The 56757-nt window shown below is 56.0% G+C and carries 52 protein-coding genes and 1 tRNA gene (1 of these 53 cut by a window edge); 23 read left to right on the top strand and 30 right to left on the bottom strand.

What is annotated here, in order from left to right; translation table 11 throughout:
• Nucleotides 1-30: 30 nt before the first annotated feature.
• The 6 genes from AC2FJV_RS10520 to AC2FJV_RS10495 all read left to right on the top strand — a co-directional run bounded on the left by AC2FJV_RS10520 (nt 31) and on the right by AC2FJV_RS10495 (nt 4766).
• Nucleotides 31-768 carry a GntR family transcriptional regulator gene (locus tag AC2FJV_RS10520; protein WP_281995093.1) on the top strand — a complete coding sequence of 246 codons (738 nt, stop codon included), beginning with the start codon at nt 31-33 and terminating at the stop codon, nt 766-768.
• Nucleotides 765-1817, top strand: a complete 1053-nt coding sequence (locus tag AC2FJV_RS10515; protein ID WP_496689342.1) for an aldo/keto reductase — start codon at nt 765-767, stop codon at nt 1815-1817. Before AC2FJV_RS10520 ends, AC2FJV_RS10515 begins: the two co-directional genes overlap by 4 nt.
• The gene (locus AC2FJV_RS10510) at nt 1807-2235 is read left to right on the top strand and encodes an RbsD/FucU family protein (RefSeq protein WP_142636301.1); all 429 of its coding nucleotides are present in this window, start codon (nt 1807-1809) and stop codon (nt 2233-2235) included. The genes AC2FJV_RS10515 and AC2FJV_RS10510 overlap by 11 nt, the downstream gene beginning before the upstream one ends.
• On the top strand, nt 2232-3062 hold the full coding sequence (locus tag AC2FJV_RS10505; protein ID WP_496689340.1) for an amidohydrolase family protein: 831 nt from the start codon (nt 2232-2234) through the stop codon (nt 3060-3062). Before AC2FJV_RS10510 ends, AC2FJV_RS10505 begins: the two co-directional genes overlap by 4 nt.
• A gap of 86 nt (nt 3063-3148) precedes the next feature.
• Nucleotides 3149-3904: an SDR family oxidoreductase gene (locus tag AC2FJV_RS10500; protein WP_496689339.1), complete on the top strand. Its 756-nt coding sequence runs from the start codon at nt 3149-3151 to the stop codon at nt 3902-3904.
• 19 nt (nt 3905-3923) lie between these two features.
• Entirely contained in the window at nt 3924-4766 is an 843-nt protein-coding gene (locus AC2FJV_RS10495) for a fumarylacetoacetate hydrolase family protein (RefSeq protein WP_496693755.1), read from the top strand.
• 32 nt (nt 4767-4798) lie between these two features.
• Here the strand turns inward: AC2FJV_RS10495 and AC2FJV_RS10490 are convergent, their stop codons facing one another.
• Nucleotides 4799-5836, bottom strand: a complete 1038-nt coding sequence (locus AC2FJV_RS10490) for a GlxA family transcriptional regulator (protein WP_496689336.1) — start codon at nt 5834-5836, stop codon at nt 4799-4801.
• A gap of 157 nt (nt 5837-5993) precedes the next feature.
• Here AC2FJV_RS10490 and AC2FJV_RS10485 point away from each other — a divergent pair, with 157 nt between their 5' ends.
• Nucleotides 5994-6671, top strand: coding sequence for a GntR family transcriptional regulator (locus AC2FJV_RS10485; protein ID WP_496713647.1), 678 nt, complete (start codon nt 5994-5996; stop codon nt 6669-6671).
• A gap of 1 nt (nt 6672) precedes the next feature.
• On the opposite strand, the gene AC2FJV_RS10480 is transcribed toward AC2FJV_RS10485, so the two are convergent.
• The 7 genes from AC2FJV_RS10480 to AC2FJV_RS10450 form a co-directional block, all read right to left on the bottom strand.
• A complete protein-coding gene (locus AC2FJV_RS10480) occupies nt 6673-7629 on the bottom strand; it encodes an ABC transporter ATP-binding protein (protein ID WP_281972919.1) in 957 nt (318 codons plus the stop codon).
• Nucleotides 7626-8603, bottom strand: coding sequence for an ABC transporter ATP-binding protein (locus tag AC2FJV_RS10475; protein WP_142636312.1), 978 nt, complete (start codon nt 8601-8603; stop codon nt 7626-7628). The genes AC2FJV_RS10480 and AC2FJV_RS10475 overlap by 4 nt, the downstream gene beginning before the upstream one ends.
• 4 nt (nt 8604-8607) lie before the next feature.
• A complete protein-coding gene (locus AC2FJV_RS10470) occupies nt 8608-9510 on the bottom strand; it encodes an ABC transporter permease subunit (RefSeq protein ID WP_185956667.1) in 903 nt (300 codons plus the stop codon).
• Nucleotides 9510-10517 (bottom strand): ABC transporter permease subunit, encoded by a 1008-nt coding sequence (locus AC2FJV_RS10465; protein WP_142636316.1) that lies wholly within the window; start codon nt 10515-10517, stop codon nt 9510-9512. Before AC2FJV_RS10465 ends, AC2FJV_RS10470 begins: the two co-directional genes overlap by 1 nt.
• Entirely contained in the window at nt 10517-11611 is a 1095-nt protein-coding gene (locus tag AC2FJV_RS10460) for a M24 family metallopeptidase (protein WP_142636318.1), read from the bottom strand. Before AC2FJV_RS10460 ends, AC2FJV_RS10465 begins: the two co-directional genes overlap by 1 nt.
• Before the next feature lie 65 nt (nt 11612-11676).
• Nucleotides 11677-13260: an ABC transporter substrate-binding protein gene (locus tag AC2FJV_RS10455; RefSeq protein ID WP_142636319.1), complete on the bottom strand. Its 1584-nt coding sequence runs from the start codon at nt 13258-13260 to the stop codon at nt 11677-11679.
• 368 nt (nt 13261-13628) lie between these two features.
• Nucleotides 13629-14246 carry a TetR/AcrR family transcriptional regulator gene (locus tag AC2FJV_RS10450; protein ID WP_142636321.1) on the bottom strand — a complete coding sequence of 206 codons (618 nt, stop codon included), beginning with the start codon at nt 14244-14246 and terminating at the stop codon, nt 13629-13631.
• Between the two features lie 193 nt (nt 14247-14439).
• Between AC2FJV_RS10450 and AC2FJV_RS10445 the strand changes: the two genes are divergently transcribed.
• The 5 genes from AC2FJV_RS10445 to AC2FJV_RS10425 all read left to right on the top strand — a co-directional run bounded on the left by AC2FJV_RS10445 (nt 14440) and on the right by AC2FJV_RS10425 (nt 18974).
• The gene (locus tag AC2FJV_RS10445) at nt 14440-15369 is read left to right on the top strand and encodes an AEC family transporter (RefSeq protein ID WP_142636323.1); all 930 of its coding nucleotides are present in this window, start codon (nt 14440-14442) and stop codon (nt 15367-15369) included.
• Between the two features lie 104 nt (nt 15370-15473).
• Complete coding sequence (fghA, locus tag AC2FJV_RS10440; protein WP_142636325.1) at nt 15474-16307, top strand: S-formylglutathione hydrolase; 834 nt, start codon at nt 15474-15476, stop codon at nt 16305-16307.
• Between the two features lie 3 nt (nt 16308-16310).
• Nucleotides 16311-17759, top strand: a complete 1449-nt coding sequence (gene sthA / locus AC2FJV_RS10435) for a Si-specific NAD(P)(+) transhydrogenase (protein WP_496713645.1) — start codon at nt 16311-16313, stop codon at nt 17757-17759.
• On the top strand, nt 17756-18211 hold the full coding sequence (locus tag AC2FJV_RS10430; RefSeq protein ID WP_496713643.1) for a YaiI/YqxD family protein: 456 nt from the start codon (nt 17756-17758) through the stop codon (nt 18209-18211). Before sthA ends, AC2FJV_RS10430 begins: the two co-directional genes overlap by 4 nt.
• Before the next feature lie 142 nt (nt 18212-18353).
• Entirely contained in the window at nt 18354-18974 is a 621-nt protein-coding gene (locus AC2FJV_RS10425; RefSeq protein ID WP_496713641.1) for an HAD-IA family hydrolase, read from the top strand.
• Nucleotide 18975: 1 nt separating this feature from the next.
• On the opposite strand, the gene AC2FJV_RS10420 is transcribed toward AC2FJV_RS10425, so the two are convergent.
• Nucleotides 18976-20214, bottom strand: coding sequence for an MFS transporter (locus AC2FJV_RS10420; RefSeq protein ID WP_496713639.1), 1239 nt, complete (start codon nt 20212-20214; stop codon nt 18976-18978).
• A 146-nt stretch (nt 20215-20360) separates the two neighbouring features.
• Here AC2FJV_RS10420 and zapE point away from each other — a divergent pair, with 146 nt between their 5' ends.
• Complete coding sequence (gene zapE / locus AC2FJV_RS10415; protein ID WP_496689322.1) at nt 20361-21419, top strand: cell division protein ZapE; 1059 nt, start codon at nt 20361-20363, stop codon at nt 21417-21419.
• Nucleotides 21420-21478: 59 nt separating this feature from the next.
• Here the strand turns inward: zapE and AC2FJV_RS10410 are convergent, their stop codons facing one another.
• Genes AC2FJV_RS10410 through AC2FJV_RS10395 form a run of 4 tightly spaced genes read right to left on the bottom strand, consistent with a single transcriptional unit; the run spans nt 21479 to nt 27714 of the window.
• Complete coding sequence (locus AC2FJV_RS10410; RefSeq protein ID WP_496689320.1) at nt 21479-22753, bottom strand: bifunctional folylpolyglutamate synthase/dihydrofolate synthase; 1275 nt, start codon at nt 22751-22753, stop codon at nt 21479-21481.
• The gene (accD, locus tag AC2FJV_RS10405; protein ID WP_496689318.1) at nt 22750-23667 is read right to left on the bottom strand and encodes an acetyl-CoA carboxylase, carboxyltransferase subunit beta; all 918 of its coding nucleotides are present in this window, start codon (nt 23665-23667) and stop codon (nt 22750-22752) included. Before accD ends, AC2FJV_RS10410 begins: the two co-directional genes overlap by 4 nt.
• 59 nt (nt 23668-23726) lie before the next feature.
• Nucleotides 23727-24623, bottom strand: a complete 897-nt coding sequence (locus AC2FJV_RS10400; RefSeq protein ID WP_496693760.1) for a CPBP family intramembrane glutamic endopeptidase — start codon at nt 24621-24623, stop codon at nt 23727-23729.
• Entirely contained in the window at nt 24616-27714 is a 3099-nt protein-coding gene (locus AC2FJV_RS10395; protein ID WP_496713637.1) for an ABC transporter transmembrane domain-containing protein, read from the bottom strand. Before AC2FJV_RS10395 ends, AC2FJV_RS10400 begins: the two co-directional genes overlap by 8 nt.
• A 246-nt stretch (nt 27715-27960) precedes the next feature.
• Between AC2FJV_RS10395 and AC2FJV_RS10390 the strand changes: the two genes are divergently transcribed.
• Nucleotides 27961-28722 (top strand): DUF6478 family protein, encoded by a 762-nt coding sequence (locus tag AC2FJV_RS10390; RefSeq protein ID WP_496713635.1) that lies wholly within the window; start codon nt 27961-27963, stop codon nt 28720-28722.
• A gap of 10 nt (nt 28723-28732) precedes the next feature.
• Nucleotides 28733-29080 (top strand): hypothetical protein, encoded by a 348-nt coding sequence (locus tag AC2FJV_RS10385; protein ID WP_496689313.1) that lies wholly within the window; start codon nt 28733-28735, stop codon nt 29078-29080.
• A gap of 74 nt (nt 29081-29154) precedes the next feature.
• On the opposite strand, the gene AC2FJV_RS10380 is transcribed toward AC2FJV_RS10385, so the two are convergent.
• Nucleotides 29155-29853 (bottom strand): helix-turn-helix transcriptional regulator, encoded by a 699-nt coding sequence (locus AC2FJV_RS10380; RefSeq protein ID WP_496689311.1) that lies wholly within the window; start codon nt 29851-29853, stop codon nt 29155-29157.
• A 133-nt stretch (nt 29854-29986) separates the two neighbouring features.
• Between AC2FJV_RS10380 and AC2FJV_RS10375 the strand changes: the two genes are divergently transcribed.
• The gene (locus tag AC2FJV_RS10375; RefSeq protein ID WP_142636355.1) at nt 29987-30343 is read left to right on the top strand and encodes a VOC family protein; all 357 of its coding nucleotides are present in this window, start codon (nt 29987-29989) and stop codon (nt 30341-30343) included.
• 125 nt (nt 30344-30468) lie between these two features.
• On the opposite strand, the gene AC2FJV_RS10370 is transcribed toward AC2FJV_RS10375, so the two are convergent.
• The 6 genes from AC2FJV_RS10370 to AC2FJV_RS10345 all read right to left on the bottom strand — a co-directional run bounded on the left by AC2FJV_RS10370 (nt 30469) and on the right by AC2FJV_RS10345 (nt 37581).
• On the bottom strand, nt 30469-31809 hold the full coding sequence (locus tag AC2FJV_RS10370) for a S41 family peptidase (protein ID WP_142636359.1): 1341 nt from the start codon (nt 31807-31809) through the stop codon (nt 30469-30471).
• Between the two features lie 6 nt (nt 31810-31815).
• A complete protein-coding gene (locus AC2FJV_RS10365; protein WP_281995101.1) occupies nt 31816-32946 on the bottom strand; it encodes a murein hydrolase activator EnvC family protein in 1131 nt (376 codons plus the stop codon).
• Entirely contained in the window at nt 32943-34460 is a 1518-nt protein-coding gene (gene gpmI / locus AC2FJV_RS10360) for a 2,3-bisphosphoglycerate-independent phosphoglycerate mutase (RefSeq protein WP_496689307.1), read from the bottom strand. Before gpmI ends, AC2FJV_RS10365 begins: the two co-directional genes overlap by 4 nt.
• Before the next feature lie 104 nt (nt 34461-34564).
• On the bottom strand, nt 34565-36238 hold the full coding sequence (locus tag AC2FJV_RS10355) for a sulfatase-like hydrolase/transferase (protein WP_496713633.1): 1674 nt from the start codon (nt 36236-36238) through the stop codon (nt 34565-34567).
• A 66-nt stretch (nt 36239-36304) separates the two neighbouring features.
• Nucleotides 36305-36541 (bottom strand): (Na+)-NQR maturation NqrM, encoded by a 237-nt coding sequence (gene nqrM / locus AC2FJV_RS10350; protein WP_271948901.1) that lies wholly within the window; start codon nt 36539-36541, stop codon nt 36305-36307.
• A gap of 14 nt (nt 36542-36555) precedes the next feature.
• Nucleotides 36556-37581, bottom strand: coding sequence for an FAD:protein FMN transferase (locus AC2FJV_RS10345; protein ID WP_271948904.1), 1026 nt, complete (start codon nt 37579-37581; stop codon nt 36556-36558).
• Nucleotides 37582-37944: 363 nt separating this feature from the next.
• Between AC2FJV_RS10345 and AC2FJV_RS10340 the strand changes: the two genes are divergently transcribed.
• Complete coding sequence (locus AC2FJV_RS10340) at nt 37945-38469, top strand: CBS domain-containing protein (protein ID WP_271948907.1); 525 nt, start codon at nt 37945-37947, stop codon at nt 38467-38469.
• A 3-nt stretch (nt 38470-38472) separates the two neighbouring features.
• Here the strand turns inward: AC2FJV_RS10340 and AC2FJV_RS10335 are convergent, their stop codons facing one another.
• The gene (locus tag AC2FJV_RS10335) at nt 38473-39243 is read right to left on the bottom strand and encodes a metallophosphoesterase family protein (protein WP_496713631.1); all 771 of its coding nucleotides are present in this window, start codon (nt 39241-39243) and stop codon (nt 38473-38475) included.
• 159 nt (nt 39244-39402) lie between these two features.
• Here AC2FJV_RS10335 and AC2FJV_RS10330 point away from each other — a divergent pair, with 159 nt between their 5' ends.
• Entirely contained in the window at nt 39403-40416 is a 1014-nt protein-coding gene (locus tag AC2FJV_RS10330; RefSeq protein WP_271948911.1) for a GDP-mannose 4,6-dehydratase, read from the top strand.
• Between the two features lie 5 nt (nt 40417-40421).
• Nucleotides 40422-41705, top strand: coding sequence for a Vi polysaccharide biosynthesis UDP-N-acetylglucosamine C-6 dehydrogenase TviB (tviB, locus tag AC2FJV_RS10325; RefSeq protein ID WP_496689481.1), 1284 nt, complete (start codon nt 40422-40424; stop codon nt 41703-41705).
• A 53-nt stretch (nt 41706-41758) separates the two neighbouring features.
• On the opposite strand, the gene nqrF is transcribed toward tviB, so the two are convergent.
• Genes nqrF through AC2FJV_RS10295 form a run of 6 tightly spaced genes read right to left on the bottom strand, consistent with a single transcriptional unit; the run spans nt 41759 to nt 47619 of the window.
• Nucleotides 41759-42982 carry an NADH:ubiquinone reductase (Na(+)-transporting) subunit F gene (nqrF, locus tag AC2FJV_RS10320; RefSeq protein WP_281972904.1) on the bottom strand — a complete coding sequence of 408 codons (1224 nt, stop codon included), beginning with the start codon at nt 42980-42982 and terminating at the stop codon, nt 41759-41761.
• 10 nt (nt 42983-42992) lie between these two features.
• Complete coding sequence (gene nqrE, locus AC2FJV_RS10315; RefSeq protein ID WP_142636377.1) at nt 42993-43601, bottom strand: NADH:ubiquinone reductase (Na(+)-transporting) subunit E; 609 nt, start codon at nt 43599-43601, stop codon at nt 42993-42995.
• A complete protein-coding gene (locus AC2FJV_RS10310) occupies nt 43601-44254 on the bottom strand; it encodes an NADH:ubiquinone reductase (Na(+)-transporting) subunit D (RefSeq protein WP_142636378.1) in 654 nt (217 codons plus the stop codon). The genes nqrE and AC2FJV_RS10310 overlap by 1 nt, the downstream gene beginning before the upstream one ends.
• The gene (locus AC2FJV_RS10305; RefSeq protein WP_496677034.1) at nt 44254-45069 is read right to left on the bottom strand and encodes a Na(+)-translocating NADH-quinone reductase subunit C; all 816 of its coding nucleotides are present in this window, start codon (nt 45067-45069) and stop codon (nt 44254-44256) included. The genes AC2FJV_RS10310 and AC2FJV_RS10305 overlap by 1 nt, the downstream gene beginning before the upstream one ends.
• Nucleotides 45062-46270 (bottom strand): NADH:ubiquinone reductase (Na(+)-transporting) subunit B, encoded by a 1209-nt coding sequence (locus AC2FJV_RS10300; RefSeq protein ID WP_282027194.1) that lies wholly within the window; start codon nt 46268-46270, stop codon nt 45062-45064. Before AC2FJV_RS10300 ends, AC2FJV_RS10305 begins: the two co-directional genes overlap by 8 nt.
• Nucleotides 46271-46275: 5 nt before the next feature.
• Entirely contained in the window at nt 46276-47619 is a 1344-nt protein-coding gene (locus AC2FJV_RS10295; RefSeq protein WP_496708010.1) for a Na(+)-translocating NADH-quinone reductase subunit A, read from the bottom strand.
• Nucleotides 47620-47895: 276 nt separating this feature from the next.
• Here AC2FJV_RS10295 and AC2FJV_RS10290 point away from each other — a divergent pair, with 276 nt between their 5' ends.
• Together AC2FJV_RS10290 and AC2FJV_RS10285 are read left to right on the top strand one after the other, a co-directional pair.
• Nucleotides 47896-49011 (top strand): THUMP domain-containing class I SAM-dependent RNA methyltransferase, encoded by a 1116-nt coding sequence (locus AC2FJV_RS10290; protein WP_496713629.1) that lies wholly within the window; start codon nt 47896-47898, stop codon nt 49009-49011.
• A gap of 115 nt (nt 49012-49126) precedes the next feature.
• Nucleotides 49127-49203, top strand: a tRNA-Pro gene (locus tag AC2FJV_RS10285).
• Between the two features lie 80 nt (nt 49204-49283).
• Here the strand turns inward: AC2FJV_RS10285 and AC2FJV_RS10280 are convergent.
• A complete protein-coding gene (locus tag AC2FJV_RS10280; protein ID WP_496713627.1) occupies nt 49284-49544 on the bottom strand; it encodes a hypothetical protein in 261 nt (86 codons plus the stop codon).
• A 634-nt stretch (nt 49545-50178) separates the two neighbouring features.
• On the opposite strand from AC2FJV_RS10280, the gene AC2FJV_RS10275 reads away from it, so the two are divergent.
• Nucleotides 50179-51258, top strand: a complete 1080-nt coding sequence (locus AC2FJV_RS10275) for an extracellular solute-binding protein (protein ID WP_496713625.1) — start codon at nt 50179-50181, stop codon at nt 51256-51258.
• Between the two features lie 29 nt (nt 51259-51287).
• Nucleotides 51288-52889 (top strand): BCCT family transporter, encoded by a 1602-nt coding sequence (locus AC2FJV_RS10270; RefSeq protein ID WP_496713623.1) that lies wholly within the window; start codon nt 51288-51290, stop codon nt 52887-52889.
• A gap of 382 nt (nt 52890-53271) precedes the next feature.
• On the opposite strand, the gene AC2FJV_RS10265 is transcribed toward AC2FJV_RS10270, so the two are convergent.
• Nucleotides 53272-55293, bottom strand: coding sequence for a DEAD/DEAH box helicase (locus AC2FJV_RS10265; protein ID WP_496693766.1), 2022 nt, complete (start codon nt 55291-55293; stop codon nt 53272-53274).
• A gap of 410 nt (nt 55294-55703) precedes the next feature.
• Nucleotides 55704-56757 carry the 3' portion of an ATP-binding protein gene (locus AC2FJV_RS10260; RefSeq protein ID WP_496713621.1) on the bottom strand. The gene runs 110 nt beyond the window's last position, so 1054 of the gene's 1164 nt are visible here — the last part of the coding sequence; the start codon falls outside the window, past its right edge; its stop codon occupies nt 55704-55706.

Here is a 56757-nt window from a genome sequence, read left to right as displayed (position 1 = left end):
CTAACATGTTAGTATGCTAGGTCACCAAATATGAATAAACCACAGGACATAAACGCTCTGCACCTGCGCGATATTTCTACGTCTGAGGGCTCGTTGTCTCAGCGCGTTTACCTCTCAATCAAGCATGCAATCCTGTCGCTGGACTTCGCGCCGGGCGACAACCTCAGGAAGGCGCCGATATGCGAACGCCTTGGCGTTTCGCGTGCGCCCGTGACCGAGGCGATTGCCCGACTTGCTTCAGAGGGACTGGTGGATGTCGTGCCCCAATCCGGCACGCGCGTATCCTATTTCTCGATGTCCGAAATTCGCGAGGGCATGTTCCTGCGTGAAGCACTTGAACTTGCGACGGTCGCCAAAGTCGCGCGCGATTTGACCGAGGATCAGCGCAAGATACTGGGCCGCAACATGCGTCTGCAAGAGCTGCTGATCGAAGATGAAGATGTCCCCGGCTTTTACGAGGCGGATGAAGAATTCCACGGCCTGCTGATGAAATTCACAGGATTCAACAGGTTAAGCGACGTCGCGCAAACCGTTTCACTGCAAGTGACCAGAGCGCGAATGCTGCTGCTGCCTACCCCGGGCCGGGTGGTGGAAACGCTGGCCGAACACCGCGCCATTTTCAACGCGGTTCTTGAGAGAGATGAAAAAGCTGCACAGGACGCCATGCAACGTCATCTGGGGCAGTTGATGCCTCGGATTCAACGCTTGCAGCAGGAACAGTCCCACCTTTTCACGGACTCCCCTCATCCAATACGCGAGGCAGGATGACAGTTACCGCAACAGAGCTTCTAAATGGCCGCACGGCGCGACCCGTTCCGCTGACTCGGATGGGTTTTGGTGGCGCGCCTTTGGGGAATCTCTATCGCAAAGTATCAGACGAGGATGCGCAGGCTGCGCTGCAGGCAGCCTTTGATTTGGGTATCCGATTTTTTGACACCGCACCGCAATATGGGTTGGGCCGCTCCGAGCAACGATTTGGCCAGGCTATTGCCCGGTTCGGACGCGAAGAGATTCAACTTTCGACCAAGATCGGGCGTCTGCTGCTGGATTGCGCACCGCATCATGTCACACCCGAAGCCTTTGTTGATGTGCCGCAGAAACGTATCGTTTTCGACTATACCTATGACGGGGTCATGCGATCCTACGACGCCAGCCGCGACCGGTTGGGTGTCTCATGCGCCGATATCCTGCTTGTGCATGACGTCTGTGCGTTCAGTCAGGGCAGTCAGGAGGCATCTGATGCCAAGATCCGGGAACTGTTCGATGGCGGCGGATACAAAGCTCTGGTCGAACTTCGTGAAGCCGGTGAAATCTCCGCCATTGGAGCCGGTGTAAATGAATGGCAGGTCTGCGAAAGATTATTGGGCTTGGGCGACTTTGACGGGTTTCTTCTGGCAGGCCGTTATACCCTCTTGGAACAAGACGCTTTAGACAGCTTTCTACCCCTTTGCGAAAAGCGGGACGTGGGCATAATTCTTGGCGGGCCGTACAACTCGGGTATCCTCGCAACCGGCGCTGTTTCCGGTGCGAAATACAATTATGCTGATGCACCCGAAGACATCCTTGCCCGAGTTCGCCAGATCGAGGCTGTCTGCTCAGCCCATGATACACCACTGATCGCTGCTGCCTTGCAATTTGTCCTTGGCCATCCCTGCGTCAAAACCGTTGTCCCCGGCGCGGTGAATGCGGCCGAGGTGCAGGCCAATGCGGCCCTGCTCGAACGTCAAATCCCCGCTGCGCTTTGGTCTGATCTGTGTTCGGAAGGATTGATCCGTTCCGACGCCCCCCTTCCCGGAGAGACTGCCTATGCTGCGTAATATTGATCCCATCCTGTCGCCTGACCTGTTGTACACCCTGCGCGCTATGGGGCATGGCGATGAAATCGTGATTGCGGATGCGAATTTCCCCGGCTCCAGCTCTGGGCCGGGCTGCATACGTGCCGACGGGTCAAGCGCCAGCGAAATCCTAAGAGCTATTTTGTCTGTCATGCCGTTGGACACATTTGTGCCTGACCCGGCCCTGACCATGCAGGTTGTTGGCGATCCGGATGCTATACCAGAGGCCATAGCCGATTTTCAGACCATTATCAGCGAAATAGCGGACCACCCGGCCACGATACAGGGCCTTGAACGTTTCGCCTTTTACGACCGGGCGGCCACAGCTTTTGCGATCGTGCAAACCGGCGAACGTCGGCTGTATGGCAACATCATCCTGAAAAAGGGTGTTCTTGGATGAAGATCGACGCCCATCAGCATTTTTGGACATTGGCGCGCGAAGACTATGGCTGGCTGACACCGGATCTGGGGCCGATTTACGCGGATTTCGCGCCCGCGGATCTGGCCCCATTGCTGAAAGGAGCGGGAATTGACGGTACGGTCTTAGTACAGGCTGCGCCGACAGCTGCTGAGACCGAATATCTGCTGTCACTCGCCGAGCAGGCCCCGTTCATAAAAGGCGTTGTCGGATGGGTTGATTTTGAGGCCGCCGACGCACCGGAACAAATCGCACGACTGGCTGCCCACCCGGTTTTTGTCGGTTTGCGCCCCATGGTTCAGGACATTCCCGACCCATTATGGATGCTCAAGGATGGGCTGACACCGGCTTTTGACTCTCTGCAACAGTCAAACCTTACCTTTGATGCGCTGACCCTGCCGCGACATCTGGGGCCGCTTCAACAGCTGCTGGATCGGCACCCACATATGCGCACGGTGATTGATCACGGTGCCAAGCCCCTGATCCGGGAGGGAGTCATGGAGGGCTGGCAAGAAGACATGTCGACATTGGCCCGAAATACAAATGCCTGGTGCAAACTTTCCGGGTTGGTGACCGAGGCCGGGGCGAATTGGACGGTAGAAGATTTGAAGCCTTATGTGAATCACCTGCTGAACACATTCGGGCCCTATCGCCTGATCTGGGGCAGCGACTGGCCGGTTTGCACATTAAACAGCAGTTATGAACGATGGCTCGAGGCGACCGATACGCTGTTAACCGGTCTGTCACCACACGAGCATCAGGCGATACGGGGCGGTAATGCTGCCCATGCCTATGATCTCAGGAACTAGATTGATCTTTCCGAGGCTGTATGCCGATGGGATTTTGCCGTCGTGGTTCCCAGAAGCTTGGATTTTAGAAGGAGAGTGAATTAGATATGACATCATCCGAAAACCTTGGCCGTCTGGCTGGAAAAACTGCTCTGATCACCGCCGCGGGACAGGGCATAGGGCGTGCAACAGCCGAATTGTTCGCCGCCGAAGGTGCACAGGTTTTTGCCAGCGACATTAATGATACCTCTCTGGCAGAGTTGCAAAATATCCAAGGCGTTACGTCGGTAAAACTTGACGTAACCGATACGGCGGCAGTGCAGGACTTCGTCGCGGGCACGCCCCCGTTGGATGTTTTGTTCAACTGCGCAGGATATGTGGCTGGCGGGTCCATTCTGGAATGTGATGAACGTGACTGGGATTCCAGTTTTGAGCTGAACGTCAAATCGATGTACCGGCTGATCCAATGTGCCCTGCCAACAATGCTGGAACATGGTGGCGGGTCTATCATCAACATGTCTTCGGTCGCCTCTTCGTTGAAGGGCGTTCCAAACAGGTTTGCATACTGCGCCTCGAAAGCCGCCGTAATCGGACTGACGAAATCGATCGCAGCCGATTTCGTTACTCAAGGCATCCGGTGCAATGCGATCTGCCCCGGCACTGTCGACAGCCCCAGCTTGCACGACCGGTTGCGCGCAACTGGGGATTACGAGAAAGCAATGACTGATTTTATCGCGCGGCAACCCATGGGCCGCATCGGAACCGCAGATGAGATCGCGGAACTTGCGCTCTATCTGGCCAGCGATGCCAGCAAATACACAACCGGACAGCCCTTTGCCATTGATGGCGGCTGGACGATCTGAAGCAAATGAGGAATGTGAAATGAAATTGCTACGATACGGCCCAGCAGGCGCGGAAAAGCCGGGCATAGTTGATAAAGACGGCACTATCCGGGACCTGTCGGGGATCGTCGCCGACATTGCTGGGGAAGCGCTTAGCGATGAAACCCTCGCACGGCTGCGCGCGCTGGATCTTGAAACCCTGCCACCCGTCGATGCCGACAGCCGTATCGGCGCCTGTGTTGGACGTGTCGGCAAGTTCATCTGCATCGGTTTAAACTTTGCCGATCACGCGGCCGAAAGCGGCATGGACCTACCTGCTGAGCCGGTGGTCTTTTTCAAAGCGACATCCGCCATCATAGGCCCCGATGACACCGTTGAAATCCCCCGCGGGTCAGTCAAGACCGATTGGGAGGTGGAACTGGGCGTCGTCATCGGAAAAGAAGCAAAATACATCTCGGAGGATGAAGCACTGGCCCATGTGGCAGGATATTGTGTGATCAATGACCTGTCAGAACGGGATTTTCAGCTGCACCGTTCAGGTCAGTGGGTCAAAGGTAAATCCGCAGATACGTTCGGCCCAATCGGTCCCTGGCTGGTGACACGGGACGAAATCCCTGATCCCCAAGACCTGCCAATGTATCTTGAGGTGAACGGGCATCGGTATCAGGATGGCTCGACCAGAACGATGCATTTCAGTGTCACAGCGGTGATCTCGCACCTGTCGCAGTTCATGTCACTGCAACCCGGCGACGTGATCTCGACCGGGACACCCCCCGGTGTGGGTCTGGGGCAAAATCCGCAGGTTTACCTCAAACCTGGTGACAAGATGGAACTGGGGATCGAAGGTCTGGGGGTTCAACGTCAGAACGTCATACAGGGATAGTCCCAGGGACCTATCAAGTGGTGCTCATCCAGTTATTCTTGGTGGGTTTCCTCGGACCAGGATCGCCGGAAATTATGCGGTGATATTCTGAATCGGTTCCGGAAATGCACAGAAAGCCTATCCGTACTGGAAAACCCGGATGCAAAGGCTATCTCAGAAACGCTCAGGTTTGTTTCATTCAACAGGGCAAAAGCACGGTCCAGCCTGAGTTCATTATAGAACCGTCCCGGTGACATGTTAGTGTGCTGCCTGAACAGCCGCTCCATATGCCGCCGGGACAGGGACGCCTGATCCGCTATTGCCTCGAGGCTGAGCTGCGTTTCAATATTTTCGCGCATGATTTGCACCGCTTCGATCAATTTGGCATTTCGCGTGCCCAAAAGCGCCGAAACCGGCGATACCTGTTTGCTGCCGCCTTCTCCCAGCCTTCTGTGCAGGCACATTTCCGAAACGTTGTTCGCCAAGGCGTTGCCAAACAATTCCTCGATAACTTCAAGCATCATGTCAGTGCTGGCGTGCCCGCCCCCGCATGTTCTAAGTTTCCTGTCAATTTCATAGAGGTTCTGGGTCGGCTCCATTGTTGGGAAGTTCTCACAAAAGCCAGGCCGGTTTTCCCAATGGACGGTAAAGTTTCTGGTTCCGATCACGCCCGCCTTTGCTAAGGCAAATGCACCGGTACAAATCCCACCGAACTCACATCCATGCGCCTTTTGTCGCCGAATCCAGTTCAGGACATTTGTGTTGAAAGACCTCATCGGTTGCGTTCCGGAACACACAAAGACAAACGCTCCCTTCTCCAGGTCATGGACCGAGTGATCCGCCTGAACACGTATGCCGTTGGAACAGGTCACAGGTTCTCCGTCGGTGGAGAGCACGTACCACTCGAACAGCTGCTTTCTGGACAGTTGATTTGATATGCGCAGAGGCTCAATCGCGGCACTGAAAGCCAGCATCGTCGTGTTGGGTAAAAGCAGAAAATAGAAGGCCTTGGGCGGCCCGTCATAGGAAACGTCCACGGAAATTGCGCCTTTTGGCAAAAAGCGCGGATTATCCATACGATCCTCTTTCATGTTTAATCCTTATAGAACGTGACCATTTTTACTGTGGCAGCCGAGGCGGCTTGAAATCAATCAACACTTTATATTCATTAGTGAATGCAAGGCTCTTGGAAAATCGGTGTCTATTTTGTATTTTGGATACAAAATTACACCAGCAGAGACTGTAACAATGCCAAGAACCCGCGCAATTCCCAGGCAAAGTTTGCCCGATGTCATCACAAATGACCTGCGCGAGCGGATTCTAAGCGGTGAGATGGCAGAAGGTGAAGCCATCCGTCAAGAAGCCCTGGCAGAAGACTATGACGTGTCACGCATGCCCATACGAGAAGCGTTAAAACGGCTTGATGCAGAGGGTCTTGTGCAGCTGACCAACAATCGCGGCGCTGCGGTGACAAGACATTCGCTGTCAGAAATCGGTGAGATATTTGACCTGCGGATAATGTTGGAGGTCGACCTGTTCAGGCGTGCAATTCCACAGATGACCGAGGCAAATTTTGCCGAATGTGAAAGGTTTCTGGACGAAATGGAAACGTCCTACGAAGCCTATGATGTCGGGCGGTGGGGTGGTTTGAACTACGAATACCACAATGCGCTTTACGCTGCAGCACGCCGTGGGATCACCAATGATATACTACAACGGATCAATCTACAGTCCGATCGCTATGTCCGTATGCACCTGAGCGTTATGGAACAACGCGAGCCCGCGAAAAAGGACCATCGCCAACTGCTGACGCTGGCCGAGAATGGGCAAGTTGAGGAAGCCTGCGCGCTGTTGACCCAACATATTGGGCGTACAAAAGACCATTTGCTTGCGATGGTCACCGCAACGCGCAGTTCCGAGAGCTAACCTAACCCAGCGGATGCAGGCATGCAGCCTGATGGGTTGTTCCTTGCAGATCGGGTGGTGCCGCACGGCATTCGTCAGTTGCCAGCCAGCATCGCTGAGCAAAGGCACATCCCTTGGGGATATTCATCGGTGAGGGCAACTCACCTTCCAGCTTGATCCGTTCCTTACGCGCCTCGGGGTCGGCACGCGGTGTCGTCGACAACAACGCTTTGGAGTAAGGATGCCGGGGCGCCGCGAACAACTGTTCTTTCGGAGCTTTCTCGACTGCGCGTCCCAGATACATGACAATTACGTCATCAGCGAAATGCTTCACCACAGACAGGTCATGCGAGATGAACAGGTAGGCCAGGTTCAGACGCTCTTGCAGTTCAACCAGCAGGTTCAGGATTTGTGACTGGATCGAAACATCCAGCGCCGATACCGGCTCATCCAAAACCAGAACCTTGGGGTTCAGCATCAGGGCTCGGGCAATCGCAATCCGCTGCCGTTGGCCACCCGAAAACATGTGGGGGTAGCGATCATAATGCTCGGGGCGCAGACCGACAAGATCAATCATTTCGCGTGCGCGAGTTTCCCGTTCCGCAGCGGTCATATCGGGCCGGTTGATGATCAGAGGTTCCTGCAGGATCTGACCGATCCGTTGTCGCGGATTAAGCGAACCATAGGGATCCTGAAACACGATCTGCACGTTTTCGCGCATCTCAGCCCATTTTGAAGGGGTGATATCGACACCGTCGATGGTCAGTGTTCCCGAAGTGGGCTCTTCAATCATCGTTACGACGCGAGCGAGGGTGGATTTACCGCACCCGGACTCTCCTACAATGGCCAGCGTCTTACCAGGCTCTAGGGCAAAATCCACACCGGACAGGGCTTTGACCGTTGCCGATTTCGACAGCAATCCCCCTTTGACCTCATAGTGCCGGGCCAACGCGTTTGCCTGAACGATCGGGGCGGTCATGCCAATTCTCCAGCGGTGATTTCCTTGACGTGGTGACAGCGGGCCTTGCCGAAATCTGCTCCATGCGGAGCGGGTGGTGTGTTCCGGCACAAGTCATCGGCGAATTGGCATCGCGGGCTGAACAAGCAACCTTTGGGACGGTCAAATTGACCAGGAACAACACCTGGAATCGTCGGCAGCAATTTCGAAGTTGCCCGTTCAGGCAAAGCGTTCAGCAAAGCTGAGGTATAAGGATGGCGCGGTGTGCGGAACAGATCGCGTACCGGCTGTTCCTCGACCTTTTGACCGGCATATTGGACCTGAACCCGCTCGGCGGTTTCTGCCACAACACCCATGTCATGGGTAATCAGAACAAGGCCCATCCCCTGCTCATCGCGCAATCGGACCAACAGATCCAGAATCTGCGCCTGAATCGTTACATCAAGCGCGGTAGTGGGTTCGTCCGCGATCAGAAGTTTCGGGGTGCAGGCAATCGCCATCGCGATCATGACCCGCTGATTCATGCCGCCCGACATCTGGTGAGGAAACGTATTCAGGCGGCTCTCGGGTGCCGGGATACCCACCAGGTCAAACAGCTCAATCGCGCGCTGATGACGGTCTTTGCGGTTTAGTCCCAAATGGATACGCAGTGCTTCCTTGATCTGGAAACCGACCGTGAAACAGGGGTTTAGCGAAGACATCGGCTCTTGAAAGATCATGGCAATATCTTTGCCGATGATCTTGCGCCGATCCCGTGCCGAGATTTTGGTCAGGTCGCGACCCTCAAAGCTCATTTCATCTGCCGTGATCGTCGCCGTCCATGGCAGCAACCCCATCAGCGCCAGCATTGAAACGGATTTCCCCGAGCCGCTTTCCCCGACAATGGCCATCAACTCGCCCTTGTTGACAGACAGATCAACGCCATCCACAGCGCGGAACTCACCCGACGCAGTAGCAAACTCGACCGAAAGATTTCGGATTTCCAACAGGCTCATGTCGTCAGCTCCGTTTCAGCTTGGGGTCCAGCGCGTCGCGCAGACCGTCGCCCATCAGGTTGATTGCCAGCACCGTGACCAGAATGGCCAGGCCCGGGAAAGTTACCACCCACCACGCGCGCAGAATGAATTCGCGCGCTTCGGCCAGCATCGTACCCCATTCCGGCGTGGGCGGCTGCGCCCCCATGCCCAGAAAGCCAAGTGCCGCAGCATCCAGAATCGCGGTCGAGAAGGACAGCGCCGCCTGGACAATGATCGGCGCCAGACAGTTCGGCAGCACGGTTTTGAACATCAGGCGTGCCTTGCTTGCACCGGCCACACGAGCCGAGGTCACATAATCCTTTTGCCGTTCGGCCAGAACCGAGGCGCGGGTGAGGCGCACGTAATGTGGTTGAAACACAATGGCGATGGCGATCATTGCATTGGTCAGAGACGGGCCCAGAATGGCGACCAGAACCAGTGCCAGCAGCAGCGACGGAAAGGACAAGATAATATCCATCACGCGCATGATCATCGTATCGACCCATTTGGGTGCAAACCCGGATAGCAGGCCAAGAACCACACCGCCTGACACGGCCACACAAACCACGACGATCCCGACAAAGAAGGAATAGCGAGATCCCATAATCAGCCGCGAAAGCATATCCCGGCCGAGTGGATCAGTCCCCAGCGGGAAGGCCCAACTGCCGCCTTCCTGCCACGCCGGAGGCTGCAGGATATGCTCGCGGAACTGTTCGGTTGGATCGTAGGGGGCCAGCAAAGGTGCGAAGGCAGCACAAAAGACAAAGGCAGCGAATACCCACAGGCCAATCACCGCGCCGCGGTTTTCACTGAAATAAAACCAGAATTCGCGCAAGGCGCTTGGGCGGTCTTCGGTTTTGGGTGCATTTGCGGATAGTTCAGCCATCACCGCCTCCGGATTTTTGGATTGATGATGCCATAAAGGACATCGACCAGTAGGTTCACCAGCATCACGATCACGGCGATCATCAGAAGACCGCCCTGCACCACCGGGTAATCGCGCCGGAAGATGCTGTCGACCATCCACTTGCCTATGCCCGGCCAGCTAAAGATCGTCTCGGTCAGAATTGCACCAGCCAGCAAAGTTCCAACCGACAGGCCGATCACCGTAATCACGGGGATCAACGCATTACGCAGAGCATGCAGCCCGTTGATCCGAGTGGGTGACAGGCCTTTTGCCCGCGCGGTACGAATGTAGTCCTCGCCCAGAACCTCAAGCATCGCCGAGCGCGTCTGACGCGCAATGACAGCCAGCGGGATCGTCCCCAGAACAATCGTTGGCAGAATCAAATGCCGAACAGCCGACGTGAATGCCCCGGGTTGCCCCGACAAGAGACTGTCGATCAGCATAAAGCCGGTCACGCTGGGGAAGTAATACAGAAGGTCGATCCGACCCGAAACAGGTGTCCAGCCCAAATTGCCCGAGAACACGATGATCAGCAGCAGCGCCCACCAGAAGATAGGCATCGAATATCCCACCAGCGCAGATGACATCAGCGCCCGATCAAAGAATTTGCCCCGGTTGACTGCGGCAATGACACCGGCGGGCAACCCAAGGGCCACCGCGAAGATCATCGCGCAGATTGACAACTCCAGCGTCGCTGGGAACAGGGCAAAAAACTCGTCCCAGACCGGTTTCTTGGTGACAAAGCTTTCGCCCAGATCGCCCTGCATAACGCCGGTCAGATAGTCCCAATATTGTTGGAGTACCGGCTTGTCGAAGCCCAGTTTGACCACCATTTCCTGATAGCGTTCCTCGGACATTCCGCGTTCACCGGCCATGACGATGATCGGATCACCGGGCAAAACCCGAATGAACATGAAGGAGATAAGCGTTACACCCAGGAACGTCGGAATGAACATACCGAGACGAGAAAGAAAGTAGCCAAACATCAGCGACCTATGATTGTGAGATCTTTGGGAAAGTGGGTCAGCGACCGACAGCCATCCCCTGTAACAAGCACGTCATCTTCTATGCGCACGCCGAAATTGTCCAGCGCGTAAAGGCCCGGCTCGTTTGTCCAAACCATGCCCGGCAGGATTTTCTGGTCGTTTCCACGCATGATATACGGCGCTTCGTGAACGTCGCGGCCCAGCCCGTGGCCCGTTTTGGTGCGGATCCGGTCGGCATAGGGTGACGCTTCGAGAACGCCGATCACGGCATCGTCGATATCATGCGCCGTGACACCGGGACGGCAGGCTTTGAACCCTGCCAGATTGGCGCGCAGAACGGTGTCATAGACCGCCCTGCCCTCGTCCGAGACCTCTTCGACAAAGAACGTGCGGGTGATGTCGGCGGCAAACCCATGTTTGCGGGCTCCGAAATCAAACAAAAGCGCATCGCCCGGTTTGATCTGGTAATCCGCCCGCGCCTTACCATGGGGCCGCGCCGAGTTATCCCCGGCGGCAACAATCGGCGAAAATGCCAGCGAGGCGGCGCCTTCCGCAAACAGCGCCTGAATCAAGGCCTGTTCAATCTGCAATTCGGTCTGACCGACGCGCACATCCGCAATCACGCGCTCTAATGCGCGTTCAGAGATGTCGATCGCGGCTTGAAGCGCTGCGATATCGTCTTCTGTCTTGATAATGCGCAAGCCAGAAATTTCACGCTCGGCATCGACAATCCGCAGGTCCGGTAACGCGTTGGTAAACGCTTTCGACACAAAGACTCGCATCACCTGCCCTTCCACAGCCAGCGATGTCAGCGGCATATGCTTGGCGAGGGCTGCAAAGGCGTCATCATATCCGGTCTGGTCGAACCAGTCGAAAACGGCGCCTTCAAATTCAACCAGGTCCCAACTGCCGAGCTCAAGGTTGGGAACGATGGCCGCAGGAGAACCTTCGCCGGGGACCACGACCACAAAGGGCCGCTCGTGGCTCATGAAAGGTTTTCCCAATGCGCGGGTGAAATTCGGGCCGGGCACAAGGGCCACGGCATCAACTGACATGTCCTTTGCCAGTTGACGGTACTCGGACAAATTCGGCATCAGGGCCGACCTCCAATAAGAAACCGGAGCCGCCACGCGGGCGGCTCCGGTCGGTAAGTGATGAATTATTCGACGCTCACACCGTAGAAGATGTGGCCGCCCAGCGGGTGCACTTTATAGCCCTGCACTTCGTTGCGCATCGGCATAAAGACCACCGAGTGTGCGATCGTTGCCCAAGGCGCCTGCTCTTTGAAGACCACCTGAGCGTCTTCGTACAGCTTGGTGCGTTCGGCCTGATCGGTGGACTGCTTGGCCTTGAGGATCAGCTCTTCGAAGGGCTCGTGGCACCACTGCGCCCGGTTCGAGGCTTCGCGTCCGTCACAACCCAGCAGAACCGCCAGGAAGTTGTCTGGATCGCCATTGTCACCGGTCCAACCCAGCAGAACGGCTCCGTCACGGTCCAGATCTTTCGAACGCGACAGGTATTCACCCCATTCATAGGACACGATTTCGACGTCGACACCAACCTTGGCAAAATCCGCTTGGATCAGCTCGGCCATACGGCGTGCATTCGGGTTATAGGGACGCTGTACCGGCATAGCCCAAACCTTCATCGACAGGTCGGATACGCCTTCGGCTTCCAGCATCGCCTTGGCCGCTTCGGGATCATACGCGTCATCGGTGATGGCGTCGTTATAGCCCCACATGGTTGGCGGGATCGGGTTCTTGGCAACTTGGCCCGAGCCCTGGAACACGACGTCGATGATCGCATTCTTGTCGATCGCCATGTTCAGCGCCTTGCGGACCTTCGGATTGTCGAACGGTGCCATGGTGGTGTTGTAGGCGAGGTAGCCGACGTTCAGGCCTTCCTGCTCCAACATGTTGATATCTGCATCGTCCTGCATCGCCTGAATGTCGGCCGGGTTCGGATAAGGCATGATATGACATTCGCCCGCTTTCAGCTTTTGATAGCGAACCGATGCATCCGGCGTGATCGCGAAGATCAGGTTCTCCACATCCGCAGGGGCCTTCCAGTAGTCAGCATTCTGCGCATAGCGGATCACCGCGTCTTTCTGGTAGGCTACAAACGAGAACGGACCAGTCCCGATCGGTGCTGTGTTCAGCTTCTCAGGCGTACCCGCGGCCATCATCGCATCCGCATATTCCGCAGACAGGATCGAGGCAAAGTCCATCGCCATGTTGGCCACAAAAGGCGCTTCAGGCTTGGACAGGGTGAACTTCACTGTGTAGTCGTCGACTTTTTCAATCGACTCGACCAGGTCCGGCATACCCATGCCCTGGAAATATTCCCAGGTACCACCAGATACCTGATTATAGGCATGGCCTTCATCCTTCTGGCGCATGAACGAGAAGATCACGTCATCAGCATTGAAATCACGCGTCGGCGTGAATTCGTCATTCGAATGGAATTTGACGCCCTGACGCAATTTGAAGGTATATTCCAGACCATCATCGCTGGCCTCAACGCTTTCCGCCAGACCGGGGATAACATTGGTAGTACCGGTCTCAAACTCGAGCAGACGGTTGTAAATCGGGTGTGACGAGGCATCAAAGGTTGTCCCTGCGGTAAATAGCGCCGGGTCAAAGCCTTCGGGTGATCCTTCCGAGCAATATACCAAAGTATTTGCTTGGGCCGCAGCACTGGACAACGCAATCGCTGCAGTTGCGGCCATCAATCTAAGTTTCATGAGTTTCTCCCAGAAATGTTTTTTCTTCAGATTTTCGCGTTGTTCTAATTTCTAGTCAGAACAATCTTTGATGACTGTCACCGCAGCGAAATCCCTGCCCAATGTATCCAAAATACAAAATCCATTGTCAACTGAGTTCACCGCCCAGCGATCAGGAAGTAAAAAAGAGGGCAGGTACAGCGTTATGATTTGCCTGGTCGAGCCTGTTTTCTAACTGATTTCGGTTCTTTGGCGATTAGAGCCAAGCAGTGGCGAAGCCACCGGGCAGGAGCGTCCGAACTCTTGAATGCCATCAATCCTAAATGCCGCGGGCTTCAGGGATCGACCTCCACATCCATATCTTGAATCGAGTCGATCCGACCCAAATGTCAGGCGCCGTAACGGGCCATGAACATGTCGACAGCCTGCAGCGCGACCTCTTCAATCTCAGCCTCTGAAAAGCTGCTTTGAATGCCGAATGTGGATCGGGGCCAAAGGCGGACCTTGCACAATTCCGAAAACTGTTCAGCGGCAAATTGAAGGTCCTCGATAACCAATTCGCCTTTATTCACCGCTTTTTGCAGATATTCTGCAAGTTGCCGGGTGCCATTTTGCGGCCCCGCCTCATAGAAGGCGCGGCCAAGTTCGGGGAACCGATCTTGCTCGGCCACGCAGATGCGGAACACCTGCTGCGCAAAATCCGACACCAGAAATGCGGCCAGCTGGGTCGCAGCGATGGTCAGCACCTCGCGTGCGGGTTTTGTATCGTCAACCATCGAAACGACATTCTCGGCCATACGGCAGCATTCGTTCTGGGCGACCTCCATGAAAAGAAGACGCTTGTCCGGGAAATAGCTGTACAAAGTCGCCTTGGAAACGCCCGCCGCGCGCGCAATGTCATCTACACTAGCTCCTTCGAAACCATCTGCCATGAACACTGATCGGGCTCCTTGCAGGACCTGATCAAATTTTCGGCCTGTTCGCAAAATGGCAGTTGCTTCGGACATGCGCTCTCCTTCAGGGGTGAATTCGTCGAATCTATAAACTGATCAGTTCAGATACAACGATTCGCATAGGATTTCGGCCATGGGCAGGCGGGATTATGGTAATTTTTCCGTTAGGTCAGTCCGCGAAGGTCGTTCGGCGGGGCCTGATTGGCCAGGGGTTGCCGCCAGAGAAAACCGTGCTAACACTCTGGCCATGGCTGATATTTTTCTGCGTACGCTGCCGTTCTTTGCGATTATTGGCCTGGGGTATTGGGCTGGGCGCAGTCGGTTCTTTTCGGAAGAAGCCACGGCCTATCTGACGAAATTCGTGTTCTATTTCGCGCTTTCGGCAATGTTGTTCCGCTTTGCCGCCACCCTGCCCTTTGCCGAGATATTCGACGGCAGATTGGTCGCGGGCTATCTGCTGGGAACGCTTACGGTTTATGCTCTGGCCAGTCTGATCGCGTGGATGCGCGGCCTTGACATACCAACCTCGGCCGTCGAGGCCCAATGCGCTGCGATCGGCAATGTGGGCTTTCTGGGGCTGCCGATGCTTGCGCTTTTGTTCACCGAAGCAGCAATCGGCCCGGTCATGCTGGTATTGACTGTCGACCTTGTGGTGTTTTCCTCGCTGATCGTGATTTTGATCAATGCCGGACGCGATGGGCGGCTGACGCCGGCAACATTTAGGTTGATTGGCCTCGGTTTGCTCAAAAACCCGATGATCGTATCTATTTCAGCGGGGCTTTTGTGGTCAGCCTTCCAAATTCCCGTGCCCGTTCCACTGAACGATTTTCTGACAATCCTGGGCGGGGCAGCCACTCCGGGAGCCTTGTTTGCGATAGGGGCATCGCTCGCCAGCAAATCCGCCGAGCGTGTTCAGATCGCTGCCTGGCTGAGTTTTTGCAAACTGATCATTCATCCGCTCTGCGTTGCTGTTTTCGTAATCTGGCTGATCCCGGCGGAAAGCTTCTCGGCTTCGGTTGCCATTGCAGCGGCAGCACTGCCTGTCGCTGGGAATGTCTATATGCTGGCGGCCTATTACGGGGTCGCACCCCATCGGGCTTCGGCCGCAATTCTCTTGTCCACCGTGGTCAGCATCCTGACACTGCCGCTGGTGATTGCCATAGCCGGAACATTCTAAGCCACAGATAGGGAAAAATACTCGCTGGCCGCAGGAACACAGACTTTACGCACGGACCGAGTAACGATAGCCATGGCGCGAACCTAACGTAAGGACGGAACCAAATGGAAACCCTTTCGGAAAACGCTTGTTTCGGAGGCGTCCAGGGCGTCTATCGCCACGCCTCGGCTGCCTGCCAATGCGACATGACTTTTGGACTGTTCCTGCCCGCCGAGGCAAAGGACGGCCCGGTTCCGGTTCTGTGGTATCTGTCTGGCCTGACCTGCACCCATGAAAACGCCATGACCAAGGCCGGGGCGCAGGCCTGGGCCGCGGAACAGGGTATCGCCCTTGTTTTCCCTGACACATCCCCGCGCGGCGAAGGCGTCGCCGATCACGAGGACTACGATCTGGGCCAGGGCGCGGGGTTTTATGTGAATGCCACGCAATCACCCTGGGCACCGCACTTCAACATGTGGGACTATGTGGCCGAGGAATTGCCCGCTCTGCTGGTTGAAACCTTTGCAATCGACGCAGACCGCCAGGCCATTACCGGCCATTCCATGGGCGGCCATGGCGCCCTGACATTGGCAATGAACCTACCGGGTCGGTTCCGATCGGTTTCGGCATTTGCACCAATTTCAAACCCAACAAGCGCCGATTGGGGCCGCAAACAACTGAAGGCATATCTGGGCGATGACGCGGCCCAATGGGCCAAGCACGACGCATCGCTGATGATGAAGAACACCGGTTTCGACGGCCCTGTCCTGATCGACACCGGCGACAATGACCAGTTCATCGACCTGTTGCGCCCCGAGGCGCTGGCCCAGGCGATAGCCGAACGTCGCCAACAGGCAGTTTTCCGTCTGCAGCCCGGCTATGACCATTCTTACTTCTTTGTGTCGACCTTCATGGAAGACCACATCACTTTCCACGCCGAAGCACTGTATGGAGACTGAGGCATGAGCAAATACGACTATGACCTGATCATTGTCGGGTCCGGCCCTTCCGGTCGTTCGGCGGCGATTCAGGCAGGCAAGTTGAAACGCCGGGTGCTGGTTATCGACCGCAAGGATCGGTTGGGTGGGGTCTCGGTCCATACCGGGACCATCCCGTCAAAAACCCTCCGCGAGACAGTGCTGAACCTGTCTGGCTGGCGCGAGCGCAGCTTTTACGGGCGCTCGTACCGGGTAAAGGATCAGATCCGGGCCGAAGACCTCAAGGCTCGGCTGCACATGACGCTGGACCATGAGGTCGATGTGCTGGAACATCAGTTCAATCGGAACCACGTGGAAACCTTAAATGGTCTGGCAAGATTTGTCGGTCCCCACGAGATTGAGGTTGCAACCGACGCAGGCGAAACCACACGTCTGTCCGCCGCAAAGTTCCTGATTGCCACCGGAACCAAGACCTATCGTCCCGATTATGTGCCCTTCAACGGGAAGACCATCGTCGATGGCGATGATTTTCTGGAGATGGCCGAGATACCGCGCTCGCTATGCGTGATCGGGGCCGGTGTAATCGGTGTTGAATATGCCACGATGTTTTCCGCGCTTGATGTACGTGTCACCCTGATTGAACCCCGCGAGACGTTTCTGGATTTCATCGACAGCCGGCTGATCCACGACTTTACCCACCAAATCCGCGAAAACGGCGTGGATTTGCGGCTGGGCTCTACCGTTGAAAAGATCGAAGATGGAGGTAGCCACGTAGAAGTGACGCTCGAGAATGGACGGCATGTCCGGGCCGAGATGTTGCTGTTTGCCGCCGGGCGGATGGGCGCGACCTCGGCCTTGAATCTGGATGCTGTCGGGCTGACAACCGATCACCGCAACCGGATTGAGGTCGATCGCAAGACCTATCAGACAGCGGTACCGCATATCTATGCGACCGGAGATGTAATCGGACATCCCTCGCTGGCATCAACCTCGCTGCAGCAGGGGCGCGTGGCGGCATGTCACGCGTTGGAGACCCCGACCCTGCCGGAAAGCCCCTGGTACCCTTACGGCATCTATTCGGTGCCCGAGATATCCACCTGCGGCATGTCCGAAGAGGAACTACAGGAGCGCGATATCCCTTACGAGGTTGGCGTCGCGCGATTCCGCGAAACTTCTCGCGGGCATATCATGGGGTTGGAACATGGCATGTTGAAGATGCTGTTTTCGCTGAAAACCCGCCGGGTTCTTGGTGTGCAGATCGTAGGCGAAGGCGCGACTGAGCTGATCCATATCGCACAGGCTGTATTGAACCTGAAAGGCACAGTGGATTATTTCGTTCAAAACACATTCAACTACCCGACCTTGGCCGAGGCCTATAAGATCGCTGGTCTGGATGCGTTCAATCGGATGCCCATCCCCGAGGAATTCAAGGTCAAGAAGAAGCCTGCCGAGAAACAGGCAAAGAAAGCGTGACAACCCTGTACATAGACGCAGATGCCTGTCCAGTGAAGGCCGAGGCCGAGCGTGTAGCGACCCGACATAAGATTCCGATGGCTCTGGTTTCGAACGGGGGTCTGAGACCTTCGGCCAATCCTCTGGTACAGGTTGTGATCGTGTCCGCAGGTGCGGATGAGGCCGATAAATGGATCGCAGAGCGTTGTGGTACAGGGGACGTGGTTGTGACCTCAGACATTCCTTTAGCCGCGAAATGTGTTGAAGCAGGTGCGCGTGTATTACGTCACAACGGCGAGGCCTTTACCGCCGCCAATATTGGTCAGCAACTGGCGATGCGCGACCTGATGGCAGACCTGCGTTCGGCAAACCCTCTGGGCGCAGGGGGCGGTGGCAAGCCTTTTGGCAAGGCCGATAGGTCCCGGTTTTTGGATGCGTTGGAACGGGAATTGCGGGCGGCACTAATGGCGTGACCCTCCCGCCCGTCACAGACGCATCAGAGATGCGTCCCCTCCGGTTGGGCCGGGCAGCGCTGCGCGCTGCAGTTCCTGTCTTGAAAAGCGCAGCAAGGATTGATTCAGTCAGCCCTAGCAGAGATTCTAAGAAGGATTATTCATGCCAATAGAAGCGGTGGTTTTCGACATCGGGAATGTCCTGATAGAATGGCAGCCAGAACAGTACTACGATGCGGTTATTGGTGAAGACCGTCGCCGGGCCATGTTTGCCGAGGTTGACCTGCATGGAATGAATGATCTGGTTGATCAGGGGCATCACTTCACGGACACCATCTATGGCTGGGCTGAAAAATATCCCCAATGGCGGGATGAAATCCGGATGTGGCACGACAAATGGATCGAATTGGCCACGCCCGAAATTCCCCACTCGGTACGACTGCAACGTGCGCTGCGCGCCAAAGGCATCTCGGTCTTTGCGCTCACAAATTTCGGGGTGCAGAATTTTGAGTATGCAACCACGGTCTATCCATTCCTCAACGAGTTCGACCGGCTGTATGTTTCAGGTCGCATGCAGACCGTGAAACCGCATGTCCCGATTTACGAGAAGGTAGAGGTCGATTGTGGTCTGGCGCCTGAGGCGTTGTTGTTCACCGACGACCGGATCGACAATATCGAAACGGCGCAGGCGCGAGGCTGGCAAACGCATCATTTTGAGGGCCCGCAAGGATGGGCAGACCGGTTGGTGGCAGAGGGGCTTTTGACCCGCGAAGAGGCCCGCTAGATCAGGCTGCGACGGAGAGCGGCCGGTTCTCGCGGATGGGAAGGTGAACGATGGCGCTGAAGGCGCCGATGGCCACGCCGACCCACCAGACAAAGGTGTAATCTCCGTACTGGTCATACATGCGGCCGCCTAGCCAGACGCCAAGAAAACTGCCGACCTGATGGCTGAAGAAGATGATGCCGTAAAGCGTACCCATGTAGCGCAACCCGTACAAATGTGCGACAAGCCCCGAGGTCAGTGGAACCGTTGCCAGCCAGAGCGAACCCATGACCAATGAGAATACAACAACCGTGATTGGCGTGATTGGCAGGATTATGAAAGCCGCCGCTGTAAGCGTGCGGGCGGCATAAATAGAGGCCAGAAGGTATTTCTTGGGAAAGTGCATTCCGGCCCACCCCGCCAGCAATGTCCCTCCGATATTGGCCAACCCGATCAATGAAATCGACACAGCCCCTAATGCGGAAGTTGTCGTTATACCAATGGAATGCAGTATTCCACCCGGCTGAATCGGGCCGCACATTTCGGTAACGAAAGCGGGAAAATGCGCTGTGATAAAGCCAAGCTGATAACCACAGCTGAAAAATCCCAGGAAAATCAGGGTATAAGACGGGTCCCGGAAGGCCTTACCCAGAATCTGGCCCATGTTCTCTTCGATTTCGGCTTTGGTTGCGGCTTGGGGCGCGCGCATGAAGGGCAGAGTCAAGACCAGTGCCAGGATGGCAACAGCAAACACGATGAAAACCTGTTGCCAGGGCATAAAAGACAAAAGCCATTCCGCCGTTGGAGCACCCAAAACCTGGCCAAAGCTTCCTGCCGCTGTCACGACGGCCAGAGACATAGAGCGGTTATGATCAGAGGACGCCCGTCCAACTACGGCAAGCACGACACCAAACCCCGTGCCGGCAATCCCAAAGCCCACAAGCCAGGCGTACATCTGATGCTCGAACGGGGTAACGGACCACGCCGACAACACCATGCCCGCTGCATAGGTCAATGCCCCGAGCACAATCGCACGGCGATCCCCCACCTTCTCGGCGATGGCGGCAAAAATGGGTTGCCCAATTCCCCAAGCGAGATTCTGGATCGCAATCGCCATCGAAAAATCGGTGCGCAGCCAGCCGAATTCAGTCGCAATGGGGATCTGGAATACGCCAAAGGATGCCCGCACTGCAAAACTGACTGCGATAGTGATGCAGCCGACGATCAAGATCGGGTTTAGCAGGCGCGCGTGTTGGGGCATTGAATCCTCGGGATGGCAGAGCCGCGACGGTACGCAAATTTGTACCGTGGTCAATTCAGGAGTTTTGACGCCGCGGATAAGCAAAATTGATGCATCTTCCAAATGCCTTCTTTTCAACGCCCTGAGGTGAAGGTATCCCTCGGGATATGTCAGATTTGATATCGATTTACGAGGCACGCATCGCCGATGGCACTTTGACGCGGGACGATGCGCAAGAGGCTGTCCTTCCGCATTTCGAACGCATTCGCGCGGCCTTGGCTACCCCGGTCAAGCGTGGTTTCTTTCGCAAGGCACCCCCGCCGCCCCAGGGACTTTATCTTTGGGGCGGAGTTGGTCGTGGCAAGTCGATGTTGATGGATATGTTTGTCGACGCGCTTGGCGACATCCCTGCCCGTCGCGTCCATTTTCATGCTTTCATGCAGGAAATCCACGCGGGGATGCACAAAGCTCGTAAGGACGGAGTTGAGGATGCGCTTGCACCGGTCGCGGACTCGGTTGTCAAATCCGTAAAACTGCTGGCATTTGACGAGATGCAGATCACCGATATCACCGATGCGATGATCGTCGGGCGGTTGTTTGATCTTTTGCATGCTGGCGGGGTCGTGGTCATCACCACATCCAACCGGCACCCGGACGAATTGTACAAGAACGGCTTGAACCGCCAGCTCTTTTTGCCATTCATCGCGCATATCAAGGAACAGCTTCAGATATGGGAGCTGGTCTCGCCCACTGATTACCGACAGAACCGTCTTGAAGGTGCGCCAGTCTATTTCACGCCGATCGGCCCCGAGGCTCGACAGAATATCCGATCCGTCTGGAACGATCTCGCGGGCGGTGCGGCGGAACCGCTGGTGTTGCAGGTAAATGGCCGTGCTGTCGAATTGCCGGCCTTTCGGAACGGGATAGCCCGAGCAAGCTTCTATGATCTGTGCGGACGGATGCTGGGCCCTGCAGATTATCTGGCCGTTGCCGAGGCGGTCAAAGTCCTGGTTCTGGAGGACATCCCGCGCCTGTCCCGGAATAATTTCAATGAGGCCAAGCGCTTTGTGACGTTGATTGACGCCTTGTATGAGGCGCGGGTTCGCCTGATCTGTTCGGCGGCCGCAGAGCCCGAGATGTTGTATGTCGAGGGTGAAGGGACGTTCGAGTTCGAACGCACTGCCTCGCGACTGCGCGAGATGCAGGCCGAGGATTGGGGGGCATAGGGGCGCTGCCCCGTCACGTTTTGCGCGCCTCCCCCAAGGTATTTCAGCCAGGTGAAGACTTATCCGTTTTCGCGTAGGATGTTGCCCGCCAAATAGAGTGATCCGCAAATCAGGATACGGGCCTGAGGGTCTTGGTCTGTGATTTTCTGCAGGGCCGCGGATACACTCTCTGCTGTGTCGGCTTTCAAGCCAACCTGGTCAGCAGCCTGCGCCGTATCTTCAGCGCTAAGCGTTGCGGCCTCACCCGGTATCGACACTGCGGTCAGGCTTTGAGCCTGCGTGGCAAGCGGTGCAAGATAGCCTGTAACATCTTTGGTGTTGAGCATTCCGCAGATCAAATGTGTCGGAGATTGCGGTAATTTTCTCAGCACTTCAGCAAGCGCAATTCCCGCGGCGGCATTGTGCCCACCATCCAGCCACAGCTCGGCCTGTGCGGCCTGTTCAACAAGCGGGCCGGATTTCAGACGCTGCATCCGTGCTGGCCACTCGGCCTTGGTAACGGCGGCCTCATAGGCCTGATCACCAAGTTCAAGATGGCGCAATACCGCTATTGCCGCACCCGCATTCTGAATTTGATGTGCGCCAAGCAGGTTGGGCAGCGGCAGATCCCGCAGCCCGATTTCGTCCTGATACACAAGACGTCCGTTTTCCTCGGTCACATGCCAATGCTGACCGTGTACCAGCAATGGGGCGCCCAGACGGGCCGCTGTATATTCGATGACCTCAAGCGCTTCGTCCTGCTGTGGGCCGACGATACAAGGGACGCCCGGCTTGATGATCCCGGCTTTTTCGGCAGCGATCTTGCCCAACGTGTCGCCTAGAAACTGTTCATGGTCGATGGAAACCGGCGTGATAACCGTCACGGCGGGTTCGTGCACCACGTTTGTTGCATCCAGGCGCCCGCCAAGGCCGACCTCAAGCAAGGTATAATCAGCCTGTTTGCGGGCAAAGGCCAGCAGGGCCGCACAGGTCGTAATCTCGAAATAGGTGATGTTCTCACCACCATTGGCGGCATAGCACTCATCAAGGACGTTTGTCAGTTCGGCTTCCGAAATCAACTCACCTGCCAGCCGAATACGCTCGTGAAACCGGGCAAGATGCGGAGAGGTATAGGCGTGAACCGTTTTCCCCGCCCCTTCCATACCGGCGCGGATCATAGCCTGCGTAGACCCCTTGCCATTTGTCCCTGCGATATGAACGACCGGAGGCAATTTGGTCTGAGGGCTTTCCAGTGCGGCAAGCAAACGCCACACCCGATCCAACGTCAGGTCAATGATCTTGGGATGCAGCGCCATCATCCGATCAAGGATGACGTCTGACGATGGCGAAGTCATTCCTGATCCGCGTCTTTCTCTGGGGCTTCGGGGGTGGGCGCGGGCAAATCACCTTTGACCGCAGGAGGCTGATTCATCAGCATGCGGGTAATCGTGATCAATTCGTCACGCATTTCGGTACGCTTCGTTACCCGGTCCAGCATTCCGTGGTCCAGCAGGTATTCTGCGCGCTGAAATCCTTCGGGCAGCTTTTCCCGAATGGTCTGTTCGATCACGCGCGGGCCTGCAAAGCAGATTAGCGCATTGGGTTCCGAGATATGGACGTCGCCCAGCATCGCATAAGAAGCGGTCACGCCTCCGGTGGTAGGATGGGTGAGTACAACGATATAGGGCAGTTTGGCCTCTTTCAGCATCTCAACCGCCACGGTGGTTCGCGGCATCTGCATCAAGCTCAAGATGCCTTCCTGCATTCGCGCGCCACCCGCTGCCGAGAACAGGATCAGCGGGCGTTTCAACTTCACTGCCTCTTGCGCGGCCGCAATGATGGCATTGCCGACATACATACCCATCGAGCCGCCCATGAACGAGAAATCCTGGGCCGCTGCCACGACCGGCGTACGTCCGATATCACCTTTGGCGACCAGCATCGCCTCTTGCTCGCCAGTTTTCTTCTGCGCTGCTTTCATCCGGTCGGGGTATCTCTTCTGGTCCCGGAACTGTAGCGGATCATCTTTGGGAGCGGGAACATCGACCTCGGTAAATATACCACCGTCAAACAGGTGCCCGAACCGGTCGCGCGGTGTGATCGCCATATGATGATCACATTGGGTGCAGACATTCTGGTTTTCCGCCAATTCGCGGTGGAACAGCATCGTGCCGCATTCGTCACACTTGTGCCAAAGGTTTTCGGGGACTTCCCGGCGTGAGAAGATCGAATTAATCCGGGGACGGACGTAGTTTGTGATCCAGTTCATGTCGGAACCTTGCTAGTACGGCGTTGACGTCACATAAGACGCTACGGAAAGAATTGCAATCAGCGCCTGAGCGCAAGGCGCGCGATAAACCAGCTGACAATCATCACGGCAAAATCCACATATAACCATTGCCGCAATGTCAGAGTATCGGTCATATCAAAGGGCAGTACAAATAAGGCAAGACCGCTGAGGGTGTCAGGTAGCGAGACAAACAAGAGCGCTATGACATTGTTGAAAAAATGCAGCGCTATGGCCGGGCCCAGGGTTCCCGCCCGCGCGGTCAAATCCGCAGCCAAAAGTCCAAACAGACCAGTCCACAGCACCAGCAACTCTGCATTGCCGCCCGCCGCATCGGGCGAATAGTGCCCCACCGCGAATAGAAGCGACGGTACCCCCATCCAGATGATCGGAGAACGAAATCGCGCCGCCAGGCTTTGCTGCATATATCCGCGGAAAAGCAGCTCCTCTGCACTGATTTGGACAAACACAGCCAATAGCGACAGAGGCAGGAATACCAGCCAAACCGAAAAGGACAGGTTTTGAACAAGCGGCGCGCCCAAAATGACGTGCGGCACGGTTACGATAACCACGCCAAGCACCATCAGGGCGCGCAGCACAAGCCAGAACTGTCTGGCCGCTTTGCCCCGAGTCCCTAAAATAGAACCCAGGGACCGCTTCTGAAACTGTCGCGCTGCGGTCCACACACCAAATGTGACAAACCCAAAGCTTGACAGCAGGATCACCATCGAGATCGGGGTCGAGCCGTTCATCAACCCGCTGGCCCATTCCTGCGGTCCGGCCACGGTTACGACTGCAAACAGGATCAGATTGAAGACGGTTGCAACGACCACGATTGTTGCCAGGCCGGCCAGCAGGCGCCACAGCTGTGGTTTGTCGCGTGCGTCGGCGACCAGTTGCTCATGCGGGGCGTAAGAGGGCGCGCGGATTTCAGACATTCTGGTGGGAACTTTCGGTCTGGTCCTCATCATCGAAGAACAAGGTCGATGCTTTGGTGGCGTTGATCTTTTCCGAAATGGTTGTCAGGTATCCGGCAACTGTTTCAAGCAACTGAACCGCAACGCTTGCATCGCTTTCGATCACCGCGCGCAGTTCCACTGCACCAATCCGCAGGAATGAACAGTTTTCGCCTGCCACAAGATCCAACTGTCTGGTCTCACCGGTGATAACAGACAGGTCACCGATCAGGCGCCCGGGTTCAATGACAGATATGGACCGAGTCGAACCGTCTTCTTCGTGCCACATAAGCTTCGCATGACCCGAAATGCACAGATAGGCCGCATCCGGCGCCTGCCCACGAGAGAAAATGACCTGACCAGCGGCAGCATCATACCACTGCGCCGAAAACGCCAGCAATCTCTGGTTGCGACCGTCGATATTGGCAAAAAGCGGAGTTGATGAGATAATCTTCAGCTTGCGGCTGAGGTCAGCGGTGGTGCCGGATTCTTGTTCGAGCTGCGTTTTCGAGACACCGTCAATGCGGCCATCCTTGATTTCAACAAACAGATCATAGGCCTCGGGATGGGCGAAACTGTCCTCCATGAAAATCATGATGGAATCGGGCAGCAGTTCGCGCAGTTTCAACCGGGTGCGTAAACGGCTCTCAGAGTCATGGCTGGCCAACGCTTTATCCAGGATTAGCAAATCCGGCCGTTTAATCCCGGCGCGCGAGAAGGCAATTCGTTCCTGAAAGACGGTTGTCAGATTGTTCCCACCCAGCCCTGCGGACAGATCATAGACGATGGCCGCTGCCTGTCTGCGCAGACCTGCGGCATTGATCACTTCGGCAACCACATCCTCTATCTCGTCAGCATGAGCTCCCGCCGTCACAGACACCCGCCCGAAAAGCGCATTTTCCATAACCGTCATACGCGCGATGTATGTGTCCGGTGTGACCGGTACAAATATCTCCTGCAGGCTTCCACGTAGCCTTTCGCCCTGTTCAGTGCGGATTTTCAGAATCTTCTGTTTGTATTCATCCGGGAAATCAGGGCCTATCTGTTCGGCGGTCAGCAGGAACGGAACAGTCAGAAGAAAGGCGTGTTCGCGCTGCGACAGCTCGTCCACTCCTTTTGCCTTGCGCTTGTCTTCGATCGCCAGCAGCCGGTGGAACATATCCTTGCTCAAGCCCAGGCGCAGGAACAGCGGATGGTCGGTTCCGTCCCGCCCAAAAGCATGGTTCAGCGTTTCTAGAACAGCGCTTGAGATACTCAGCGCGTCGTCATCAAGCTCATGTGTACGCAGCATCTGCATGAACCGATTATCGCCGGCCAGAATGTCCGGCGAGATTTCCTGCGACGGTGCTGCATAAAGAAGGTTGCCGCCCAAAGGCACAGTTGGGTTGAACCTGTCCGGATCGAACCGGTAGACAAAGCGGTCCAGATCTTTTTCCACCAACTTGTCATGGATGGGGCCACGGAGGTCGATGATATTTTGCACAAACTCGGGATGCTGATCCGGATTCAACTGGCTGCGCAGGGTGCGGCGGAACATGAATTCATCCGTTCCCATCGCCTCGACCAGCTTGAACCACCAATCCTGGATGTCGTCAGTGTTGTTGAGCCCGGCCAGACCGGGATCAATCCATTCATCTGACAGCGAATCCACCGAGTTCCCCGCTCGCGCGGCCTCGATCTGGCGGCGGCTAGGGGCCCTGGCGGCGTCGGCTTCATGCTGAGGGCGTGTTTTCAGGGGCATCATCAAGTTGTCCCCAATCGACCCATCAAACAGATATGGTCGAGAATAGGCATATCCGATCCGCGCCGCGATGACGGATTGGTGCAAGGATTGGATGTCATGCCCGGCAATCGTGACGTCGCCCTGAACCGGCAGCAATTCGCGGGTCAGCAGCTGAGCCAATGCCCCTCTTTCGGCCGCATTCGAGGATTTGATGGCCACGCGGGCCCCTTTGGGTATGACGAGGTCTATATCCTCGAGAACAGTTTTCCCATCGTTATCCCGAACGGTAATATTCTGCAGCTTGATCTCGCCAATCAGATGCGGAATGGAATCAGGCTCGCCCTCGAAAAGCTCTTCGGGCACCATGTTGTCGGGTGCGAAGCGTTCGGTCACGATTTCCCACCGCAACGACATGTCCTGAACCTGATTGTAATAGGTCAGCAGATCCTTCCAAGGTCCGCTAAGATCCTTATATGCTCCCAGGGCCGCCACCAGCGCGCCCACTGTTACCTCGCCCGTGATCGCCAGGTATCCGCCCACCGAATAAAACAGAAACGGGGTCATCTGAGTGATCAGATTGTTGAGAAACTTCATGAAGAACTTTTTGTTATAGATCTTGAATCGGATCTCGAACAAAGTTCCCAAACGATGGCTGAACTGGGCCAATCTGTGCCGCCAGCCTCCGTTGGTGCGCAGATCACTAATCCCGGCTGCGCTTTCGCCGATTTCTGAGCTCAAGCGCCTAACTTCCTGGATTCGGTCTTTGTTCAACAGGTTGATCTGGCGCTGCAATTTTGGAATCAACCAAGCCTGCAGCGGAATCAGCGCAATACTTGCAAGACCAAACCACACGCTTTGCATGAACAGAAACGTCACAATGGTCATCATCTGACCAAACTGGAATACAGGTTGTGCGATCGCATCTCCCATCAGGCCGCCCATCGGTTCAGCCTCGGACGTGATCATCGACACCAACTCGCCCTGACTGGTGGTGGCAAAATAGGATTTCGGGAACCGCAGAGTTCGGTGGATCAGCGTGTACCTCAGTCGGCGTAACATGCGTTCGGCCAACACACCTTTCATCGTGTTGATCCGCATTTTCATCAGACCGCTGGCGATGACCGTCGCCAGAAAGGCCAGACACAGAATCAACAAATACTGCACCTGCGTCACCGTAACTCCTAAGAAAGTTACCGAGCTGCCTGGTGCACCAATCGCATCGTTAATGATCTGCTTGGGCAGCTCCAATGATGCATAGAGGAAGGGAAAAGAAAACAATGTCAGCAGCAACAATACCAGTTGCTGTTTCTTGGAATGCTTCCAGATGAATGCGAATAGAGTGGGTTCCATGCCCCGTCTTTGCCTCGGAAATATTGCTATAGGGTTGTAACGGATGGTCCACTGCAATCAGGTGTCAGACGGTACGCACTGACCGGGTCGATTGCAAGAACGGCGCCCTCCGTAACAGGTCACAACTTTGCTGCCTAGCCAAAAGCGTGTTCACATTTGCGGTAATTTACCGACGCTATGATGCAAATCGGCTTTATCCTCGGGTGGATATCCGACAAAAGATGTGTGGAGCAATAGATTGGGATCATGGGCAAGCTACTGGATCGCTATATTCACCGCAAAGCACTTACGCGCTGGCAGCGGGACGCCCGGGCAGCGCCCGAAGCTGTGCTTTCTGAATTGCGGCTGCAGCGTGATGATGCACGTCGCTTGCGATCCGAGCTGGATGCGCTGATCCTTCAGGCCAACAGCCGCCTTACACGGCCTGTGGCGGGATCAACCCATTTCCCGAAACCGTTGGGCACCGACTGGAGCTGGAGGCCCGAGCTGTGGCGCTATCCTCAGCCCCGCCCCGGTGTCGCCTCGGCCCCGCGTAAGGCACGTATCAACGATGAGGCAACGCTGTTTCACGACTGTCCGCGCCAGGAAATCAGCACGCGCCAGATCAGGAACACGCGCAAGCATGATCTGTCACCGTTCAGCTTGGCGGTCGAGGTTTTTGGGTTCGAGGGATCATTTCTCTCTCTCTCTATCGAGCTTCCACAAGAGGCTGTGCAAGGGCTGACGCAGCAGCATCTGATCCGAGTCGATTGCCATATTGAGGCCGAACGCCCACAGGAATTGTTCGCGCGGCTCAATATTCGACACGGCCCAAACGCCGAACAGGTTCTGCGCAAAATTGATCCCACTGGTCCTTCAAACAGCGTGGATTTTGATCTTGCACATTTACCACTGAATGAACGCCGCATGGACAAAGTCTGGCTGGATATCATTCTGGATAATCCTCGGATGAACCGGATAGTGTTGCAGGACCTGACCGTCTGTCGTCACCATCGCGCCGATTTATGAGAACCCAGCCATGACCGATCTGATACTCACATCACTGGGCCTGGAAAATGGCACCTGGATGGGCCACCTGCAGGCTGATACGCAGCCCGAGATCAGCGTGTCCTACCGTGGTGACGCGCTGGATGAGGTTCACCTGTCACCAGCCGACACCGGATGGGAGCTTCGTGTACAGGTGCCTGATGTGGCCCTGTCTGACGGGGTCCATAGTTTTGTAATCTCAGATTCTGTTTCAGGGCTTAAACTGGGCGGGTTCTCGATCATTGCAGGAAACGCCGCCGCCGATGACCTGCGCGCCGAACTGGACCTGATGCGAGCAGAGCTTGATATGCTAAAACGAGTCTTTCGCCGGTCTCAGTAGGCGGTAGAAGGGCGGACGAAGTGCGTGCCTATAATTCAGGTGTCATTGTACGCTTACTGTTGGCCATGACCCGATCACATCGAAGAATCATCAATTACCAATGAGGGTTGAAATTTTTCTTTCGGCAGGAGCTTGAAGCGCGTTTCGCCCATTGAGGCCCCAAGCATCCGGTCGCACCGAAATGTCCTTGGTTCGTTTCTCAGACGGTCGATCGCAACGACGTACCAAATGGGATACTTCAACAAGAGATACTGAGGCTCAATTTGCCGGTTGGAAATAACACCGTCTTCTCTTTGATATTGCAGCTCCAAGACCTTTTGATCGACGAAAGCCTGATGAACCGCTTGCACAATCCTTTTTGGTGGGGCGCTCGCGCTGGCTTGAACATAAGTCGAAGCCGTGACGCCTATGAGAATACGGGACTTGAGCTGGTTCACCTTGTTGCGTTTCTCGGGTGAAAACGAGGCCACAAGCTGCCGCCTTACCGATGCCAAGTTCGCAAGCAACATTGGTGATTTCATCTGCTCTGCGACAGCGATGCTGATTAGCAGATCGACCGCCTCAGCGTATGTCAGGTTCATGCGACCAACGCCCCAGTTGCGGTCGAGGCGCACACCTCCTCCACGACCGCGATCAGCGTCTATCTGCATGCCTTGGTCCCGCATAAGCACAAGGTCGCGGGCTATCGTGCGCATGCTGACACCATGCTGTTGCGCCAAGTCTCTAACCGTACAATGGGCATCTTGCTTGAGTTGAACCGCAAGCAATTCCAATCGCCTCAGTCTGTTGTGTGTATTAGCCCGTGCCATGAATCAAATAAGACATAAAATGGCACATTAGTCGATATAGCTTGGGTCACTGAAACCAATGCCTGACGCAGGCCACTCACTTGCAGGAGCTAAATCGATGAAAATGAATTACTTTGTTGTCGGAACGAATGACATGGCAGCTGCAAGAACCTTCTACGACACACTGTTTTCGCAATCGGGTCTCCAAAGCATGTCGCCTTCAGAAAGAATGACTTACTGGCTTGGAAAGGATTTTGCCTTCGCCGTGGCCAAACCCTTCGACACGTTGCCGGCCACCAACGGTAATGGAACGATGGTTGGATTTTGCGTTGGTGGCGAAGCAGAAGTCAGAAGGCTGCACGCTTTAGCCACAGATCTCGGGGGTGATTGTGAGGGGGCCCCCAACCAACGCGGGCCAAAGTTCTCTGCATACGTTCGAGACCTGGATGGAAACAAGATGTGTTTTTCTGACTAGCTTTTCACAGAGCGGACGTTGGTTGGGAGACAACATAGGTGGCATCGGGCTCTAATCAGCCACCTTACCTCGATCGGCAGCGGCCCCATCAGGAAAAGGGCCGCCTGTCAGGCGGCCCGGTTTCTTTATTGCGATGGCCCGTCCGGGTTGAAGGCTGACAGCCCCTTGAGGATGTCGATGGCATAGGCCAGCTGGTAATCCTCTTCCCGCAATTCGGCGGTGGCTTCGGCCTTGGCCCTATCTTCTTCGATCTGGCGGATTTCATCCTCGCTCAGGCTGTCATTGTTCAGACTGCCACGCAGATCGGCCTCGGAACGGGTGTTCCCATTGGCCTCTTCTTCCTCGGTCTCCGGGGCTGGGCGGGGCTGTTCAACGATGATGTCGGGGCTGACACCAAGCGCCTGAATCGAACGGCCCGATGGCGTGTAATAACGCGACGTGGTCAAACGCATCGCACCATCGCTCCGCAGTGGCATAACGGTCTGGACCGAGCCCTTGCCGAAACTTTTGGTTCCCACAACGATTGCGCGGCGATGATCCTGCAGCGCGCCGGCTACAATCTCGGATGCCGAGGCGGACCCGCCATTGATCAGCACGACAATCGGCTTTCCTTCTGCCAGATCACCCACTGTTGCGTTGAAACGCTCACCATCGCTTGGATCGCGGCCACGGGTTGATACGATCTCACCCTCGTTTAGGAATGCGTCCGAAACCTTGATTGCCTGTGTCAGCAGACCACCGGGATTGTTGCGCAGGTCCAGAACGACACCATTCACCTTGTCGATCCCTCCGGCCTCTTCGATCTGCTCGGCCAGACCTTCCTGCAAGTTGGGATAGGTTTGGTCGTTAAAGGTGGTCACACGCAGAACCACACTGGTCCCTTCGGTGCGCGCGCGTACTGCCGTCAGTTTGATTGTGTCGCGGATGATAGGCACGTCAAAAGGTTCCTGTTCACCCTCGCGGACAACGGTGATCACGATTTCCGAGCCCACCGGCCCGCGCATCAGATCGACCGCTTTGTCCAGGGTCAGGCCCAGTATGCTTTCGCCATCGACATGGGTGATGAAATCTCCGGCTTCGATCCCGGCCTCATCCGCAGGCGTATCGTCGATCGGCGAGACAACTTTGACAAAGCCCTCTTCCTGCGTGACTTCGATACCCAGACCGCCAAACTCGCCACGGGTCTGGACCCGCATTTGTTCGGCATCATCCGGCGACAGATAGCTGGAATGCGGATCCAGCGAGGTCAGCATACCGTCAATGGCCGCCTCAATCAGGTCTTCGGGCTCAACCTCTTCGACATATTGCGCGCGGATGCGTTCGAAAATATCGCCAAACAGATCCAGCTGTTCATAGACACTGGCCTTGTTTTCGGCTTCTTGGGCAAGCAACGGACCGGCGATCTGCGTCGTTACAATCAGGCCTGCTATAGTTCCAGCCAAACCGGCCATCACAAATTTCTTCATACTCGTTTATCCATCCTTGTCGGTCCGAAACCACGATTCCGGGTCCACGGGGCTGTTATCCTGTCTTACCTCTATATAGAGCGTTTCTGATCGGTCAGTTCCAGTGCCATCACCGCTTGTTGACAAAATTGCGCCGATTTCCTTCGATTCTGCAGGCATCAATCCGACTGGCGTCCCCCGGGGAATCACCTGACCGGCTTCTCCGTAGACCTCTTGTAGCCCGGAAAAGACAAATAGAAGCCCCGGTTGCGGCTCGAGGATCACCAGATTCCCCAACTCCAGTAGTGGCCCGCGATACCGTATCGTTGCCGCCGTTGGCGAGGTGACTATTGCGCGCGGTCGGGTGCCCAATACGATACCAGGGCGTTTGACACCGGCCGCATCGGTTTCATTTGCCCGGTGCAGGATGATGCCCTGCGTCGGCAGCGCAATTTGACCCTTGATACTTGATATATCCGCATCCGTTTCGGCGATTTGCCCTTCGGAGATCTGGGAAAGCCCGCTGGCAAAACCGTCAAGCGTTTCAGTCGATGAGATCAGGATCGCTGTGCGGATCGGGTCCTCGACAAAGCGGCGCGGCAAATCCGTTCGGTCTGCGATGGCGGTGCTGAGCTGGGTGCGGGCATTCTGAACGCCGGTCAAGCCCTCGACCAAGGTTTCCGAGGCGCTTTGCTGCAACAATCGCAGCGTGCGCACTTCTTGAAGATCACGCGCAAGAGACTGCGCTTTTGCGTTCAGACCTGGCGTAACCTCGGACAGCATCATACCGGCCCGGGCCGAGCCCAACGGCCCTGACGGGTGTAGCATCAGAACCGGAGGCGCCGTGGTTTCGATCGTTTGTAATACGCCCAACAGCTGTGCCACGTCCTTTTCCCGACTGCGCAACTCGGCTGTTAACTGGGCTTCGCGTGTTGCCGCCCGTCGTAGGCCATCCCGCATGGCCGACAGGCCCGCCTCATACGCCTGTATGGTTTCGGTCAGGGCACGGACCCGGTCGCGGGCGCTTTCGGCCTCGGTCAACGATACTGATGCCTGCTCAAGCATCTGCGCTGCATTCAATGCAGCGGTCGCGGGGTCGGTCTGGGCAACCGCCCTGGATGCAAAGAAAATCGCCAGAAGCAGCGCACGAAGCGTCATGAAAGCAGGCTCTTTCCAGTCATTTCAGGGGGCTGATCCAACGCCATCAGTTCCAGCAGTGTGGGCGCCAGATCGGACAGGCGACCATCCCGCAAGGATACCCCTGCTGGTCCCCCGACTAACGCCACGGGCACGGGGTTCAGCGTATGGGCTGTATGCGGCCCGCCGGTTTCGGGATCGACCATCATCTCGCAATTTCCATGATCGGCCGTTACAATCATTGCGCCCCCCACTTTTTCCAACGCGGCGACCACTTGCGCCAGCCCTTGATCCACAGCCTCACAGGCGCGGATTGCCGCTTGCAGGTCGCCGGTATGCCCAACCATATCCGGATTGGCATAGTTGGTTATGATCAGATCATAGCACGCCCCGATGGCTTCGACGAATTTTGCGGTTACTTCGGCCGATGACATCTCGGGTTGCAGGTCGTAGGTCGCCACTTTGGGTGATTTAGGCATAAAGCGGTCTTCGTTCGCCTCAGGCACTTCCTTGCCGCCATTGAGGAAGAAGGTCACATGCGGGTACTTCTCAGTCTCGGCCAGTCGGAACTGGCTGAGCCCATTTTTTGCCACCCATTCGCCCAGTGTATTGATGATGTCACGTTTGGGGAAAACAGTGGTCATATAAGCGCTGTGCCCGTCGGAATATTCGACCATGCCCAGCAGGGCTGAAGGCTGTGGGCGCGGGCCGGTGTCGAAATCATCAAAGCCGGGTTCGCCAATCGCCCGCAGAATCTCGCGGGCCCGGTCGGCGCGGAAGTTGAGGCAGAAGAACCCGTCTCCGTCTTTGATGCCGTGATAGCCGTCGAGGACGGTCGGAACGATGAACTCGTCCGTTTCCGACTGCTGATAGGCCTGATCCACGGCATTGCGCGCCGAAACAGCGCTGCGCCCTTTCCCCTTGATCATTGCACCATAGGCTTCGCTAACACGTTCCCATCGGTTGTCGCGGTCCATGGCAAAATAGCGCCCGCAGACCGAGGCAACACGGGCGCCGTCGGGCAAGCGCTCCTCAAGCTCTGTGATATAGGTCAGCGCTGATTTCGGGGCCACATCCCGGCCATCCGTAACCGCGTGCAAGGCTACGGGCACACCAGAATCCGTTATCGCCTTTGCCGCAGCAATGATATGGTTCAGGTGGCCATGCACTCCCCCGTCCGAGACCACCCCCAACAGATGTGCGGTGCCACCTGCAGCCTTTACCTTACCGATAAAGTTTTGCAGCGCGGAGTTGGCAAAGAAAGAACCGTCCTCAATCGCCAGATCAATCTGGCCCAAATCCATCGCAACAACGCGGCCAGCGCCAATATTTGTGTGACCGACTTCGGAATTGCCCATCTGACCACTTGGCAGACCAACATCCGGACCATGGGTGATCAGCTTGGCGTGTGGGCCCTTGGCCATGATCGCATCAAATGTTGGCGTGTCGGCAAGGTAAGGCGCATTGGCCTCGGTGTCCTCGGACAGGCCCCAGCCATCAAGAATACACAGGACGACGGGTTTCGGGGCGGTCATTTCGGCTCTCCGGGTTTGCTGCTCTTGGTTGGTCTTGTATCGCCTGCCCCGCGCAGGGTGAACCGCCTTTTGCCCTGATCAGGTCAGAATTCATGTTACAAAGGCTATTCCTTGCCGGTATGGTCCTGATAGGGGCGCGCTTTGCGGCCTCTGTATTTCACGGTCAATTCCAGTGGTGCGTCGTTTTCGTCATAGATTCCAATAACCACCCCTCTGCCCCGACTATTGGTGCGCATATCTATCAGTTGCTGTTCGGAACGTGTTGTGCGCTGCGACGGGCGACGCGCCCAAGTGAACAGATGGTCATACATCTTGGCGATGATATCCGCGTGTTCAGCACTGTTGCCAAGGTCGGTTAGTTCATTCGGGTCGTTTTCAAGATCGAACAGCAGTGGCCGATGCCCGCCTTCGCAATGGATCAGCTTCCAATTCTTGTTGGCCACCATGAACATCACTGCATCCCGAACCGAGGCATTCAGCTTTTCCGCCATGGGCGAGGCGGAATAGTCATACTCACTGATTGCCACTTCCCGAGGTGTCTCGACCTGATGGCCACGCAAGATCGGCAACAAGGAGTGACCTTCCAGAATGTGACCCGACGCTTCGCCTCCGGCTATGTCCAAGAATGTTGGGGCGAGGTCGATGGACTCGACCAGCGCGTCGCTGACAGTGCCACGGGTTGCCTCAGCCTCGGGGGATGGGTCATAGATGATCAACGGCACCTTGACCGATGCGTCCTGGAAAAAGGTCTTCTCACCCATCCAGTGATCGCCCAGAAAATCCCCGTGGTCCGAGGTTAACACGATCATCGTGTCCTCCATCCGACCCGTCTTTTCCAGCCATGCGAACAGCCGGCCCATTTGGTCGTCGGCCTGCTTGATCAGACCCATATAAGCGGGGATCACGGCGTCGCGCACATCCTGCCGCGAGAACGCCTCGCCAACCTTGGTGTCCATGAATGCCCGGAGCACCGGATGGGCATTCCGGCGTTCCGCCTCAGACCGGACCACGGGCAGGATATGTTCCGGTCCGTACATTGAGGCATAGGGTTCCGGCACGACATAGGGCCAATGCGGTTTGATAAAGCTCAGGTGGCAGCACCAGGGGCCGTCATGGGTTTCCATGAATTCGATCCCGCGCCCGGTCAGATAGGGCGTTTCGCTATCTTCCTCGGCAATATTCGCCGGCTGGGACGAGTTCTTGAGAAACCAGCCCGACAGAACATTGCCCTCAGCGTCGAGACCTGAATTGGCGAAGTCATGCCAGGGGTTGTCGCTGTCATATCCTTTGGCCGATAGATATTTGTTGTATTCCTTGGCTCCGTCCGGGTCATAATACCCATCCGGCCCTTCGGGCAGCATTCCGTCATCACGCTCGAACACGTCGAACCCGCATTCGGCCACGCGCGCACCAACCAGACTGTCCGGTTCCAGCCCCAGCCGCGCCATGCCTTCAGCATCCGCGCGCATATGGGTTTTGCCTACCAGCCAACAGTCCATCCCGGCCTTGCGCAGATGATCACCCATGGTCATCTCACCCACTTTCAGCGGGATACCGTTCCAAGAAGCCCCATGCGAATGCACATAGCGCCCGGTATAGGTCGACATACGGGAGGAACCGCAAATAGGAGACTGAATATAGGCCCTGTCGAACCGCACACCACGCGCAGCCAAGCGGTCTATGTTGGGGGTGTGCAGATGCGGATGCCCGTAACAGCTCTGATAGTCCCAGCGCAGCTGGTCGAACATGATGAACAGGATGTTTCTTGCTTTGGCCAAATCTGCGCCCCCGTTATTCAGGGACCTGCTTAGCCAATTCCAACCGCCAAACGAAGCGCTAAGTTATTAGGCTTGCCGTTCCATCTGCTCAAGCATCTTTTGGGCGCGTTTGCACTGAAGCTTGTCGCGCAAGGGGCTGTTAGGGTCCACGTCCTTTTGGCAGACCACACATTTATCCGCCCCCGAGATCGCATTCAGGCCTCCGCAGCTGCCCTTGATGGTCTTACCCATCAACATCACACCCAGCGACATGCCAACCATGATGATCAGCAGCAGAATGAAGGCCAGAATAAAAGTGCTCATCTCAGCTCAACCCGTCAGTTGGTGCCCAACGCCTCTTTGAACGCTGTGCTGTGTACCGTGATATAGGCATCCTCACCGCCTGTCACATCCCGCGAGATGAAATACACGGCAAGTTTATGCGTCTCGGCAAGTTTCAAACCCTTTTCCTGACCCAAGGCCAACATCGCTGTCGCCCAAGCATCTGCCATCATAGCATTTTCGGCCAGTACCGTGACCGAAGTGGTCCGATGCGTGATCGGGCGGCCAGTAGTTGGGTCAATGATATGCGAATACCGCACACCATCTTGTTCAAAGAAATTCTTGTAATCGCCGGATGTCGCCATACCCAGATCATCAAGCTGTACAATCAACTGCAGATTCTGCGCATCGGCCTGGGGTTTTTCGATCCCGATCCGCCAAGTTTCACCCTTGTCGTTATCGCCTCTTGTGACCAGATCGCCGCCGATCTCGACCATATAGTCCTCAATCCCAGCCGAGCGCAGCGTTTCGGCCACGGCGTCGATGCCATACCCCTTGGCAATGGCGGACAGGTTAATGCCGACTCCGGCATCGGCCTTCGCCAAAGTTCCGGCATCGCGATCCAGTTGCAGCAATCTGGCCTGTCCGACCCTGCCCAAAGCCGCCTGGATGTCAGCATCTGCGGGCACCGGATCTTCCGGTTTGCGCGGACCAAAGCCCCACAGCTCGATCAGCGGGCCGAGAGTCACGTCGAATGTACCCCCGGATTTCTCGTGCACATCATTCGCGGCATCAAGCACCAGCGCAAATTCATCCGAAACGGCTACAGGTTCAGTGCTGCCCGAGTCCGAGAAGGTCGAAACCTCGGAATTCGGGTCCCAGTTCGACATCTTTGCGTTAACTTCGGCCAGTGTCTGTTCGACCGCACCCGCCAGCGCTTCTTCATCAACATCGACACCGATGGCCGTGATGTTGAATGTCGTCCCCATCGTTTCGCCTGACAGACGTACCACCTCGGGCTCTTTGTCGAACAAGCAGCCGGAAATAAGTGTGGCGACAGCCAGGACTGGCAAGAAACGCATATGGGTCCCTCCTGAGGAAAAGCGTGCCCGGCATATGACAGCGGCCCTAATCAGAGTCAAACCTGCATCAGGCTTTCAGCGGCAGGAAGCCTAGCGCCAACAAACCGATTCCGGCGGGCACCCCGAACAGCCATGCTTTCTTCTGCCATCCCGGAGCCTGTTGTTTCCAGGTCATGCGAAAATTATGGCCACAAACGACAACCGCAAAAAATATCAGCGCGGCAACAGGGGGGGTCAGATAAAAGTTGGACAACGGGCCGGATTTCCTTGGTTTTTGGCAGTTTTCCCCGGTTAGGGCATTTGTACCCTATACAGGTCATATGGCTGCGGTAAGGTGAAAAGCAAAGCAAGAGGAGATTGCCCATGGCCCCAAGCTCTTACCAGCCACCGACACGCGGCGACAAGGCCGCGGCTGCCTCGCATAGCCAGTCGGTTGAATCGAACCTTTCTCATACACAGACAACAGTCGAAAAGCTGCTTGTTGGCAAAGGGGACGCGGTTTTTACCGTGCGCCCGAAAGACACAATTCATTCGGTGGTGAATATCCTCAAGGAAAAGCGTATTGGCGCTGTGGTGGTGACAGATCAGAATGGTACGCTTCAGGGTATCCTGTCCGAGCGTGATATTGTGCGCCGTATGGCCGATACTCCGGGCCAGACCCTGCCCCAATCTGTCGAAGATCTGATGACCCGCAGTGTACAGACCTGCGCGCCCGAGGATCTGTTGAACGATGTGCTGAAAACGATGACAGAGGGGCGCTTTCGCCACATGCCCGTCCTCAGCGATGGCCATCTTCGTGGCGTGATCACGATCGGTGATGTCGTGCATTTCCGCCTCAAAGAGCTGGAGTATGAAGCCCTTCGCATGAAGCAGATGATCGTCGGTTGACAGCTATTCCGGCTGCTCGTTGGTTGCGATGAACCGGACCTCGCCGGCGCGAATATCAGTGGCGGTCAACCTGCCACTGAAGAAGGCGCCGGTGTCGATCGAAACAACGCCATTCTCAGCGCGGGGCTCTGACGTGATCGTATGACCATGGACAACCCACTGGCCATCTTCCCGCATCTGCCGTGAGAAATTCGGATGGCCCCACAGGCGGACTTGGCGTGTCTGCTCATCCAATGGCTTGCCCGGGTCCAGCCCTGCATGCACCACAGTGACATTGCCGCTGGTCCAGGTCAGGGGACGGTCGTGCAGCCATGACAGCAAATCTTCGCCCATTGCGCGTCGCAATCTGTCAGCCACCGAGACAGCATCCGCACCAACCGTGTCTTCATCCACACCGGTAATTCCAAATGAGGCGAGCGTCTGCAGACCACCGTTTTGCAGCCAAAGCCTGCCGACCCGTTTTGGGTCATGGGTGAACCGCAACAGCATCTCCTCGTGATTACCCAGCAGGCAAATGAAATCGTTGCCGCGGACCCGGCTAAGGTGCCGTAACTGGTGCAGCACTTGGGCGCTGTAATTGCCACGATCAATGTAGTCCCCGACAAAGATCGTGGGGCAATCTGGATCCAGCCTTGCCAGCAAAGTTTGCAACAGATCCAATCGCCCGTGGATATCCCCCACGGCATAAAACCTCTGGTCAGGCGCGATGTCAGAAACTGAATTCTGCGCCGCCTGAGGTTTTTTCCACCTGGTTTTGATCCAATCCCACACCATCGCAATTTCCTACCCTGACTGGCGGGCAACAACAATCCGCAAGTGAATTCGGGTTCTGGATTGCCCCAATGGCGCGGTTTGTGGGAAAATCCCCTTGACCTTGAGGGGCTGAAAGTATCCCTGATGTTTCAAACGGTTTTGGTTTGGGTCGAGGGTTAAATGAAGCGCGTATTAGTCACAGGCACAGCAGGGTTCATCGGTTTTCACCTGGCAAAACTGCTACTGGCCGAGGGGTTTCAGGTTCACGGCTACGATGGGATGACGGATTATTACGACGTCTCGCTCAAGCAGCGTCGCCACCAGATGCTCTTGCAATCCCCTGGGTTTTCCGCAACCGAGGATCTCTTGGAAAACTACGACCAGCTTGCAAAGGTCGCCGAAGAATTCCAGCCCGAAGTGATCGTGCATCTCGCGGCGCAGGCTGGTGTCCGATATAGCCTTGAGGACCCGCGCAGCTATATCAATTCCAACGTGGTTGGCACTTTCAACGTCATGGAAATCGCGCGCGAGCATAAGGTAGACCACCTTCTGATGGCTTCGACATCCTCGGTTTATGGCGCCAACGAGGTCATGCCCTTTACTGAGGTCGAAAAGGCCGACACACCTCTGACGATTTACGCCGCAACCAAAAAAGCAAACGAGGCGATGGGCCATTCCTATGCCCATTTGTGGAACCTGCCCACGACCATGTTCCGGTTCTTCACCGTTTACGGCACATGGGGTCGACCCGATCTTGCGCTCTATAAATTTGTGGACGCCATCCTGGATGACCGCCCGATCGATATCTATAACCACGGCGACATGTATCGGGATTTCACCAATGTCGAAGACCTTGTCCGCGGTATCCGACTGCTGATCGATGTCCCTCCGGTGCGGCCGGACAGCGCAGATGAGATTGAAGAAGGTGATAGCCTGTCGCCGGCGGCGCCCTGGCGCGTGGTGAATATTGGCAATGGCGACAAAGTGCGCCTGATGGATTTTATCGAAGCCATTGAGGAAGCTATCGGCAAGAAAGCCATCCGCAATTACATGCCTATGCAGATGGGTGATGTTCCTGCCACTTGGGCGAATAGTGATCTGCTGCAAAAGCTGACCGGCTATCGTCCGCAGACAAATTTCAAAGATGGAATCGCCCAGTTTGTCGAATGGTTCCGCGACTATCATGGTAAGTGACGCATATGCTTGAAACCGACCCCAATTCCCGAAAGATTGCTGTGATCGGGCTGGGTTATGTCGGCCTGCCCCTGGCCGTGGCCTTCGGCAAAATTGGCAAGGTGATCGGATTTGACATCAATGCGGCGCGGGTCGAGGCACTACGCGCTGGCGTAGATGCAACGCATGAGGTTGAGCCACATGACCTGAGCGCGGCGGGCGGCCTGAAATTCACAACCAACCCCTCGGAGATTGCCGATTGCGATACCTATGTCGTAACCGTCCCCACGCCGATCACCGCAGGTAAGCAGCCTGATTTAGCCCCCCTTCTGGCTGCGTCGGAAACAGTTGGCCACGTATTGAAACCCGGTGATTTGGTGATCTACGAATCCACCGTCTATCCCGGCGCAACCGAAGAAGATTGCGTTCCGGTGCTGGAACGCGCCTCGGGCCTGACTTTCAACACGGATTTCTTTGCAGGCTACAGCCCCGAGCGGATCAACCCCGGTGACAAGACCCACCGTATCGCGGACATCTGCAAAGTCACCGCTGGTTCAACCCCGCAGGTCGCTGATCTAGTTGACGCGCTCTATGCCCGGATCATCACCGCTGGAACCTACAAGGCCGAAAGCATCCGCGTGGCTGAGGCCGCGAAGGTGATCGAAAACACCCAGCGCGACCTGAATATCGCTCTGGTGAACGAGTTGGCGATGATCTTCGGTCGCATGGGCATCGATACCGAGGCTGTGCTGCGCGCAGCCGGAACCAAATGGAACTTCCTGCCCTTCCGCCCCGGCCTGGTCGGCGGGCATTGCATCGGCGTGGATCCTTACTACCTGACGCACAAGGCCGAGGCCGTGGGCCATCACCCGCAGATCATCCTTGCAGGGCGGCGCCTGAATGACAGGATGGGCAGCTATGTGGTGTCGCAACTGGTCAAACGTATGACCCGTTGCGGTATCAATGTTGGCGCCGCCCGTGTTCTGGTGATGGGCCTGACGTTCAAGGAAAACTGCCCCGACCTGCGCAACACCCGTGTCGTCGACATTATCGAAGAATTGCAAAGCTATGGCATCAGCGTCGATGTCCACGACCCTCATGCCGACCCCAAAGCCGCGCACGAAGAATACGACCTGGCCCTGATCGACCAACCTGAGCCAGGGCTCTATGACGGGGTCGTCCTGGCCGTCGCGCATGCGGAATATCGGGCACTCGATCCTTTGCAGTTTCGAGCCTATGGCAAAGAAAACAGCGTAGTCTTCGACATCAAATCCTGCCTGCCACGCGAGGCAAGCGACCTGCGCCTGTAATCGAACCAAAAGACCTAAAATGAAACCGGCGCCACAGGGCGCCGGATAACTGATTACCCGCCGAAATCGTCGAGCATGATATCTTCGCGGTCCACACCCAGATCCAGCAGCATGTTGATGACCGACTGGTTCATGATCGGTGGTCCGCACATGTAGAACTCGCAATCCTCGGGTGCCGGGTGGTTCTTGAGGTATTCGTCGAACAGCACGTTATGGATAAAGCCGGTATAGCCTTTCCAGTCATCCTCGGGCTGGGCATCCGACAGGGCGACATGCCATTCGAAATTGTCGAACTCTTCCGCGAGGCTGTCGAAATCCTCGACAAAGAACATCTCTTTCTTGGACCGGGCACCGTACCAGAAGGTGATCTTACGGTCGCGATTCTCAAGCCGTTTGAGCTGGTCGAAAATATGGCTGCGCATGGGCGCCATACCAGCACCACCACCGATGAACACCATCTCTCTTCCGGTCTCGCGGGCGAAGAATTCACCGAATGGACCCGAGATCGTGACCTTGTCACCCGGTTTCAGGTTGAAGATATACGACGACATCTGGCCCGCCGGTATCCCTTCGGAACCCGGAGGCGGTGAGGCAACCCGGACGTTCAGCATGATCATGCCCTTTTCGTCCGGATAGTTGGCCATGGAATAGGCGCGTTCGATGGGTTCGGCAACGACCGAGTCGTATTGCCACAGATTGAAGCGATCCCAATCTTCGCGATATTCCTCCTCGACATCGAAATCAGTGTATTTCAGCGCATGGGCGGGGGCTTCGATCTGGATATAACCACCAGCGCGGAAATTCACATCCTCACCTTCGGGCAGGTCCAGCGTCAGCGCTTTGATAAAGGTGGCAACGTTTTCGTTCGACCGAACCGTGCATTCCCATTTCTTGACGCCAAAGACCTCTTCGGGGACCTCGATATCCATGTCTTGTTTAACTGCAACCTGACAAGACAGACGGTCGCCACAAGCGGCCTCGCGCTTGGTGATATGGCTTTCTTCGGTCGGCAGGATCGAGCCACCGCCGGAATGGACGCGTACGCGGCATTGTGCGCAGGTCCCGCCGCCGCCACAGGCCGATGGCACGAACAGTTTCTCAGCTGCCAGGGTTTGCAACAGCTTGCCACCGGCGGGCACGGACACGGTTTTCTCACCATTGATGGTGATGTTGACATTGCCCGTCGACACCAACCGCGACCGGGCGGCCATGATAAGGGCGACAAGCGCCAGAACGATCAGCGTGAAAAGAACGACGCCTAGGCTAAAGGTTTCCATTGCCGCCCCCTTACAGTTTCACGCCCGAGAAGGACATGAAGGCCATCGCCATCAGACCCGCGGTGATAAAGGTGATCCCCAGACCCTGCAGGCCATCAGGAATGTCCGAATATTTCAGCTTTTCGCGCACCCCCGCCATAGCGGTAATCGCCAGCGCCCAGCCAAAGCCGGAGGACAGACCATAGGTCGTGGCCTCGGCAAAGTTATAATCCCGCTCGACCATGAACAGCGAGCCACCCAGGATGGCGCAGTTCACCGTGATCAGCGGCAGAAAAATACCCAGCGCGTTGTAGAGCGGGGGGAAATACTTGTCCAAGACCATCTCGAGGATCTGAACCATCGCGGCTATCACGCCGATATACGAGATCAGGCCAAGGAAGGTCAGGTCCACATCCGGGAACCCGGCCCAGGCCAGCGCGCCCGGCTTCAGCAGATAGGTCAGCAACAGGTTGTTGGCGGGAACGGTGATCGCCTGCACGACCATGACCGAGATCCCAAGACCCAGCGCGGTCGAGATCTTCTTGGACACGGCGATGAAGGTACACATGCCAAGAAAGAAGCTGAGCGCAAGGTTTTCGACAAAGATGGCCTTTACGGCCAGTGAGATAAGCCCTTCCATCAGTGCGCCTCTACCTGCTGGATTTTGTATTCGCGTTCTTCGACCTGGTTCGGCTTCCATGTACGGAAGGCCCAGATGATCAGGCCGATGATGAAGAACGCCGAAGGTGGCAACAGCAGCATACCGTTGGGTACGTACCAGCCGCCATTGTTCACAGTCTGCAAGATGGTGACACCGAACAGCGACCCGGCTCCCAACAGCTCGCGGATAAAGCCGACTAGCAGCAGGATCAGCCCATAGCCCATGCCGTTGCCAACACCGTCGATAAAAGATGCTATCGGGGGGTTCTTCATCGCAAATGCCTCGGCACGGCCCATCACGATACAGTTTGTGATAATCAGCCCAACGAAAACCGACAGGGTTTTCGAAATCTGGAAGGCATAGGCCTTGAGAACCTGATCCACCAGGATCACCAGCGACGCGATGATCACCATCTGAACGATGATCCGGATTGAGCCGGGTATCTGGTTGCGCAACATCGAAATGAACATCGACGAGAAGGCGGTCACGAAGGTCACAGCCAGCGCCATTACAAAGGCCACCTGCAACGAAGAAGTCACGGCCAGCGCGGAACAGATGCCCAGGACCTGCAGCGTGATCGGGTTATTGTCGACAAGCGGGTCGACCAGCATCTCTTTCTTGGTCTGAGACATCAAAACTCTCCTGCTTGCAGTTTGGCCAGGAACCGGGCGTAGCCCGCGTCACCCATCCAGAATTTCACCAGGTTATCGACACCAACCGAGGTCAGAGTGGCCCCAGCAAGCGCGTCGACATAGAAATCGGGACCGGCGGCGGGCTGCGACTTGGCGACGGTAATCTGCAGCTCGCCTGCATCGTCGCGCAATTTCTTGCCATTCCACAGACCTTTCCATCGCGGGTTGTCCACCTCGGCGCCAAGGCCGGGGGTCTCACCATGCTGATAGAACTGCAGGCCGTAGATGTCGTTGCCGTTACTTTCTAGAGCGATAAAACCATAGAGCGTCGACCACAGGCCATAACCATGCAGCGGCAGGATCACTTTGTCTAAATCGCCCGCATCATCGCGCAACAGATAGATCACTCGGTACTTGGCCTGACGACCAATACCCGCCGGGTCAGTGTCCAATGCTACGCTGAGTTCAGGATCACTTGCAGCAGCCTGGTCATCAAAGGTTGCCGGATCGAACTGATCGTCGACAAATTCGCCGGTGGCAAGCTCGAGCACATGCGGCTCGAACGCAGCGAAGGCTTCGGTCACATCTATGCCCGGCTCGAAGACACCAGCCACCTGCAAAACGTTAACCTGTTTGTCCTTCAGCGCGTTGGCTTCTTGCACCGGGCGCAGGCTGACCGCAGCGGCGGAGACCACCATCGAGGCAACAAGACAGACAGCAACGGCGACGAAGATCGTCTTGCCAACCGAATCCGGCGAGGCGGCCAGAAAGCGAGCCAATGCGCCCTTGGGTTCTTGAGGTTGCGGATCAGACATGGCGACGCGCCCTCCGTTTGATATTGGCCTGCACGACGAAATAGTCGATCAGCGGTGCAAAGACATTGCCGAACAGGATGGCCAGCATCATGCCTTCGGGGAAGGCCGGATTGATCACGCGTATCATCACAACCATCACTCCGATCAAGGCGCCATAGATATAGCGGCCCAGGTTGGTGTGGCTGGCGGAAACCGGTTCGGTCACCATGAAGGCCAGGCCAAATGCATACCCACCCAGAACCACATGCCAATACCACGGCATCGCGAACATCGGGTTGGTATCCGACCCGATCAGGTTCAGCAGCAGAGTAAATCCGATGGTCCCGGCCAGACAGCCAACGATCAGGCGGTAATTGGCAATCTTGGTCATCAGCAGGAAGGCCATACCAATCAAGCAGGCCAAGGTCGAGGTCTCGCCAAAGCTGCCCTGAATGGTGCCGTAAAAAGCGCTGGACCATGTGATCCCTTCGGCAGCAAGAGCCTGTACGCCCTCGGCCGCTGACACCGCCAGCGCGGTTGCACCCGAGAACCCGTCAACCGGGGTCCAAACCGAGTCACCCGACATCTGAGCAGGATAAGCGAAGTACAAAAACGCACGACCAACCAGCGCGGGGTTAAGGAAGTTCTTGCCGGTGCCGCCAAATACCTCTTTGCCGATCACCACACCGAAGATAATGCCCAAAGCTACCTGCCACAAGGGTGTAGTGGCCGGCATAATCAGAGTGTAAAGCATTGATGTTACAAGGAAACCTTCGTTCACCTCATGGCCGCGCACGGTGGCAAAGATGACCTCGAATATACCGCCTGCGACCAGTGTGACGATGTAGATAGGCAGAAAATACATCAACCCGTGCATCACATTTGCAAAGACACTGCTGGGGTCCAGCGAGATACCAAACATCTGCAGCAGAGCGATGCGCCAACCGGTGGCAGAGTCCGGCCCGAGGCTGGCGATGGCCGAGTTGGCCTGATAGCCGGTGTTCCACATCCCCCAAAGGATACAGGGAATGGTCGCGATCACGACATAGGTCATGATCCGCTTCATATCCACGTAAGACCGCGCATGCGGGGCCACAGACGTCACGGTTTTCGGAGTGTAGATAAAGCTTTCGACCATCTCGTAGATGGGGAAATACTTTTCGTACTTGCCGCCCTTGGTAAAGTTCGGCTCGATCCGATCGAAGAAGCTGCGCAAACCCATTTGGATCAGCCCTCCTTTTCAATCTTGTTCAGGCAGTCGCGCAGCGCCAGCCCGTATTCATATTTTGCCGGACAGGCAAAGCCGACAAGGCCCAGATCCTCTTCGTCCAGCTCTAGCGCGCCCAGAGCTTGCGCAGTATCGGTGTCCATCACCAGTAGTGCCCGCAGCAGTTGCGTCGGCAGATAGTCCTGCGGCATCAGCTCTTCGAACGTACCCGTGGGCACCATGGCGCGGCGCCCCCCATTCAGATTCGAGCTGAGCGCGTACAGCTTTTTGGCGAAAGCAGAACCCAGCACCGGCTGAACCGCAAATTTCGAAGGCATCGGGCGGATCCAACCCATCGGAATCTGGTCGTGGTCCTCACGGATGATGGTCATCTGCCTTGCAAAACGCCCCAGATAAGCCGTTGGGCCATCCGCATGCTGACCAGATAGGATCGAGCCCGAAATGATCCGTGCCGTGCCCTCCACATCAATCTCATCCCTGGTCAGGTCTTCGGTCGACGCTCCCATCACCGTACGGATCAGGCGCGGCTGACGGGCACCCGGGCCAGTCAGGGCGATCACCAGATTAGGGTCCAGATGGCCCGTCTGCATCAGGCGGCCAATGGCGATGACATCCTGATACCCGATGGTCCAGACCTGCTTTTCGCCCGCAAGCGGTTCGAGGAAATGGATGTGGGTTCCGGCCAAACCCGCAGGATGCGGACCAGAGAATGCCGCCGCCTCTACGTCTGGCAGATCGCTACCCGGAACTGAAGCACCGTCCTGCTGGCACAAATAGGTTTTGCCCTCGGTCAGCTTGGATACGACTACCAGACCATCCGCAAATGCTTTGCCCGCGTCATTGATGATGAGTTCTGCATCTCCGGCCAGTGGCTCGCTATCCATGGCGGTGACGAAAATCGCTGCTGGCTTGGTGCCCGGAACTGGCATCTTGGAATAGGGACGCGTACGGAAAGCGGTCCACAGCCCCGCGGCGCATAGCTTGGCGGTAACACCCTCGGCGCTGTCCGCATCACCAACACCCGAGAAATCGATACCCGTGTCGTTGGCATCCGCAACCTCGATCACAACGCTTTGCAAAACCCGGCGCGCACCACGGTTGATGGCAACGATCTTACCACTTAGCGGGGCGACCATCATCGCCTCGGGTGCGTCCTTGTGACAGAATAGCGGAGTGCCACGTTGAACGTCATCCCCCTCCTGAACCAGCATTCGCGGTTTCAAGCCAAGGTAATCGCCCCCCAAAACCCCAACAGTCTTGAATTCTGGACCCGGATGGATGGTTTGTTCCGGTGCGCCTTGCACCGGCAGCTCCAACCCTTTTTTCAGTTTGAAAGTTTGCATGTCGCTACGGTCTTCCAAGCCTCTTTACCTGTGCCGGCTGAGCCAACACCTATCTAGTGTCAGACAATAACGCGAGAATTCCAAACAGTCGTCGCAAAAGCGTCGAATTGCGACTGAAATCCGCGGCCGTCCCTCTGATTGTGGCCCCTTTACGCGGGGATGATACCAAAAGCAAACCTGTAACCGTCAAAATTCCCTCACGGTATTCACTTTCTTGTATCACTTTCGCTGAAATTGCCTGTCGCGCCCCGATCATGTCCGGTGTAAGCACCCTTGATGGAACAAACGAACGATCTGGAAATTTTTCTGGTAGCAACGCCCGGACTAGAGGCGCCGCTGCATGCCGAGGCCACCGAACAGGGATTCGCCGATGCTAAGGTCATTGCCGGTGGCGTGGTTTGTCGGGGCGGGTGGCCCGAAGTATGGCGTGCCAACCTTTGCCTTCGGGGCGCAAATAAAGTTCTGGTTCGGATTGGCAGCTTTCCCGCTGTCCATCTGGCACAACTGGACAAACGCGCCAGAAAATTTCCGTGGTCAGATTTCCTGCGCCCGGAAGTGCCGGTAAAAGTCGAGGCGACAAGCCGCAAATCGCGCATTTATCATGCGGGTGCCGCGCGCCAAAGGATCGAACGAGCGCTGGCCGAGACACTGGGGACTCCAATCTCGACAGATGCAGCCCTGCGCGTGCTTTTGCGGATTGAGAAAGACATCTGCACATTCTCGATCGACACCTCCGGAGAGCCCCTGCACAAGCGAGGTCACAAGACTTCCGTCGCCAAGGCCCCCATGCGCGAGACAATGGTGGCCATGTTCCTGCGCGAATGTGGCTATCACGGGACCGAACCGGTGCTGGATCCCATGTGCGGGTCGGGCACTTTCGTCATCGAGGCTGCCGAGATCTCATTGGGCCTGCTTCCCGGTCGCACGCGTAATTTTGCATTCGAAAGCCTAAGGAGTTTTGATCCCGACATCTGGTCCGACATGCGCGCCGGGTCAGAACCCCCTGCCCCCGAGGTTCAGTTCTTCGGCTCCGACAGGAATGCAGGCGCAGTCGAGGCCGCAAAAGCCAACGCGGAACAAGCCGGTGTTTCGACCAATACAACATTTCATTGCCACTCCATCAGCGATCTGAAGCCCCCGCAAGGTGCTGAAGGGTTGGTGATCGTAAACCCCCCTTATGGCGCCCGGATAGGCGATGAAAAACGGCTGCGATCCTTGTATGGGAGTTTCGGCAAGGTTCTGATGTCACGCTTCAAAGGCTGGCGCGTTGGCATCGTAACAAGCACCCCATCCCTGGCCCATGCCACGCGCCTTCCTTTGCTTCCGGCAGGGCCGGTAGTGGATCACGGCGGCACAAAAATCCGACTTTATCGCACTGATCACCTGATCTGACATGGGGCTAATCACAGGGATTTTGAGCCTGCCCAAAGCCTGTTACTAATCACAAACCAGACCCAGAATCCCTCTTGCACATCCAAACCCTCAGGTATAAATCACCCGCCACGGTCGGAGTGTAGCTCAGCCTGGTAGAGCACTGTCTTCGGGAGGCAGGGGTCGGAGGTTCGAATCCTCTCACTCCGACCAATAAAGCAAGGTTTCAACTGCAAAGATTTTTTGCTGTTTGACCAATAAACCTACTTTTCCGCACAATTTGGTTCGAGGATTCACTGCATGAATCCAAGGTGATAGCTGTGTGGTATGAACTGCTTTACTCCCACGAAGTCAAAATGACGAACTGGTTGGCCTACAATGAAGCGTTGAAACGGCTCGGCGCAAGGAATGAGGCCCTGCGCGCCTCTAGAAACCTCTGTCGCGCCATCAGGTAAAATTGAGACAACGAGCATCGCTGGAGGAGCGTCGAGGGCAAGATAAATTGTATCAAATTGCTCGGCCGGTGCTTGCTGGTTTGCGACTTCAACCAGCAAGTCACAGAGTTACTGGCCCCTATCGACATCCTGAACGGTTACACAGCGAACGACATACAAATCACAAAGCGCGCAGGATATATTTGCCTACGCCCGTGGGCGGCGGCGATCATGCAGCTGTCATGAGAATGTTGATCAAGACTTCAAAGCTCCGCGATGTTGATATCCGTCGCGTGTGCGAAGTGGCACACCATGTCCTGGGCGTCGTCATTCCAGCGCCCGCGCACGCCCCTGAGGCTCTTTCGCCGAAGGTGAGATAGGCCCCAAGATCAGGTCCGTAATTAACTGTGGTCGATGAACAGGAACCGGTTTCTCTGTATCGCTGGCTTCTGGAAAACAACCTGTAACCGCAAGCCTTGTTTCTTGGTGGCTCTGCCAAATCTGTCGCTCTGTCTGGCGTAATAGTCGTATTTAGCTTTCGCAATTTTTGATTATTGCTGATCATCAGGGTGAATTTGATGTATTCTTGCTGAATGTGCTGGGAATTGACCAGGAGGACGACCCAAACAAAGCGCTTATACAAAATTAGAAGCGACTAGGGAGGAATTTGATGATGTACTATAGGCTAAAGGCGGTCAGGGGCTGTCGGATAATGATAGCTGCGCTGTTTTCTACTCTCTCTTTGAGTAATGCGATGGCGCAAAGTAACTCTGAGAGCGAAACCACAATCCCAGAGCCCGGGCCGTCCATCACCTTCACATCCTGGACCGGCCCTTACATGCGAAGTCAGATGCTTGGGTTTGTGCGCCCTTATGAGCAAGCCAAAAACGCTGATGTGCATGTTGCACATTACAATGGTGGCATCTCGGAAATCCGCGATCAGGTCGAAAGCGCAAATGTGATTTGGGATGTGGTCGACCTTACGCAAGCAGATTCACTTCGCGCCTGCGAAGAGGGCTTGCTGGAGAACATATCTGACATAGAACTGCCTGATGGCGTCGATGGTACACCATTTCGCGAGGATTTTGTCGAAGGTGCCCTGAATGATTGTGGCGTAGGAGTCATCGTATGGGGCACCGCATATGCGTATAACAATTCTCAATTCGAAGAAACGCCTCCATCAACCATTTCGGATTTCTTCGACACAGAAACCTATCCTGGGCCACGTGCCATCCGAAATGATCCGACAGTGATCATGGAATGGGCCCTTATGGCCGACGGCGTAGCCCGCGATGATGTGTATCCAACGCTCGAAACCGAAGAAGGTGTTGAGCGCGCGCTGAAAAAGATGGACGACATAAAAACCGGCCTGCAAATCTGGGAAACCGGGCGTGAACCCGTACGTCTGCTGAACTCTGGCGACATTGCGATGTCATCGATCTGGGCCACTACCGGTGCAACGGCCGCCCAGGAAGACGGTTCCGATTTTACGGTCAACATGGACGGCCGTGTGATTGAGCTGGATCTGTTCGGAATACCAAAAGGAAGCCAGAATAAAGAAGAGGCCATTGATTTTATTCGCTTTGCTAGCAGCTCAAATTCGCTGGCCGATATGGTCGGGTACCTGCCAAATGGTCCAACCCGAAAATCTTCGATGACACTCCTGTCAGACGACGTTTTGGAGCGCATCCCGAACGGTCCGGCGTATGAAGACAATCTTTACATTCTGTCGGACGCCGAGTGGTGGGCCACCAACCACGGGCGCCTGGAAGAGGCGTTCCAGTCCTGGCTCGCAACCTCCGCCCGTCAGGGCGCTGCGGGTTCAACACGGTAAGCCGAAACAACAGGTCTAAGAGGTGCAAAATGAGTGATCAATCAACACAGAAACCTGACAATCTTGTAGCAAAGAGCGGCTTGTTCAAAGGTATGAATCCGACGATGGGTATCGCGTCGATGGTGATGATATTGGGGTTTGTGTTCTTCACGATCCGTGATGTTGAAGCTTCAAGTGCGATCTTTGCGACAGGTAAAGACTTCATCATCGGTAGCCTGGACTGGTTCTATGTACTGGTCGTTAACGCGGCACTGTTTTTCGTAATTTGGCTTATGATCAGCCGGTTCGGACACGTGAAGCTGGGCAAGGATGATGACGAGCCAGATTTTTCAACGTTTTCATGGATTTGCATGCTGTTTAGTGCGGGCTTGGGATCTGGTCTGATCTATTGGGGCGTTGCAGAGCCAATGTTCCATATCCAAGGCAGCCCATTCCTTGAACGGGCGGGAATTGAACCAGGTTCGGTTGACGCGGCGGTTTCTGCGGTAACGATCACGAATTTCCACTGGGGTTTCCACGGTTGGGCCCTTTATGTGCTGGTTGGCCTCTGCCTTGCATATTTCTCGTACCGCCATGGGCTTCCTCTGACTTTGCGCACCGCTCTTTATCCTGTCCTGAAGGAACGGATCTATGGTCCCTGGGGTCATCTCGTCGATCTGATTGGCGTATTTGGTACAATCTTTGGCCTCGCAACCTCATTGGGGTTGGGCGTCACACCAATCGCCGCCGGTCTTGAGGATCTTGGCTGGATGGCAAACACCCAGACAAATCAGTTGATCCTCGTCGCAATCATCACCTGTCTTGGCACGGCTTCTGCTGCATCGGGTGTTGGCAAAGGCGTGCGTATCTTGTCTGAAGCCAACGTTATGGCAAGTGTTGGCCTGCTGCTCCTGTTCATCATTCTGGGACCCACGGCATTCCTGTTGGGCATAACCATATCCGGATTTGGAGATTACCTCTGGACGGTGATACCCATGGGTTTCTGGATCAACGGTGAGCCCGAAAACCAATGGCAGAGCTGGTGGACGATCTTTTACTGGGGCTGGTGGATCGCATGGTGCCCGTTTGTTGGACTGTTCATTGCGCGGGTATCAAAGGGGCGGACGATCAAGCAATTCTGCTATTGCGTTCTTCTTATTCCAACCTCAGTCGTGATGCTCTGGATGGGTGTCTTTGGTGGCGCAGCAGCCGGGGTTGATCTGTTCTACGACGCAAGTGTCGTCGAGGCGGTCAACAATGACTACGCCGCTGGCGTATTCCAAACGGTCAAAGGATTTGGCTACACATGGTTGGTGTACCCGATCACAGTGTTGATTACGGTTCTGCTGATTTCGTGGTTTGTCACGTCTTCTGACTCGGGGACACTCGTGATGTGCACAATGCTGTCGATGGGTGACGAGCATCCGCCAATCAAGTTCCGTGTATTTTGGGGTATTACCGCAGGCGTTGTTGCCGGTGTCCTAATGCTGGCCGGTGGGTTGAGCGCGCTACAGACAGCGTCCATCGTCGCAGGGCTACCAATCGCTGTGATCTTGTTGTTCATGATCTATGGTATTGTCTCGTCGCTTCACGCTGAGCACCCAGTGCCAGATGTTGAGGATAAGTACGAAATGGAGTTCCTCAACAGATAGGCAGCCATTGTGGTTCAATTTGTCGAGAGGCAGTTACATCTGCCTCTCGACAATTACAGACATGGGTTTCGATCTGTCCGCGAAACTTTCCTCGTTCTGATGTGAAGTTTGCTAAACTTTCTGGGATCAAACGAATACGAAAGAACCTCTGCCTAATGGTTTCCACCAGCATCTCTGCTACCCGCGTGGTACAGCAACTGGATAGGCTTGTCGGCTCTCCATGGTGAGCCTCTCACACAATCTCGACCCGTGAACCAAAGGTACATTGTGGGGGATAGTCCGATCCTGGTCGTGATGGAGCGGTTTCTTTCGCCCATGCCTTCCATTGTCCCTTAAAGGTAATGCCCAAAGCCAAAAAACCAGGTTCGGAATGGAATGCAGGCTAAGTCTTCCGCCGTTTCGGGACAGAATCGCCACCTTTTGTAGATTTGGCCGCTGCGACTCGCGCTCGGTTCTTCTTGCTGCTTGACTTACCTTTGGGTGGAGGCGGACCCTTTGATGCTGTTCGGGCAGATTTGATATCGCCGCCTTTGGCTTCAGATTTACCGCCCTTACGTGCCTTTGGCTTTGCACCAACCGGTTTGAACAAGGCATCTGCCTCGTCTTTCGAAGCACGCTGGCGTTCTACTTTGGCTGATTTGACGGCCCTTGTGGAACGTTCTGCAGGGCTGGAAGGTGCCCGGCCCTCGGGTTCAGGCTTGCGACGTCCATAGGTTGCAGTGCCGCTCCGTTCGGTCGGAGTCGTATCTCGTTTGCTCGTAATCGGTTTGCCTTTTTGCTTTCCGATGGGCTTGGTCCGGCCAGTTGCAGCAAAGTCCGGTGCCGTGTCCAGACGCACGAGATTCTTGACCTTTTCGATCTTCATCTCGGGCCCAACGGCTGTCAGAAACCCTTCGACGCTGGGCTCACGGATCTCGAAATAGGTCACATCATCGGCAATCCGGATGGCCCCAATGTCATCCTTCGTCAGATTGCCTGACTTGCAGATCATCGGCAGCATATAACGCGGCGACGCATTTTGATTGCGCCCCTCGGACAGCGAAAACCAGACGCTGGGGCCAAAGGCCGCGCGCGGTTTCTGGCTTTGCTGATCGACCGTCGACAACTCTTCTGGCGCGGAATGACGCAGCTTGTACTGCCGCAGGTAAGCTGCTGCAATCTGCTCAGGGGTAAAGCTTTCTACCATTTTCTGAACTGCTGCGCGTTCACTTTCCGTGATCTCTGCTTGCCAGTCATCCGATGCGAACATCCTCACCTGATCGCGTTCGGTCACCTCTTCGGCTGACGGGGCTGTCCCCCAATCGGCGGTCAGCTTGGCGAATTTCAGAATACGTTCCGCCTTTTTCCGCGACGCGGGTGCAACCACTAGTGCGCTAACGCCCTTGCGTCCGGCCCGGCCTGTTCGACCCGAGCGGTGCAGCAGTGTTTCATGGCTGTTTGGCAGTTCCGCATGGACCACCAAATCAAGGTTAGGCAAATCAATACCGCGGGCGGCAACATCCGTTGCCACACAGACCCTGGCACGCCCATCGCGCATGGCCTGCAAGGCGTTCGAGCGTTCGCTCTGGGTCAATTCTCCGGATAGGGCGACGACCGAAAAGCCCCGGTTTGACAGGCGCGCGGTCAGACGTGACACCATCGCGCGGGTATTGCAGAACACGATGGCGTTCGGCGCCTCATAATAGCGCAACACATTGATAATTGCATTCTCGCCGTCGCGCGGGCCGACCAACATAGCACGATAATCGATATCGGCGTGCTGCGTCTTTTCGCTGACGGTGCTCACACGTTCTGCATCGCGCTGATACCGTGTCGCCAGATTGGCAATCGCACGTGGGACAGTGGCAGAAAACAGCAAAGTCTGACGGTCTGATGGTGTTTCATCCAGAATGAATTCCAGATCCTCTCGGAACCCGAGATCCAACATCTCGTCGGCCTCATCAAGAACCACGGCGCGAATGGCCGTCAGGTCGATCGAGCCCCGCATGATATGATCCCGCAGCCGTCCCGGAGTGGCAACAACAATATGCGCGCCACGCGCCAACGCGCGACGTTCATCCCGAATATCCATGCCTCCGACGCAGGACGCCAGAAACGCGCCCGCATCGGCGAACAACCAGCTCAGTTCACGCTTTACCTGCAGCGCCAGTTCCCTTGTTGGTGCTACAACAAGTGCCAGCGGTGCGCCCGAGGTTTCGAAAGTCTCAGCGTCACCCAAAAGTCGCGGCGCAATCGCCAGACCGAATCCGATGGTTTTACCCGATCCGGTTTGGGCCGAAACCAGCATATCCTTCCCCTCCAGTTCGGGCCGGGTTACAGCCTGCTGAACTTGGGTTAAGGTGTCATAGCCCTTGCGAGCCAGCGCATTTGCAATGGTTTGTTTCACAGCGGTGGTTCTTTTCATCGGTCAGGAGATGGGATTGTGCGGTATTGCAATCAATGCATCATCCATGGGTAAAGACAGCCCCTTAACGAGTGTCTTGACTATTGTATAGCCACGAACCGGGGCAGATGCGCTGAAAATCCCGTATCCTGCCCATACTGCTCCCTTTCAGTAGCGGCTTGAGACCCTCGCCGCTTTCGGTTCAATTTGTTGAGACGCGGCAGAAGCGCAGGCTTGGAATAATCAAAACAGGCGTTTTTCTGTAGAGCTTTCAACCGTCTGTAAACCAGCTGTCCCTGTCGGGCTGGCGGTCAACGTGACTACTCCTTCGGGAAATCTACTACAAGCAGTCGGATTCGATAGCTTCTACGACCACGTTTTCTTCGAATTTAGGGCATGACGTTGAGCCAATGGCGCGGTCCCTCTTGCGTCTATGCAGACGCCAGCCGTTTCATTGCGCTCATGAGAGGCATAGCTCGCACACCTCCCTGCCCCGGCACTTCCTTGTCGTTGGCATAGACAAGGATGCGCTCTGAGACGTCCAATTCTTCTGTCGCGATGTGAAACCCACGCGTGACCTTCGCTGATGTCGTCCGCTTGATCTCTATGGCCCAGAGGCCGCCGCGGGGAAGTTTCAACATCAAATCCACCTCAGCCCCTGCTGAAGAGCGATAGAAGCTTGCTTCTGTTCCGCGCGGTGCCGCGGCGATCAGGTTTTCGATGCAGAACCCTTCCCAACTGCCGCCGACAACCGGATGCCCAAGCAGGTCTTCCGGTGTTTCGATCCCAAGAAGTGCATGGGCCAGCCCGGAATCGCGAATATAAACCTTGGGAGATTTGACCAAACGTTTTCCGGCATTGGAATGCCATGGCTGCAAACGGCGCACCAGCATCAGGTCGACCAGCAAATCAAGATAGCGCGCAACGCTCTGGCCCGATACGCCAAGGTTTCCCGCGAGTTTTGCCGCGTTGAGTAGCCCGCCCTGTTCATGGGCAAGCATCGTCCAAAACCGGCGCAGTGTTTCCGCTGGAATGCGCAACCCAAAAGCCGGAACATCGCGTTCCAGATAAGTGCGGATGAAATCCTCGCGCCATGCCAGGCTGGTTTTGTCGTTCTTGGTAAGGAAGCTATCTGGAAACCCACCCCGCAACCACAGCGCAGAGATCGAGTCCACTCCGGTTTCCGACAAAATGAAAGGCGTCAGCTCGTGATAGCTGACCCGGCCAGCCAAGGATTCTGCGCTTTGGTGCAGAAGCGTGTTCGAGGCCGACCCCAGCAGCAGGAATTGCCCAGTCCGATACCCTTGTCTTCGTCGTCGGTCGATCTGACCGCGTAATGCCTTAAACAGGCCCGGCATAAGCTGAACTTCATCGATCACCACCAGGCGCCCAACCTGCTCGTCGAGATAGAGGTCTGGCTCTTCGAGCACCTGGCGATCAGCAGATCTCTCCATATCAAGATAGACAGCGTCACGGCTTTCAGCG

This window comes from Ruegeria sp. CDSA241, assembly GCF_059611265.1.
Note: the sequence above shows the minus strand (reverse complement) of the source record. Positions and strands in the feature narration are given on the sequence as shown.

Excerpts from the sequence above, each read along its gene's own strand:
- AC2FJV_RS10445 (WP_142636323.1), top strand. The coding sequence starts at position 14,440 with ATGGCTGATATTTTTCTGCGTACGCTGCCGTTCTTTGCGATTATTGGC.
- tviB (WP_496689481.1), top strand. The coding sequence starts at position 40,422 with ATGCTTGAAACCGACCCCAATTCCCGAAAGATTGCTGTGATCGGGCTG.
- AC2FJV_RS10390 (WP_496713635.1), top strand. The coding sequence starts at position 27,961 with ATGGGCAAGCTACTGGATCGCTATATTCACCGCAAAGCACTTACGCGC.
- AC2FJV_RS10510 (WP_142636301.1), top strand. The coding sequence starts at position 1,807 with ATGCTGCGTAATATTGATCCCATCCTGTCGCCTGACCTGTTGTACACC.
- AC2FJV_RS10480 (WP_281972919.1), bottom strand. The coding sequence starts at position 7,629 with ATGACCGCCCCGATCGTTCAGGCAAACGCGTTGGCCCGGCACTATGAG.
- AC2FJV_RS10455 (WP_142636319.1), bottom strand. The coding sequence starts at position 13,260 with ATGAAACTTAGATTGATGGCCGCAACTGCAGCGATTGCGTTGTCCAGT.
- AC2FJV_RS10330 (WP_271948911.1), top strand. The coding sequence starts at position 39,403 with ATGAAGCGCGTATTAGTCACAGGCACAGCAGGGTTCATCGGTTTTCAC.
- AC2FJV_RS10500 (WP_496689339.1), top strand. The coding sequence starts at position 3,149 with ATGACATCATCCGAAAACCTTGGCCGTCTGGCTGGAAAAACTGCTCTG.
- AC2FJV_RS10400 (WP_496693760.1), bottom strand. The coding sequence starts at position 24,623 with ATGTCTGAAATCCGCGCGCCCTCTTACGCCCCGCATGAGCAACTGGTC.
- AC2FJV_RS10275 (WP_496713625.1), top strand. The coding sequence starts at position 50,179 with ATGGCGCAAAGTAACTCTGAGAGCGAAACCACAATCCCAGAGCCCGGG.
- AC2FJV_RS10340 (WP_271948907.1), top strand. The coding sequence starts at position 37,945 with ATGGCCCCAAGCTCTTACCAGCCACCGACACGCGGCGACAAGGCCGCG.
- AC2FJV_RS10370 (WP_142636359.1), bottom strand. The coding sequence starts at position 31,809 with ATGAAGAAATTTGTGATGGCCGGTTTGGCTGGAACTATAGCAGGCCTG.
- AC2FJV_RS10515 (WP_496689342.1), top strand. The coding sequence starts at position 765 with ATGACAGTTACCGCAACAGAGCTTCTAAATGGCCGCACGGCGCGACCC.
- AC2FJV_RS10490 (WP_496689336.1), bottom strand. The coding sequence starts at position 5,836 with ATGAAAGAGGATCGTATGGATAATCCGCGCTTTTTGCCAAAAGGCGCA.
- AC2FJV_RS10465 (WP_142636316.1), bottom strand. The coding sequence starts at position 10,517 with ATGTTTGGCTACTTTCTTTCTCGTCTCGGTATGTTCATTCCGACGTTC.
- fghA (WP_142636325.1), top strand. The coding sequence starts at position 15,474 with ATGGAAACCCTTTCGGAAAACGCTTGTTTCGGAGGCGTCCAGGGCGTC.
- nqrE (WP_142636377.1), bottom strand. The coding sequence starts at position 43,601 with ATGGAAGGGCTTATCTCACTGGCCGTAAAGGCCATCTTTGTCGAAAAC.
- zapE (WP_496689322.1), top strand. The coding sequence starts at position 20,361 with ATGTCAGATTTGATATCGATTTACGAGGCACGCATCGCCGATGGCACT.
- AC2FJV_RS10425 (WP_496713641.1), top strand. The coding sequence starts at position 18,354 with ATGCCAATAGAAGCGGTGGTTTTCGACATCGGGAATGTCCTGATAGAA.
- AC2FJV_RS10290 (WP_496713629.1), top strand. The coding sequence starts at position 47,896 with ATGGAACAAACGAACGATCTGGAAATTTTTCTGGTAGCAACGCCCGGA.
- AC2FJV_RS10395 (WP_496713637.1), bottom strand. The coding sequence starts at position 27,714 with ATGGAACCCACTCTATTCGCATTCATCTGGAAGCATTCCAAGAAACAG.
- AC2FJV_RS10265 (WP_496693766.1), bottom strand. The coding sequence starts at position 55,293 with ATGAAAAGAACCACCGCTGTGAAACAAACCATTGCAAATGCGCTGGCT.
- nqrF (WP_281972904.1), bottom strand. The coding sequence starts at position 42,982 with ATGGAAACCTTTAGCCTAGGCGTCGTTCTTTTCACGCTGATCGTTCTG.
- gpmI (WP_496689307.1), bottom strand. The coding sequence starts at position 34,460 with ATGACCGCCCCGAAACCCGTCGTCCTGTGTATTCTTGATGGCTGGGGC.
- AC2FJV_RS10450 (WP_142636321.1), bottom strand. The coding sequence starts at position 14,246 with ATGTCCGAAGCAACTGCCATTTTGCGAACAGGCCGAAAATTTGATCAG.
- AC2FJV_RS10460 (WP_142636318.1), bottom strand. The coding sequence starts at position 11,611 with ATGCCGAATTTGTCCGAGTACCGTCAACTGGCAAAGGACATGTCAGTT.
- nqrM (WP_271948901.1), bottom strand. The coding sequence starts at position 36,541 with ATGAGCACTTTTATTCTGGCCTTCATTCTGCTGCTGATCATCATGGTT.
- AC2FJV_RS10505 (WP_496689340.1), top strand. The coding sequence starts at position 2,232 with ATGAAGATCGACGCCCATCAGCATTTTTGGACATTGGCGCGCGAAGAC.
- AC2FJV_RS10485 (WP_496713647.1), top strand. The coding sequence starts at position 5,994 with ATGCCAAGAACCCGCGCAATTCCCAGGCAAAGTTTGCCCGATGTCATC.
- AC2FJV_RS10345 (WP_271948904.1), bottom strand. The coding sequence starts at position 37,581 with ATGCGTTTCTTGCCAGTCCTGGCTGTCGCCACACTTATTTCCGGCTGC.
- AC2FJV_RS10520 (WP_281995093.1), top strand. The coding sequence starts at position 31 with ATGAATAAACCACAGGACATAAACGCTCTGCACCTGCGCGATATTTCT.
- AC2FJV_RS10335 (WP_496713631.1), bottom strand. The coding sequence starts at position 39,243 with ATGGTGTGGGATTGGATCAAAACCAGGTGGAAAAAACCTCAGGCGGCG.
- AC2FJV_RS10300 (WP_282027194.1), bottom strand. The coding sequence starts at position 46,270 with ATGGGTTTGCGCAGCTTCTTCGATCGGATCGAGCCGAACTTTACCAAG.
- AC2FJV_RS10310 (WP_142636378.1), bottom strand. The coding sequence starts at position 44,254 with ATGTCTCAGACCAAGAAAGAGATGCTGGTCGACCCGCTTGTCGACAAT.
- AC2FJV_RS10495 (WP_496693755.1), top strand. The coding sequence starts at position 3,924 with ATGAAATTGCTACGATACGGCCCAGCAGGCGCGGAAAAGCCGGGCATA.
- AC2FJV_RS10365 (WP_281995101.1), bottom strand. The coding sequence starts at position 32,946 with ATGACGCTTCGTGCGCTGCTTCTGGCGATTTTCTTTGCATCCAGGGCG.
- AC2FJV_RS10305 (WP_496677034.1), bottom strand. The coding sequence starts at position 45,069 with ATGTCTGATCCGCAACCTCAAGAACCCAAGGGCGCATTGGCTCGCTTT.
- AC2FJV_RS10475 (WP_142636312.1), bottom strand. The coding sequence starts at position 8,603 with ATGAGCCTGTTGGAAATCCGAAATCTTTCGGTCGAGTTTGCTACTGCG.
- AC2FJV_RS10470 (WP_185956667.1), bottom strand. The coding sequence starts at position 9,510 with ATGGCTGAACTATCCGCAAATGCACCCAAAACCGAAGACCGCCCAAGC.
- AC2FJV_RS10295 (WP_496708010.1), bottom strand. The coding sequence starts at position 47,619 with ATGCAAACTTTCAAACTGAAAAAAGGGTTGGAGCTGCCGGTGCAAGGC.
- AC2FJV_RS10270 (WP_496713623.1), top strand. The coding sequence starts at position 51,288 with ATGAGTGATCAATCAACACAGAAACCTGACAATCTTGTAGCAAAGAGC.
- AC2FJV_RS10385 (WP_496689313.1), top strand. The coding sequence starts at position 28,733 with ATGACCGATCTGATACTCACATCACTGGGCCTGGAAAATGGCACCTGG.
- AC2FJV_RS10410 (WP_496689320.1), bottom strand. The coding sequence starts at position 22,753 with ATGACTTCGCCATCGTCAGACGTCATCCTTGATCGGATGATGGCGCTG.
- AC2FJV_RS10420 (WP_496713639.1), bottom strand. The coding sequence starts at position 20,214 with ATGCCCCAACACGCGCGCCTGCTAAACCCGATCTTGATCGTCGGCTGC.
- accD (WP_496689318.1), bottom strand. The coding sequence starts at position 23,667 with ATGAACTGGATCACAAACTACGTCCGTCCCCGGATTAATTCGATCTTC.
- sthA (WP_496713645.1), top strand. The coding sequence starts at position 16,311 with ATGAGCAAATACGACTATGACCTGATCATTGTCGGGTCCGGCCCTTCC.
- AC2FJV_RS10375 (WP_142636355.1), top strand. The coding sequence starts at position 29,987 with ATGAAAATGAATTACTTTGTTGTCGGAACGAATGACATGGCAGCTGCA.